General features: G+C 63.3%; 52 protein-coding genes and 1 riboswitch (1 of these 53 only partly in view). Of the genes, 18 read left to right on the top strand and 34 right to left on the bottom strand.

Annotated elements, in window-relative coordinates; genetic code table 11:
* Window positions 1-805: the 3' portion of an oxidoreductase gene (locus INT40_RS14325; RefSeq protein ID WP_193096363.1), read on the top strand. The gene continues 74 nt to the left of window position 1, outside the view; the window shows 805 of its 879 coding nt (coding positions 75-879); its start codon lies beyond the left edge, outside the window; its stop codon occupies window positions 803-805.
* Window positions 806-807: 2 nt separating this feature from the next.
* Here INT40_RS14325 and INT40_RS14320 read toward each other — a convergent pair whose 3' ends face one another.
* Genes INT40_RS14320 through INT40_RS14305 form a run of 4 tightly spaced genes read right to left on the bottom strand, consistent with a single transcriptional unit; the run spans window position 808 to window position 5,148 of the window.
* On the bottom strand, window positions 808-1,743 hold the full coding sequence (locus tag INT40_RS14320; protein WP_180958958.1) for a GntR family transcriptional regulator: 936 nt from the start codon (window positions 1,741-1,743) through the stop codon (window positions 808-810).
* Between the two features lie 41 nt (window positions 1,744-1,784).
* The gene (gene pdxA, locus INT40_RS14315) at window positions 1,785-2,810 is read right to left on the bottom strand and encodes a 4-hydroxythreonine-4-phosphate dehydrogenase PdxA (protein ID WP_193096362.1); all 1,026 of its coding nucleotides are present in this window, start codon (window positions 2,808-2,810) and stop codon (window positions 1,785-1,787) included.
* Window positions 2,807-4,060 (bottom strand): four-carbon acid sugar kinase family protein, encoded by a 1,254-nt coding sequence (locus INT40_RS14310; RefSeq protein WP_193096361.1) that lies wholly within the window; start codon window positions 4,058-4,060, stop codon window positions 2,807-2,809. Before INT40_RS14310 ends, pdxA begins: the two co-directional genes overlap by 4 nt.
* A gap of 59 nt (window positions 4,061-4,119) precedes the next feature.
* Window positions 4,120-5,148: a 2-keto-3-deoxygluconate permease gene (locus tag INT40_RS14305; protein WP_193096360.1), complete on the bottom strand. Its 1,029-nt coding sequence runs from the start codon at window positions 5,146-5,148 to the stop codon at window positions 4,120-4,122.
* Between the two features lie 185 nt (window positions 5,149-5,333).
* Between INT40_RS14305 and INT40_RS14300 the strand changes: the two genes are divergently transcribed.
* The gene (locus INT40_RS14300; protein ID WP_193096359.1) at window positions 5,334-6,410 is read left to right on the top strand and encodes an amidohydrolase family protein; all 1,077 of its coding nucleotides are present in this window, start codon (window positions 5,334-5,336) and stop codon (window positions 6,408-6,410) included.
* Window positions 6,411-6,433: 23 nt separating this feature from the next.
* Here the strand turns inward: INT40_RS14300 and INT40_RS14295 are convergent, their stop codons facing one another.
* The 4 genes from INT40_RS14295 to INT40_RS14280 are packed head-to-tail and all read right to left on the bottom strand — an operon-like array spanning window position 6,434 to window position 12,056.
* Window positions 6,434-7,633, bottom strand: a complete 1,200-nt coding sequence (locus tag INT40_RS14295; protein WP_193096358.1) for an acyl-CoA dehydrogenase family protein — start codon at window positions 7,631-7,633, stop codon at window positions 6,434-6,436.
* A gap of 1 nt (window position 7,634) precedes the next feature.
* Window positions 7,635-8,861: a CoA transferase gene (locus INT40_RS14290; RefSeq protein ID WP_319022001.1), complete on the bottom strand. Its 1,227-nt coding sequence runs from the start codon at window positions 8,859-8,861 to the stop codon at window positions 7,635-7,637.
* A 26-nt stretch (window positions 8,862-8,887) separates the two neighbouring features.
* Window positions 8,888-10,588 carry an acyl-CoA dehydrogenase family protein gene (locus INT40_RS14285; protein ID WP_193096357.1) on the bottom strand — a complete coding sequence of 567 codons (1,701 nt, stop codon included), beginning with the start codon at window positions 10,586-10,588 and terminating at the stop codon, window positions 8,888-8,890.
* 55 nt (window positions 10,589-10,643) lie between these two features.
* Window positions 10,644-12,056, bottom strand: a complete 1,413-nt coding sequence (locus INT40_RS14280) for an MFS transporter (protein ID WP_101571863.1) — start codon at window positions 12,054-12,056, stop codon at window positions 10,644-10,646.
* A gap of 101 nt (window positions 12,057-12,157) precedes the next feature.
* Between INT40_RS14280 and INT40_RS14275 the strand changes: the two genes are divergently transcribed.
* Window positions 12,158-13,120, top strand: coding sequence for a LysR family transcriptional regulator (locus tag INT40_RS14275; protein WP_226831363.1), 963 nt, complete (start codon window positions 12,158-12,160; stop codon window positions 13,118-13,120).
* Between the two features lie 21 nt (window positions 13,121-13,141).
* Here the strand turns inward: INT40_RS14275 and INT40_RS14270 are convergent, their stop codons facing one another.
* Entirely contained in the window at window positions 13,142-14,221 is a 1,080-nt protein-coding gene (locus INT40_RS14270; protein ID WP_226831361.1) for a CocE/NonD family hydrolase C-terminal non-catalytic domain-containing protein, read from the bottom strand.
* Complete coding sequence (locus tag INT40_RS20665; RefSeq protein WP_226831359.1) at window positions 14,122-14,799, bottom strand: CocE/NonD family hydrolase; 678 nt, start codon at window positions 14,797-14,799, stop codon at window positions 14,122-14,124. Before INT40_RS20665 ends, INT40_RS14270 begins: the two co-directional genes overlap by 100 nt.
* 77 nt (window positions 14,800-14,876) lie before the next feature.
* Here INT40_RS20665 and INT40_RS14265 point away from each other — a divergent pair, with 77 nt between their 5' ends.
* On the top strand, window positions 14,877-15,479 hold the full coding sequence (locus tag INT40_RS14265; RefSeq protein WP_193096356.1) for a TetR family transcriptional regulator: 603 nt from the start codon (window positions 14,877-14,879) through the stop codon (window positions 15,477-15,479).
* 3 nt (window positions 15,480-15,482) lie between these two features.
* Here INT40_RS14265 and INT40_RS14260 read toward each other — a convergent pair whose 3' ends face one another.
* The 4 genes from INT40_RS14260 to INT40_RS14245 all read right to left on the bottom strand — a co-directional run bounded on the left by INT40_RS14260 (window position 15,483) and on the right by INT40_RS14245 (window position 20,264).
* Entirely contained in the window at window positions 15,483-16,898 is a 1,416-nt protein-coding gene (locus tag INT40_RS14260) for an aldehyde dehydrogenase family protein (protein ID WP_193096355.1), read from the bottom strand.
* A 90-nt stretch (window positions 16,899-16,988) separates the two neighbouring features.
* Complete coding sequence (locus INT40_RS14255) at window positions 16,989-18,485, bottom strand: APC family permease (protein WP_193096354.1); 1,497 nt, start codon at window positions 18,483-18,485, stop codon at window positions 16,989-16,991.
* A gap of 96 nt (window positions 18,486-18,581) precedes the next feature.
* Window positions 18,582-19,550 (bottom strand): helix-turn-helix domain-containing protein, encoded by a 969-nt coding sequence (locus INT40_RS14250; RefSeq protein WP_193096353.1) that lies wholly within the window; start codon window positions 19,548-19,550, stop codon window positions 18,582-18,584.
* A gap of 96 nt (window positions 19,551-19,646) precedes the next feature.
* Window positions 19,647-20,264 (bottom strand): TetR/AcrR family transcriptional regulator, encoded by a 618-nt coding sequence (locus tag INT40_RS14245; protein WP_193096352.1) that lies wholly within the window; start codon window positions 20,262-20,264, stop codon window positions 19,647-19,649.
* 88 nt (window positions 20,265-20,352) lie between these two features.
* Between INT40_RS14245 and INT40_RS14240 the strand changes: the two genes are divergently transcribed.
* Window positions 20,353-22,314: a primary-amine oxidase gene (locus INT40_RS14240; RefSeq protein ID WP_193096351.1), complete on the top strand. Its 1,962-nt coding sequence runs from the start codon at window positions 20,353-20,355 to the stop codon at window positions 22,312-22,314.
* Between the two features lie 27 nt (window positions 22,315-22,341).
* Here INT40_RS14240 and INT40_RS14235 read toward each other — a convergent pair whose 3' ends face one another.
* Window positions 22,342-22,623, bottom strand: coding sequence for a muconolactone Delta-isomerase family protein (locus INT40_RS14235; RefSeq protein WP_193096350.1), 282 nt, complete (start codon window positions 22,621-22,623; stop codon window positions 22,342-22,344).
* A 142-nt stretch (window positions 22,624-22,765) separates the two neighbouring features.
* On the opposite strand from INT40_RS14235, the gene INT40_RS14230 reads away from it, so the two are divergent.
* Entirely contained in the window at window positions 22,766-24,394 is a 1,629-nt protein-coding gene (locus tag INT40_RS14230; protein ID WP_319022000.1) for a GMC family oxidoreductase, read from the top strand.
* A gap of 74 nt (window positions 24,395-24,468) precedes the next feature.
* A complete protein-coding gene (locus INT40_RS14225; RefSeq protein WP_193096349.1) occupies window positions 24,469-25,704 on the top strand; it encodes a threonine/serine ThrE exporter family protein in 1,236 nt (411 codons plus the stop codon).
* 35 nt (window positions 25,705-25,739) lie between these two features.
* Here the strand turns inward: INT40_RS14225 and INT40_RS14220 are convergent, their stop codons facing one another.
* Both INT40_RS14220 and INT40_RS14215 read right to left on the bottom strand, forming a co-directional pair.
* Entirely contained in the window at window positions 25,740-26,564 is an 825-nt protein-coding gene (locus tag INT40_RS14220; RefSeq protein WP_193096348.1) for an SDR family oxidoreductase, read from the bottom strand.
* The gene (locus INT40_RS14215) at window positions 26,561-27,961 is read right to left on the bottom strand and encodes a flavin-containing monooxygenase (protein WP_193096347.1); all 1,401 of its coding nucleotides are present in this window, start codon (window positions 27,959-27,961) and stop codon (window positions 26,561-26,563) included. The genes INT40_RS14220 and INT40_RS14215 overlap by 4 nt, the downstream gene beginning before the upstream one ends.
* A gap of 47 nt (window positions 27,962-28,008) precedes the next feature.
* Between INT40_RS14215 and INT40_RS14210 the strand changes: the two genes are divergently transcribed.
* Together INT40_RS14210 and INT40_RS14205 are read left to right on the top strand one after the other, a co-directional pair.
* Window positions 28,009-28,746, top strand: coding sequence for a TetR/AcrR family transcriptional regulator (locus INT40_RS14210; RefSeq protein ID WP_193096346.1), 738 nt, complete (start codon window positions 28,009-28,011; stop codon window positions 28,744-28,746).
* Between the two features lie 4 nt (window positions 28,747-28,750).
* Window positions 28,751-29,986: an MFS transporter gene (locus INT40_RS14205; protein ID WP_101571836.1), complete on the top strand. Its 1,236-nt coding sequence runs from the start codon at window positions 28,751-28,753 to the stop codon at window positions 29,984-29,986.
* Here the strand turns inward: INT40_RS14205 and INT40_RS14200 are convergent.
* Together INT40_RS14200 and INT40_RS14195 are read right to left on the bottom strand one after the other, a co-directional pair.
* Window positions 29,949-30,899 carry an aldo/keto reductase gene (locus INT40_RS14200; protein WP_193096345.1) on the bottom strand — a complete coding sequence of 317 codons (951 nt, stop codon included), beginning with the start codon at window positions 30,897-30,899 and terminating at the stop codon, window positions 29,949-29,951. The genes INT40_RS14205 and INT40_RS14200 overlap by 38 nt on opposite strands.
* A 133-nt stretch (window positions 30,900-31,032) precedes the next feature.
* The gene (locus INT40_RS14195; RefSeq protein WP_193071680.1) at window positions 31,033-31,878 is read right to left on the bottom strand and encodes a DNA-formamidopyrimidine glycosylase family protein; all 846 of its coding nucleotides are present in this window, start codon (window positions 31,876-31,878) and stop codon (window positions 31,033-31,035) included.
* 145 nt (window positions 31,879-32,023) lie between these two features.
* Between INT40_RS14195 and INT40_RS14190 the strand changes: the two genes are divergently transcribed.
* Window positions 32,024-33,970 (top strand): aconitate hydratase, encoded by a 1,947-nt coding sequence (locus INT40_RS14190; RefSeq protein ID WP_193096344.1) that lies wholly within the window; start codon window positions 32,024-32,026, stop codon window positions 33,968-33,970.
* A 23-nt stretch (window positions 33,971-33,993) separates the two neighbouring features.
* Here INT40_RS14190 and INT40_RS14185 read toward each other — a convergent pair whose 3' ends face one another.
* Genes INT40_RS14185 through INT40_RS14165 form a run of 5 tightly spaced genes read right to left on the bottom strand, consistent with a single transcriptional unit; the run spans window position 33,994 to window position 39,116 of the window.
* A complete protein-coding gene (locus INT40_RS14185; RefSeq protein WP_193096343.1) occupies window positions 33,994-34,767 on the bottom strand; it encodes a FadR/GntR family transcriptional regulator in 774 nt (257 codons plus the stop codon).
* Complete coding sequence (locus INT40_RS14180) at window positions 34,764-35,555, bottom strand: 3-oxoacyl-ACP reductase (RefSeq protein ID WP_193096342.1); 792 nt, start codon at window positions 35,553-35,555, stop codon at window positions 34,764-34,766. Before INT40_RS14180 ends, INT40_RS14185 begins: the two co-directional genes overlap by 4 nt.
* A gap of 51 nt (window positions 35,556-35,606) precedes the next feature.
* Complete coding sequence (locus tag INT40_RS14175; RefSeq protein ID WP_193096341.1) at window positions 35,607-36,959, bottom strand: aldehyde dehydrogenase family protein; 1,353 nt, start codon at window positions 36,957-36,959, stop codon at window positions 35,607-35,609.
* Entirely contained in the window at window positions 36,956-37,771 is an 816-nt protein-coding gene (locus INT40_RS14170) for a gamma-glutamyl-gamma-aminobutyrate hydrolase family protein (RefSeq protein ID WP_319021998.1), read from the bottom strand. Before INT40_RS14170 ends, INT40_RS14175 begins: the two co-directional genes overlap by 4 nt.
* Window positions 37,752-39,116, bottom strand: coding sequence for a glutamine synthetase family protein (locus tag INT40_RS14165; RefSeq protein WP_193096339.1), 1,365 nt, complete (start codon window positions 39,114-39,116; stop codon window positions 37,752-37,754). Before INT40_RS14165 ends, INT40_RS14170 begins: the two co-directional genes overlap by 20 nt.
* 475 nt (window positions 39,117-39,591) lie before the next feature.
* On the opposite strand from INT40_RS14165, the gene INT40_RS14160 reads away from it, so the two are divergent.
* The gene (locus tag INT40_RS14160) at window positions 39,592-41,214 is read left to right on the top strand and encodes an amino acid permease (RefSeq protein WP_193096338.1); all 1,623 of its coding nucleotides are present in this window, start codon (window positions 39,592-39,594) and stop codon (window positions 41,212-41,214) included.
* Between the two features lie 140 nt (window positions 41,215-41,354).
* Here the strand turns inward: INT40_RS14160 and INT40_RS14155 are convergent, their stop codons facing one another.
* The 3 genes from INT40_RS14155 to INT40_RS14145 form a co-directional block, all read right to left on the bottom strand.
* Window positions 41,355-42,842 carry a catalase gene (locus tag INT40_RS14155; RefSeq protein WP_193071686.1) on the bottom strand — a complete coding sequence of 496 codons (1,488 nt, stop codon included), beginning with the start codon at window positions 42,840-42,842 and terminating at the stop codon, window positions 41,355-41,357.
* A gap of 259 nt (window positions 42,843-43,101) precedes the next feature.
* Window positions 43,102-44,454: a hypothetical protein gene (locus INT40_RS14150; RefSeq protein WP_193096337.1), complete on the bottom strand. Its 1,353-nt coding sequence runs from the start codon at window positions 44,452-44,454 to the stop codon at window positions 43,102-43,104.
* Window positions 44,455-44,781: 327 nt separating this feature from the next.
* Window positions 44,782-45,297 (bottom strand): HutD family protein, encoded by a 516-nt coding sequence (locus tag INT40_RS14145; protein ID WP_193071688.1) that lies wholly within the window; start codon window positions 45,295-45,297, stop codon window positions 44,782-44,784.
* A gap of 217 nt (window positions 45,298-45,514) precedes the next feature.
* Between INT40_RS14145 and INT40_RS14140 the strand changes: the two genes are divergently transcribed.
* The gene (locus tag INT40_RS14140) at window positions 45,515-46,948 is read left to right on the top strand and encodes an MFS transporter (protein WP_193071689.1); all 1,434 of its coding nucleotides are present in this window, start codon (window positions 45,515-45,517) and stop codon (window positions 46,946-46,948) included.
* A gap of 76 nt (window positions 46,949-47,024) precedes the next feature.
* Here the strand turns inward: INT40_RS14140 and INT40_RS14135 are convergent, their stop codons facing one another.
* Window positions 47,025-47,387: a VOC family protein gene (locus tag INT40_RS14135; protein ID WP_101571811.1), complete on the bottom strand. Its 363-nt coding sequence runs from the start codon at window positions 47,385-47,387 to the stop codon at window positions 47,025-47,027.
* Window positions 47,388-47,452: 65 nt separating this feature from the next.
* A riboswitch (TPP riboswitch) is annotated at window positions 47,453-47,559 on the top strand.
* On the opposite strand from INT40_RS14135, the gene INT40_RS14130 reads away from it, so the two are divergent.
* On the top strand, window positions 47,550-48,266 hold the full coding sequence (locus INT40_RS14130) for a TenA family protein (protein WP_226831358.1): 717 nt from the start codon (window positions 47,550-47,552) through the stop codon (window positions 48,264-48,266). It overlaps the preceding riboswitch by 10 nt.
* A gap of 12 nt (window positions 48,267-48,278) precedes the next feature.
* Window positions 48,279-48,959: a uridine kinase gene (locus tag INT40_RS14125; RefSeq protein WP_193071690.1), complete on the top strand. Its 681-nt coding sequence runs from the start codon at window positions 48,279-48,281 to the stop codon at window positions 48,957-48,959.
* Between the two features lie 38 nt (window positions 48,960-48,997).
* Here the strand turns inward: INT40_RS14125 and INT40_RS14120 are convergent, their stop codons facing one another.
* On the bottom strand, window positions 48,998-49,249 hold the full coding sequence (locus tag INT40_RS14120) for a hypothetical protein (protein WP_101571805.1): 252 nt from the start codon (window positions 49,247-49,249) through the stop codon (window positions 48,998-49,000).
* 194 nt (window positions 49,250-49,443) lie between these two features.
* Here INT40_RS14120 and INT40_RS14115 point away from each other — a divergent pair, with 194 nt between their 5' ends.
* Window positions 49,444-50,922, top strand: coding sequence for a phytoene desaturase family protein (locus INT40_RS14115; RefSeq protein WP_193096336.1), 1,479 nt, complete (start codon window positions 49,444-49,446; stop codon window positions 50,920-50,922).
* Here INT40_RS14115 and INT40_RS14110 read toward each other — a convergent pair.
* From INT40_RS14110 to INT40_RS14100, 4 genes are all read right to left on the bottom strand, one after another.
* Entirely contained in the window at window positions 50,894-51,859 is a 966-nt protein-coding gene (locus tag INT40_RS14110) for a DMT family transporter (RefSeq protein WP_101571801.1), read from the bottom strand. The genes INT40_RS14115 and INT40_RS14110 overlap by 29 nt on opposite strands.
* An 81-nt stretch (window positions 51,860-51,940) precedes the next feature.
* Window positions 51,941-53,128 carry a PLP-dependent aminotransferase family protein gene (locus INT40_RS14105; RefSeq protein ID WP_193096335.1) on the bottom strand — a complete coding sequence of 396 codons (1,188 nt, stop codon included), beginning with the start codon at window positions 53,126-53,128 and terminating at the stop codon, window positions 51,941-51,943.
* A gap of 151 nt (window positions 53,129-53,279) precedes the next feature.
* Window positions 53,280-53,408: a hypothetical protein gene (locus INT40_RS21010; RefSeq protein WP_264298415.1), complete on the bottom strand. Its 129-nt coding sequence runs from the start codon at window positions 53,406-53,408 to the stop codon at window positions 53,280-53,282.
* 224 nt (window positions 53,409-53,632) lie between these two features.
* Window positions 53,633-54,391 (bottom strand): metallophosphoesterase, encoded by a 759-nt coding sequence (locus INT40_RS14100; protein ID WP_101571798.1) that lies wholly within the window; start codon window positions 54,389-54,391, stop codon window positions 53,633-53,635.
* A 73-nt stretch (window positions 54,392-54,464) separates the two neighbouring features.
* Here INT40_RS14100 and INT40_RS14095 point away from each other — a divergent pair, with 73 nt between their 5' ends.
* Window positions 54,465-55,040 carry a TetR/AcrR family transcriptional regulator gene (locus INT40_RS14095; RefSeq protein ID WP_193096334.1) on the top strand — a complete coding sequence of 192 codons (576 nt, stop codon included), beginning with the start codon at window positions 54,465-54,467 and terminating at the stop codon, window positions 55,038-55,040.
* A gap of 95 nt (window positions 55,041-55,135) precedes the next feature.
* Window positions 55,136-56,035 (top strand): AraC family transcriptional regulator, encoded by a 900-nt coding sequence (locus tag INT40_RS14090; RefSeq protein WP_219618865.1) that lies wholly within the window; start codon window positions 55,136-55,138, stop codon window positions 56,033-56,035.
* Between the two features lie 38 nt (window positions 56,036-56,073).
* On the opposite strand, the gene INT40_RS14085 is transcribed toward INT40_RS14090, so the two are convergent.
* On the bottom strand, window positions 56,074-57,018 hold the full coding sequence (locus INT40_RS14085; RefSeq protein WP_101571793.1) for an EamA family transporter: 945 nt from the start codon (window positions 57,016-57,018) through the stop codon (window positions 56,074-56,076).
* Between the two features lie 91 nt (window positions 57,019-57,109).
* Between INT40_RS14085 and INT40_RS14080 the strand changes: the two genes are divergently transcribed.
* On the top strand, window positions 57,110-57,393 hold a 284-nt coding region (locus INT40_RS14080; protein WP_193096333.1), incomplete at its 3' end, for a helix-turn-helix domain-containing protein.

Raw genomic sequence — 57,393 nt, 5'->3', positions numbered from 1 at the left:
GATCGGCCGGGCGGCAGCATCCATGCTTGCCGGCATGGACGCTCGAGTGGTGCTTGCGGTGCGCAACCTGCGCAAGGGTCGGACCGCAGCACAGACGATACGCGGCAACGTCGAGGTACGTCACCTCGATCTCGCCGACCTCAGTACAGTGCACGACTTTGCTGAGGAGTTCAGCGACCCGATCGACATCCTCATCAACAACGCCGGGATCATGGCCCCTCCCCTCGGGCACACCGCTGACGGATTCGAATCGCAGTTCGGGACCAACCACCTCGTCCATTTCGCTCTGACCAACCTTCTTCTCCCTCAGATCCGCGATCGTGTCGTCACGGTCTCCTCGATGGCGCATCGGATGGGCAGCATCGAATTCGATGACCTCAACTGGGAGCGCAGAACGTACAAGCCGATGGCTGCGTACGGCCAGTCGAAGCTCGCCAACCTGCTCTTCACATCCGAACTGCAGCGACGGCTCACCGAAGTGTCCTCCCCTATCATCGCGACCGCAGCTCATCCGGGCCTGGCCGCAACGAACCTTTATCGACGGCAGGGGAACCGGCTGCTCGCGTCGGTCGCCGAGGCGGTCATCGGCCTAGTCTCGCAGAGCGAACAACAGGGTGCCGTACCGACACTGTGCGCCGCCACAGCCGATATCCCAGGCAACAGCTATGTTGGCCCACGAGGCTTCAAGGAGACTATGGGTCAGCCGAAGCTCGTCGGACGTTCTGCTGCCGCTAAAGACACTGAGGTGGCGCGGCGTCTGTGGACGGTGTCGGAGGAACTGACGGGCGTGGAGTTTCCGCTGTAGGCTCAGCAGTTCTGCGTACTGTGCCGACTTTCTCCGTCTTGCTGGGTCATTCTTTCGGCTAAGTCATTCATCGCCTCGGCGATCGACCGCGCTGCTTCGCTGAGTTCAGTGGCTTCTGCTGAACTCTTCGCATCAAGACTGCCGTAAGGAGTCGGAGTCTGCTTGGGAGTCGATCGGACTCGCGTGCCTGCAGGATCCGAAATCGCATCGACGTCGAAGATGACACGATCGGCGCGGTGCCAGGTACAGAAATACTCAATCACTTCACCCTTGTCATCACAGCTGGTTCCTTCGAGGACCAGAAGCGGGGCCGCTGAATGCAGCCCAAGCACAGCGGAGAGCTCTTCCGAAGCTGACACGGCCCTCACCTGGCGGTGGCCAGCAGTCACCGGCACTCCATAACGCTGCCGCAGGGTGTCATGGAGTGAGGAATCCACCAGATCCTTCGCTTCGAGCCCCGGTACTAGGCGACGAGGGAGCCATGTGTGAATGAGGGCGATCGGCTCACCATCAACGCTCCGGCGACGATTGAGAGCAAGCAGATCTGACGTGCCCAACGCCTGTTGCGCACGAGGGTCCTCGCCGCGTTCAAGCGAGAGGACTTCAGTTGTCACCGAATCACCTGAACTCGAGAACTGGGTCGAGAGTCCTGACATCTTCTGCACGGCGCGGTGATGCTCGTGCTGTGGAGCTACTACACTTCCGCGGCCGCGGCCGCGTTGGATGAGATTGTCGTTAGTCAGCGCTGCCATCGCCTGGCGGACGACGGAGCGCGAAATGCCGAACTTCTTCTGAAAGTCCGCTTCTGTGGGCATCCGCGTGCCAGGAGGCAACGCACCGCCGGATATTCCTTCTCGGATGACTTCGCTCAACTGCCGGTGGAGAGGCTCGTCGTGAGCGGAGTCGAGGACGTTGGCATTCAGGTCATCGATCCACATTTCCGCTCCTCTCCGTTCGGCAGACTCAGCGTAACAGCCGCTCACATGGCTTGGGCTGCATCCCAAACGACGTTCCATTCGGGAGCCAAGGTTGCGGCCCGCTCGATCGACAGGACGAGGCTGGCTTCGCGGGCGATGCCCTGCCCGGCGATGTCGAACGCGGTGCCGTGGTCGACCGATACACGGACAACGGGAAGTCCGACTGTGATATTCACTCCGTCATCACCGTAGACGGCTTTGAATGGGGCATGTCCCTGATCGTGATAGCACACGACTACGAGATTGTAGTTACCGCGCACAGCGGCTGGGATGAGTGCGTCTCCTGGCAGCGGGCCGACCACGTTGAGGCCCTGTTCGCGTGCTGCTTCGACTGCTGGAGCAAGAACATCGGCATCCTCGTCGCCGAACAGGCGGTTCTCTCCCGCGTGCGGATTGAGTCCTGCGAGTCCGATCATTTCCTCGGGTTTGCCCATGGAGTCTGCGAAGGCGCCGGCCAGTCTGAGGACACTCAGTGTGCGATCGAAGGTGATGTTCTCGATCGCCTGGCGCATCGACACATGGGTGGTCAGGTGGAAGAAGTAGAGATCTCCGGCAGAAAGAACGAGTGAGTAGTCTTTGACACCGAATTCATTAGCCAACAGTTCGGTATGACCAGGGAAGTTGTGACCGCCGGCATGCATGGCCGCTTTATTGAGAGGTGCTGTGACGATCCCGTCGACTTTTCCTTCCCTGGCGAGCCTGCAGGCTTCGACGACGAATCGGTAAGAGCCGTCCCCGGCTGCCTCGCTGAGTTCGCCTACGCCGACATCGGCCAGGGAGGAGCCGACTTGAATGACCTCGATGGTGCCCGGAATGTTCTTCGCTTCTGCCGGGGCTCCGATCTCACGCACGGATCCAGCGTCTCCACCGACGAATTCGACGCCTCGTTTGAGGGAGGCGATGTCGCCGATGACGACCGGGGTGCACTTCTCTCTCAGGTCATCATGCCCTATAAGGGACTTGGCGGTGATCTCCGGCCCGATGCCTGCGACATCGCCGAGGGTGATTGCCAATACGGGGAGGGTCATTGCGCTGGTCCTTCGTTGTTGTTGTGAAAACTATTGTGCAGAAGCTCTTCTGCGATATCTGTGACGTCGGTGGGACGTCCGAATCCTCCGGCTTTCGTCACGACTGTCGTGCCATGAGCCGATCCGCCCTCAATGGTTCCGATCGGGATACCTTCTCGGATGGTCGAGTGAATGCGGAGCCGCACCGCGCCGAGGCGGTTGAGCACGGCCCGTGCACCCTCGCCTCCCAGCAGCAGGAGACTCGTGGGAGTGGTGTCGTGCATCAGCAGTTCGGCCGCGTCGGCGAGGAGAGCCGCGACGAATTCGGTGGAATCTGTCCTCTCTTCGGGGGCGTTGACGATCACTATCGGCGCATCTGAACTGCTGGAGGAGAGGGCTTGGAGCCAGGCGAGCCGAGCCGAATCATTGAAGACTGAATCCAGATCAGGAGTCCACATTGCAACCTCGTTGCTAAGAAGCTCGGACAGGGTTGCGACTTGGTCTCTGGTGACGGTGTGCAGCGAGCTGGCGACGACGATCACCCGTTCTGAACTGCCCTGCGCCTCAGCCGGGAAATCGAGACCGCTCCGCCACACTCCAGCCAGCGCGGCGGCGAGACCTGCCGAGCCGACCGGGACGATATCGTCACCGAACTCAGCGATTGCCTCGGCAATGGCGTCCAGGTCAGCCGATTCAACGGCATCGATCGTGATGACGGATGACGTTGAGCGTGCGGCCCTGATCGACGACACCAGCGAGTCACGCGTGAAGACGCCACCATGTGGAACCCTCACCCTGATGCTCCCGGGAAGGAGATCGGACATCGAACTCGTCGTGACCGGAGTGACCGGGTCACGCCCAATCGCAGTTTCATGAACCGCAGTCCCGTTGACCTGCAGCTGACCGTCAACGACCGTCCGACCCATCGCAGGATAGGCCGGACAGACAAGGGCGAAGGCCTGCGGATGATCTGATTGCCAGGCGGCCAGAGCGCCTGCGATATGGGAGGAGACTGTTCCGCGCATGGTCGAGTCGATCTTGAGATAGACACGAGTCGCGATGTGCCTTCCCGACAGGACAGCTCTCTGCGTCCGATCCTGCGCATCTGCACTGGCCAGTGTGCGAGAGTCGGTGACCCGCGCGTTGACGGTTCCCGGTGGCTGCTGATCATTGTCATCGTCGCTGAGCACGAGCGCCGTCGTCCACCCTGCCTGGGCGAACTGCACTGAGGAGTCGGTGGCCCCGGTCAGATCGTCGGCCACAACCAGCACAGACGCAGCTTCCGAAGGCAGTTTCGAAGCCGAAATGGATTCAGAAATCGATGCCACTGTCACAGACCCTCAGTTCGCAGCGGCTGCGCTTGCTCGTCCGAACCCTGGTTCTGCTTTTTGATGCCGCCCTGACGCTTGAGTACCCAGGCGGCCAGTAGCGGAGCGAGGACCGCAGAGACAAGGACAGCTGAGGCCACCTGAGCCGTGGCAACTTCCATATACGGTTCGAAGCTCGGATCGGCTCCCGCGATGATCGCCGGGGTTGCGATCGCATTGCCGGCCGTTGTCGCCGAGGCGATTCCGATACCTGACTGCTTGCCTCGTCGCAGAATCCAGCGGTAGCCGAAATAGGCGAGTGTACCGGTGATGACTGTGGCGATCGCGCCGACGAGGAGACCGGAGAGTCCACCGGTGACGACGTTGCCTAGGTCGATTCCGGTACCGAGTGCGAAAGCGAAGAACGGGATGACCATGTTGGGGATGGGACGCATGATCTCGGTCCACTTTTCATCGAGGTTTCCGACGATGATGCCGATGACAAGCGGAATGATCGCCGCAAGCAGAAGCGTGTAGGGAATGTCGGCCAGGCCTGCTGCTCCGAGGAAGAGCATCGAGAAGAAGGGGCCGTCATTGATCGCTGAGGCCATGTAGGCACCTCGGTCGCGTGCGTCTCCGTAGCGGCCGGTGAAGGCGAGCCACAATCCGCCATTGCTGTTGTCCATTGTGACGATAAGCGCCAGGATCGAGACACCCAAAATTCCCTCGATGCCGACGAACTGTCCCAGCAGCACGACGAGGCCGGCCGGAATGATCGACTTCGTCAGCAGAATGGTACCGGTCGTCGCCAACACCGGCCCCGAGGTTTTGAGCGTGATCTGCATGCCTGTGGCAAAGATCAGAATACCGATGAGCGGCAGTGCGCTATCGCGGAACAGCGCCGAGGTGAAGTTGCCCAGCTCGAGGAACCCGGGGAAGAACGTTCCGACGACTGAGCCCAGGATGAGCGGGATCAGCATGATCCCGCCCGGAATCCGGTTCATCCCGTCGAAGAGTGGAACGCGACTGGTGGTCTGTGATTCGGCAGCCATGGCGAATCCCCTTTTTAAGAGCCGTAGTGAGTAAATAATCGTCTATGTAGGTACTCAGTGTACGTACAATTGATCTGATCGCCAATACCCATCTGAGTTCACTTCATGGGCACCATCACATGACCGGGCCGAACTCGGGTTCGGAGTTCGCTAAGTACTCAATTATCGATCCGTACAGTGGGCACATGACTGTACTGCGCAATGTCCACGTAACCGACACCGAAGGCAATTGGAACAGCGAGCTCGTCGACGTCGAATTCTCTGCTACGATCACCTCGATCCGGCCTGCCTCAGAACCCGACAACAAAACCGCACGCTTCCTGGTGCCGGGTCTCATCGACACTCATCTTCACCTCGGTGAACGAGAGAAGCTGGTCACAGCGCTGCGTTCGGGACTGACAACGGTGTTGGATTTGGGTACCCACCCTGATTCTCGCGTGCACGAGCTGCGAGCCGATGCCGAACTGCCATCGATCTTCAGTGCCGGTTCGGCCGCCTCGGCGCCTGGCAGCACCCAGATCGAGATGATGGGATTCCCTGCCGAATCCGGCGTCACCAGCCCCGACGACGCGAAGCGATTCCTCGACTGGCGAGTCGACAACGGCGCCGATCTCATCAAGATCATCATCGAGGACCCTGCCGCCACAGAGGTCCCAGCCCTAAGCATCGATACGCTGAGGGCGATCGTCGATGGAGCACATGCGCGTGGGCTGCTGACCGTGGCACACGTCGTCACAGCGGCGGCCTTCGACCGCGGTCTCGACGCCGACGTCGACGTCCTCACCCATGCCCCGCTCGACCGACCGCTGGAACCGCGGACCCTCGAGCGGATGCGCGAACGCGGCACCGTCGTCTCCCCCACGCTCGTGATGATGCGGGCAATAGCCGACGCCCGCCTCGGCGAACATGCGGATGCCGCTTTTGCGGTCGCACTCGACAATGTCCGCGCCATGATCGACGCCGGAGTCACGGTCATCGCCGGCACCGATGCGAACGAAACTCCGTTCGCCCCGGTCCACCACGGGTCCTCGCTGCACGACGAACTCGACTACCTCATCACCGCCGGGATGACGAGCGCAGAGGCGATCCGGGCAACCACATCCTCAGCTGCCGAGGCGCTGAGCCTGCATGATCGCGGTCGGATCGTCGAAGGTGCCCGGGCCGACCTCGTCCTCGTTGACCGCGATCCGCTCAGGAACATCGGCGCTCTGCGCACCCCCGCCGAGGTATGGGTGGCAGGAGTCTCGCGGCACCGCTCCTAGGGTCGACCGTTCCAAATCAGCTCCTACCGGAATGCCTGCTCACCGGTGATGTGGCGGCCCAGGATGAGCGTGTGGACCTCGTCGGTACCTTCGTAGGTGCGCACCGATTCGAGATTGTTCGCGTGCCGCAGCGGTGAGTATTCGAGTGTGATGCCGTTGCCGCCGAGCATCGAGCGAGCCTCCCTGCAGATGGCGATCGCCTCGCGGCAGTTATTGAGCTTCCCGACCGAGATCTGGATCGGGTCGAGCGTGCCGGCATCCTTGAGTCGCCCTGTCTGCACGGCCACGAGGATTCCCTTCTGGATCTCGAGCACCATGTTCACCAGCTTCTGCTGGGTGATCTGGTAGCCGGAGAGAGGTTTGTCGAACTGGAGACGCTCCTGGGAATATTTCAGCGCCACCTCGTAGGAGTCGCGGGCGGCGCCCATCGCACCCCACATGATTCCGTAGCGGGCCTCGTTAAGGCAGGAGAACGGACCCTTCAGTCCCGTGACATCGGGCAGAACCGCCTCAGCGGGTAGATGGACATCGTCGATGTCGATGTCGCACTGGATGGAGGCCCGCATCGAGAGTTTCTGCTCGATGGGTGTTGCCGTGAATCCGGCGGTCTCGGTGGGCACGAGGAACCCGCGGATGCCGTCATCGGTGACGGCCCAGATGACGGCGACGTCGGCGATGGAGGCGAGGCCGATCCACCGCTTGGCCCCATTGAGCACCCAGGAACCATCGTCATTGCGGGTGGCTGTGGTGGCCATCGATCCTGGGTCGGATCCAGCTGTGGGTTCGGTCAGGCCGAAGCAGCCGATGATCTCGCCCTTCGCCATGCCCGGCAGATACTGGTTCTTCTGCTCTTCGGAACCGAATTTGTGGATCGCGGACATCGCCAGCGATCCCTGCACGGAGACGAAGGTCCGCAGACCGGAGTCTCCTGCTTCGAGTTCCAGTGCGGCGATTCCGTATTCGACGGCCGAACGTCCGGGGCAGCCGTAACCGTGCAGGTGCATTCCCAGCAGTCCGAGCTCGCCCATCTCCCTCACGATCTCGCGGGGGAAGACCGCGTTCTCGTACCAGTCGGCGATGTTCGGGCGGATCCGTGCGTCGACGAACCCACGGACCTTGTTGCGGAGTTCGATCTCGGTCTCGCTGAAGAGCCCTGCGAGGTTGAGGAGATCGGATTTATCGATGTCGACGCTGTCCTGCGCAGTGGCGGTGGCCGTGGTCATATCAGGCTCCTTGCGTGGTCGTGGTCGGTGATGTTGAGGCTCCGAGGAGGTCGTCCGTATCGGCCCCGAGCTCCGGTGGCGCCGAGCGTACAGGTGGGCGGACGCCGTTGAAGTTGACCGGGAAGGCCACCTGTCGCATCGGTCCGGCGGTGGGATGTTCGACCGTCTGGACCATCCCCAGAGCCTCGGTCTGCGGATCGGCATAGACCTCGTCGAGGTGTTTGATCGGTGCGGCGGGAACGCCGGTGGTCGAGAACAGCGCACACCAGTGGTCGACGGTATTCGTGCGTAGGGTGCGGGAGAGCTCCTCGTTGAGGTATTCGCGGTTCTCGACTCGACCGCGGTTGGCCGACAAGCGTTCGTCACCACCGAGGTCTGGTCGGTCGATGGCTGTGCAGAGCCGCTGCCAGAGGGAGTCGTTGCCGATGGCGATGACAAAGTAGTCATCGGCGGCAGGGTAGGCCTGGTAGGGCACGAGGTTGGGGTGACCTGAGCCCAGAGCCTGTGGGCGTTTGCCGTCGGCGAAGTAGTTCGTCGCCCAGTTCACGTGCAGTGCCAGCTGACCCTCGTAGAGCGAGGTCGTCAGGTATTGGCCCTTGCCGGTCCGGCTGCGTTCGAAGAGCGCGGAGACGATGCCGATGATGCCGAACAGGCCCGCCCCCAGGTCACCCATGGCGAACCCGGACTTCATCGGGGGGCCTCCGGCCTCACCGGTCAGGGACATGAGCCCACCCCGAGCCTGGGCAACCATGTCGTAGCCGGGTTCATCGCGCATCGGCCCGTGGTCACCGTAGGCGGAGATGTGGAGGATGACGAGGTGCGGGAACTTCGTCGAGAGCTCCTTGTAGTCAAAGATCGTCTGCAGGGAGCTGCCAGGCCTGAAATTCTCAACAAGGACATCGGCCCCAGCCAACAGTTCGTGGACCTGCGCCTGTCCCCGAGAGGATTTGAGGTCGATCGTCACGGACTTCTTGCTGTGATTGGCTGCGTGGAAATAGGTGGCATCGGCCCCGACCATGGGCGGGCCCCAGGCACGTGTCGGGTCTCCCCCGTCCGGATGCTCAACCTTGATCACCTCGGCACCGAGGTCCGCCAGTGACATCGTGGCATAGGGACCGGCGAGGATCTTCGAAAGATCGATGACGCGCACGCCGGCGAGTGGCCCTTCGAAGGTCCTACCTGCCGCGGTGGTCGCATCGGGGGTGGGCTCTGTGTCTGTGGTTCTCACGAATTTCTCCGGTGTCGTGTGTGGCTTCAGGCCACGGGTGCAGGGAGTGAGGACAGCGCTTCGCGGGTCACGCTTGCCCCGTCGACGATGTCTTCGAAATGGGCGAGCGTGTCGACGACGGCAGTTTCATCGGCGCTGATGTTGCCGCCGATGAAGGCCTTGGCGACGAGCAGCTTGCGGAAGTTGGTGTCGCGGGTGACTTCGGCATCGGCCTGTTCGAGCAGCAGGGTAGCCATGATCAGCTGTGCTAGATCGTCGGCATAGCCGCCGATGAGAGCCTCAGCAACATCCGACTCGGCGCCCAGGATCACGTCACCGCGGTCGACGATCGCCGTCCACCGGGTCAGGAGCTCACGGACCTCAGGGCCCGCCTCGGCGAGGGTGATGGGAATCAGCTTCTCTTCCATCGTCTTCGCCAGGAGGCGGTGGGTGTCTTGTTTGCGCATGCAACGCAGCACGTCGAGGGCGATGACATTGCTCGAGCCTTCCCAGATGGAGCCGAGGTGGGAATCGCGGACGAGGCGAGCATCGGGCCATTCTTCGATGTAGCCGCGACCGCCGCGAATCTCCATCGCCTCTCCGGTGACGAAGCGAGCCCGTTTGCAGATGTAATGTTTGGCCAGCGGGGTGAGCACGCGGATCTGCGCGGCCGCGGACTCGTCGCCGGCGTCACCGCGCTGAAGCATGTCACCGCAGTAGAAGACGAGCCCGAGTGCGGCCTCGGCTTCGGCCTGCAGCGGCAAAAGGGTCATCCGCATCAGTGGCGCCTCGATGAGTGGCTTGCCGAAGACCACCCGTGTGCGGGCGTGGGCGAGCGCTTCGTTGATCGACCGGCGCATGAGTGCGGTGGCGCGCATCGCATTGGACAGGCGGGAGGTGTTGACCATCTCCGCCATCTGCCGAAAGCCGCGGTCGAGCTTCCCGACCTGCACGGCGTAGGCACCGTCAAGGGTGACCTCGCCGCTGGGCATCGATCGGGTGCCCAGCTTGTCCTTGAGACGGTCGATGACATAGGAGTTCTTCGACCCGTCCGGGCGACGTTTGGGCAGCATGAAGAGTCCGACACCGCGTGTGGTGTCATCGCCGCCGGGGAAGCGGGCGAGGGTGAGGATGATGTCTGCGTCGGGATTCGAGGCGAACCATTTGCGCCCGGAGAGCTTCCAGTTCTCACCGTCACGTTCGGCCACCGTCGAAGTCTGGGCGATGTCCGTGCCCGCATGGATCTCGGTCATGAACATCGCACCGGTGAACCGATGATCGGGATCAGTTGAGATCAGACGATCGATCGCCTCGGTGATCTGCTGACCTTCACCGAATTTCCGCAGGGTCCTGGCAGCGGCATCGGTCATCGACACGGGACAGGCCAAACCGAACTCGGCCTGGACGAAGACGTAGGAGAGGATGTACTTCACCAGGTGAGGGGGCAGGTCATCCCAACCATGGAGACCGCGATGGGAGAGCGCGGAGAGACCGTACTCCTCGTAGGCGGCCTTCTGCAGCTCTTGGTAGCTGGCGTGGTAGTCGATGGCATCGACCCGGTCGCCTTCCCGATCGAACTGAGCCAGAGTCGGCGGGTTCTTGTCGGCCACGTCAGCCAAGGGTGCGAGCCGCTCGGCCGCATCGGCGCCCAGGGCAGCGAGCACGGGGGCCAGGCGATCCCGATCCGCCGGCTCGAGATAGGACTCGATGAGGGGCTGCAGGGCTGGGTCGAGATCGACGTAGTTCATTGTTCCTTCTCTGGTCATCGGTGGCTGCTGTGCTGATCGGTGAAATCGGTGGTGATCAGATGCTCGTGGTGGGTGTCGTGACGGCGGGTTCTGTTGGGGTCGCCGAGGTGGTGCTTGCTTTCGCCTGGTGCCCGGCTTCTCCTTCGCGGTTGATCCAGGATTTGCCGCGCAGCAGGAGCGACATGCAGACAATGGAGATTAGGACGTATCCGAGGCCGAGGCAGACGACGACCCAGATCGATCCGGTGGTGCTGAGCAGGAACTGGCTGAGGAAGGGTGCGGTGCCGGCGAACAGCGCCGTCGAAACCTGGTAGGCCACGGAGATCCCGGTGTAGCGGATGGTGGTGGGGAACAACTGGGCGAGGACGCCGGCTAGTGCCGCGTAGTACATTGCGTGGGGCGCGGTGGCCAGGACCATGCCGAGCATCGCCAGCCCGAAGTTGCCGGTCTGGATAAGGAGGAACATCGCCGGCAGCAGCACCAGTTCTGGCAGCAGCATGACGAGGATGGCTTTTTTGGTGTCGATCTTCGACGCAAGGATGGCTCCGAAGGGCTGGATGATCACCTGGGCGATGAGGGCCACAGTCACGATCTGAAGGAATTCGGTGCGCCCGAAATCCAGGTCGGTCGTCGCCCAGGACAGAGCGAAGGTGGTTTTGACGTAGGTGATAGCCACGCCGGTGACGACGGCACCGATGGCCAGGCCGACGACCTTCCAATGGTCGCGCAGCAGCTCGACGATCGGGGTGCGCGTCTGCGGTGCTTTCTCCGTCGCCGCAATCATCTCGGGAGATTCGGTGATCTTGAGTCGAATGTAGAGTCCGACGAGGATGAGAATGGCAGAGGCGAGGAAGGGAATCCGCCAACCCCAGGAACCGAAGTTCTCCGCGCTCATATAGGTCAGTCCGAGGAAGGAGACGGTAGCCAACAGGTTGCCCACCGGCGAACCCTGCTGTGCAAAGGCACCGTAGAGGATTTTCTTGCCCGGAGGTGCGAACTCGGTCGCGATGAGGACCGCACCGCCCCATTCGCCTCCCATGGCGACTCCCTGGATGATCCGGAGGAGGACCAAGAGGATCGGAGCCATGAAGCCGATCTGCTCGTAGGTGGGCAGGAGGCCGACGCCGACCGTGGCCATCCCCATCAGCAGGAGTGTCGTGATGACGGTGTTCTTCCGACCGAATTTGTCGCCGAAGTGACCGAAGATGACGCCACCGAGTGGCCGGGCGATGAAGCCGACGGCAAACGTGGCGAAGGCAGCGAGTGTGCCCATGGCGGGGCTGACTTCCGGGAAGAAGAGTTTGCCCAGCACCAGCGCCGAGGCGGTGCCGTAGATGTAGAAGTCGAACCATTCGATGGTGGTGCCAACGAAGGCTGCGGTGCCTGCGCGGCGCCCCTGCTTGGGATCGACTGTCGAAGCTGGTGTCGCGTCCGTGTCGCGGATCGACGCTGATCCAAGGTTGCTCATGTCTGCTCTCTCGTTGCTGGAGGTGGTGGCTCAATCTGTGCCAGTGATCACTGTTCCACTTGTATTACTCAGAGTCCAAGACGTAATCTCTAGGTTATTAATTGGATATTTTTATCAATGAGGCATCGGCGATCGACGAAGGAAGCTTCGCTGCCCCTCGGAGGAAGGTTCATCGGATGGAGCTGCGGCACTTCGCGGCGTTCACTGCCGTGGCGCAGGAGCTGCATTTCGGTCGGGCCGCCGAGACTCTGCACATCGCCCAACCAGCGCTGAGCCAGATGATCCGCTCGCTGGAGAAGGACATGGGCGTGCAGCTGTTCGAGCGCACCACACGCAGAGTCAGACTCACCTCCTCCGGTGAGGCGCTCCTCGAACCGGCTCAGGCGATCCAAGCCCAGGTCGACGGGGCCCGTCGCATCGCCCGGGCCGCGCAGGAAGGCGTGGTCGGTCGGGTGAAGATCGGCTTCGGCGGGACCAGCGGCTATTCGATCCTGTCCCGACTCTCCCGTGAAGTGGCCCACCGACAACCAGGCATCAGTCTCGAGCTGCACCCGCAGACATATTCCGGCGAGGCGGCGCTGGCAATCCGTGACGGAAGAATGGATCTGGCAGTGGTCAGCCCACCTTCACCTGCCGGGATCGACGTCCATGCCATCCGCCAGGAGCGGGTGATGGTCGCCCTTCCCACCGACCATGAACTCGCCGACAAAGAGATCGTGTCGATGACCGATCTGGTCGATCAGCCATTCATCTCCTATGCCCCGTCGCATGGCTCCCAAGTCCGTGAGGTGATGATGCGCCTGGCCGACGAGGCCGGCTTCCTCCCCCACATCATGCAGGAAGCGCCCGACCCCTACAGCCTGCTTGCACTCGTCGGCGCCCAGGTCGGCATTGCGATCGTCGTCGAATCCTCAGACCACATCCACATCGACGGAGTCACCTATGTTCGCCTCGCAGAGGGCGGGGATGCCTTCACCCTCGCGTTGGGCTGGCGCCGCAACAACCCCTCGGAGGCCCTGGCCCGGGTGATCGAGGTCGTGCGGGAGATCCTGCCCGAGGCCTAAGCAGGCGACTTGCCTCGCTGACTACTTGAGCACAGGCAGCTGGAGGTAGGAAGCGTTCTCTCCACCTGTGTGGATCACATGCTGACCGCTGTTCGCGCCGACGTACTCGTGGATTCCCGGCATCATCGTACCCAGCAGGTTCCGTGAGCTGATGACGAATCGCAGCTGCTCTCCGGGGTGGAAGGCCAAGCCGATGGGAAGCAGATCGATCTCCACTTCAGCGAGCTGAGCAGGCTGCAGCTTCTCGACCCGGTCGAAGGCGTGGGCGGGCACGTCCTCGGCGGACAGCGCCTCGTCGAGGTGGCGCATCGAGACGCGCAGCCGTCCGTCAGATCCTTTGTACTTCAAGATCGTCGCCCCATGATCGGTGGCGTCGTGGATCCGGGCATTCTGGTTCGGCACGGTGAATGCCTGCAGCGGTGTTCCGTGTGCGTCGAGCTTCTGGAGCAGGACGAACAGGTCCATGTCATCGGAGCCGCGGGCCTCGACCCACAGGTGGGCCTTCGGGTATCCGACCAGTTCGGTCTCTTCGTCGAATCGGGTGATGAAGGAGACCGCGTTCGGGTTGGCTGCCACGTCGTAGCTCGCCTCCGCCGAGGCGGTCGGTGCCGATAGTGTCAAGCTCCGCGAGTTCGCCTCGAGGTAGAACCTCGTCGAGTCCACTTCGGCAGGTGGGAAAGACTCGGCAGGAATGCCGGTGCGGTCACCACCTTCGAGGTCGAGGACCGAGTAACGCACCCGAGGTGTCTCTTCCCACCCGTTGTCTTCACCCCTGAGGTAGTGGTCGAAGAATCGGCGCAGATCCTCGACGTTTGCCTCGTCGTAATAGTCAGGCCATTCCTGGGAGTTGTGGATCCGCAGCCATTTCTCTTCGCCGGCCATCCGCCTCCAGGCACGGAAGGTTCCGGCCGTATGCAGGGTGTTGGAGTAGCTTGCCACGACGTAGGCGGGCACATTGATCTGGTCGAACTCGGGGATCTTATTCTCCCACAGCTCGTCCATCAGCGGGTGGGCATCAGCCTCGGCGAGGATGTCTTCCTTCTGGTTCTTGCCGAAGAAGCTGCCTTCCTGGAGCTGGCGAGCGAACCCGGTGTCAGGCATTCCGCCGCGGTGAACCACTGCGAGACAGCCAGGTAGGACGTTCCGCTCATGCCGACCTTTCCGGTGCACCATTCCTGCTCGGCGAGCCATTCGATGACGTCAAAGCAATCGCGACCTTCTTGACGATCCCAGAGCACACTGTCTCCGTCGGAGTCGACGACGCCGCGGATATCTGGGTTGGCGATGGCGTATCCGCGAGCACACCAGTACGCCGGGTCCGGGCCTTCGAACTTCTCCAGACCGGAGACGACGGAGTTGTCGAGTCCGACGAGGCCGAAGACTCCCATTACGCTCGCCGAGGTGCCCTGGGCCTTGCCGTAGGGGCTCCAGGCCACGATCACCGGAACCTGCTCAGCTCCCGCAGGGCGGAAGATGTCGACGTGGACGGTGGTGCCGTCGCGCAGCTGGACGGAGGTGTCCTTCTCGAACACGATGTCGACCGGCAATTCTCGGAACTGCTGTGCGATTCGGAAGCCGGCTTCAAGGGTTCTGGTTCCTGGATCGAAGGCGGTGAGAATGCCGGTTCTGGCCTCCGGCAGCGGGCTGGATGGAATGTATGTCTTCTGGTCATCGCTCATGATGAGAGCCTACGTCCACACTGCACCCAAACTCAACACGTGTTGAGTTAAATTTCTCTGGGAGATACATTTGTCCCATGAGCAAGGAAAAGGAATCGTCGTCACCGTCCAAGCGGGGCAGGCGTCCCGGGTCTGGAACCACCCGTCAGGCGGTCCTTGATGCCGCACGGACTCGGTTCGCGAACCAAGGATTCACCGACACGACGATCCGCCTCGTCGCCGCCGATGCAGGGGTCGACGCCTCCCAGGTGATGCAGTTCTACCGCTCGAAGGAGGAACTCTTCGCCGCGGTGATGGCGGTGCCGGTTTCGGCGCTGGAGCGTTTCGACACCGCTTTTGAAGGACCCGACGAGCACCTCGGCGAACGTGTCGTGCGCGCGTTTCTGCGCGCCTGGGAATCCATCCCCGAGGAGTCACAGCCGCTGATGGCGATGCTGCGCGGCGCCATCGTCAATGAGAATGCCCGCAACCAGCTGGCCGATTTCATCCAGTCCCGACTGCTGGAGGGCACTGCGGACAGCAGTGATGCCAGTGCCGCATTGCGCGCAGCACTGGCATCATCGATGCTCGTCGGCATCGTCACCGGCAGGTCCGTCATCGGAGTGCCCACCCTGTCCGAAGCGGAGGTCGACGACATCGTCGCGATCACCGCCCCGGCGATCCAGGGGATCCTCGGGTAGGTCCTACCAGCTGATCACGTGAGGAACGCTGATGTGCTTGAGTCCTTCGAGTCCGAATTCGAGGCCGAAGCCTGACTTCTTCACACCGCCGAAGGGGATGCGCGGATCCACGGCACCGTGCTTGTTGATCCAGGTCGAGCCTGCCTCAAGCCGCGCTGCGACCTTCTTGCATTCTTCGAGGTCACTGCCCCAGACGGAGGAGCCGAGTCCGACCTCGAGTTCGTTGGCCCAGCCGATGGCCTGCTCCAGGTCGGTGTATTTGATGATCGGGAGGACCGGCCCGAACTGTTCTTCGGCGACCAGTGGGTTGTCATTGTCGATGTCGGCCACCAGCGTGGTCGGGTAGAAGTAGCCGGGCTGATCCGCGACAGGATCTCCCCCGGTGAGCACACGCGCACCGGAGTCTTTGGCCGCCTGGACGAGCTTGGCGACGATGTCGTACTGCTGCTTGTTCTGCAGCGGTCCGAGAACGTTCTCCTCCTCCAAGCCCACGCCCATCGGTGACTGTGAAGCCACCTCGACGAGGGCTTCGCAGATCTGGTCATAGAGGTATTCTGGCACGTAGAGGCGCTTCATCGCTGCACAGGTCTGACCTGTGTTGATGAATGCACCCCAGAATAGGTCGCCGGCGATGGCAGCGGGATCGGCGTTCTCGAGCACGATCCCTGCATCGTTGCCGCCCAGCTCCAGGGTCAGTCGGGCCAGAGTATCGGCGGCCGAGCGCATGATGGCCTGGCCGGTCTTCGTCGAACCGGTGAACATGATCTTGTCGACGTCCGCATGCGAGGTCAGTGCGGCGCCGACCTCACCGCCGCCGGGGACGACGGTGAGGACATCGGCGGGGAGGACCTGATTGACCACCGCGACGAGTGCCTGCACGGACAACGGCGTGTATTCGGAGGGCTTGAGGACGACGGTGTTGCCCATCTTCAACGAGGGGGCGAACTGCCAGACGGAGATCATCATCGGCCAGTTCCAGGGACCGACGGCTCCGACGACGCCGACGGGTCCGTAGTGGAGTTCGGCATGGGTCTCCTCGTCGTCGACAAGAACTTCAGGCTCGAGCTCGAAAGCGGCGTTGGCCCGCAGCCATGCGGCGCAGGCACCGACCTCGAAGCGGGCATTGGGACCGTTGAGCGGCTTGCCCTGCTCACGCGAGAGCAGCTCGGCCAGAGCCTCGGCGGAGGCCTCGACCGCGTCAGCGGCCTGGTTCAGCAGATCGCTGCGCTCCTTCGACGTCCGCGACGCCCATTCCGGCTGAACCTTGCGTGCAGCTGCAACGGCGGTGTCGATGTCGGCGGTGCTGCCCTCACGGGTGCGACCGACGACCTCGCCGGTGGCAGGATCGAGCAGTTCGCGACCGTTCAGGTCATCGATCAATGTCAGCAGTCCTGCGAAAGTGGTGAGGTCGGTGCTCATGATTCTCCTTTTTCGGGGGTGGAACGAGTGGTTGAGGTGTGGACGAGGGGCACGGATCGAAGCTGGGTCACGGATCGGACGGGTCGGGCCTCACCCCAGGCTTCCACCTGTGCCGATGCCTGCATAGAGCTGCGGGCGACGCGACCGGAGGACTATGGCCCAGATGGTTCCGATGATTCCGGGCACGATCACGATGGCAGGCAGCAGCCAGGACAGCACCGAGGTGCCTTCTAAGCCGATGAGGACGTTGAAGTTGATGACGATGGACACGAAGAGGGCGATCAGTCCGATCGCCGAGAGCCCCGGTGCAATGGCTCGTGTCCACAGCGAATATTCCTGGGAGTAAGAGCGCAGGTATCCGACCACGGCCAACGCGGTCAGCGCCATGAGGAGCACGAGGCCGAAGGCGCCCATGTTCGTGAGCCAGGTGAACAGGGTGACGACGGGGAAGAGCGGGTCCTGGCTGCCGGCGCCGACGATGGCGAAGACGAGGATGACGATGAGACCCAGTCCCGACTGGGCTAGGGACCCGGCAACAGGGGCACCGGAACGGCGAGAGGTCGCGGCGAGGAATGCGGGCAGCACCCGGTCACGGCCGAGGGCGAAGAAGTAGCGGGCCACGATGTTGTGGAAGGCGACGAGCGCAGCCAGCAGAGAGGTGAGGAAGAGAAGGTTCGCGAGGTCGACGAACCACACCGGGGCGTGCTCACCGAGGAAGACGAACATGAGGTCAGGTCCGAACTCCTGGGACCGTCCGACCACGTTCGATGCACCTTCGGCCACGGTCATCGCCCAGGCGGAGAACGCATAGAAGACGGCGATGACGCTCACCGCGATGATCGTCGCCCGCCCGGCCGTGCGCTTGGGGTCCTTGACCTCTTCGTTGTAGATCGCACCCGATTCGAAGCCCATGAATGCTGCGATCGAGAAGGCCAATGCGGCACCGACTCCAGGAGCGAAGAGCTGATCCGGAAGCCTTCCGTCAGCCGTCACGCCCTCGGGGCTGTGTGCGAATCCGATGATGTCGAAGACGATGACGACGAGGAACTCGGTGCCGACGATGACCCCGAGGACCTTCGCGGAGAAGTCAACCCGGCTGATGCCCATGAGTCCGACGATCACCCAGGCGACAAGCGCACAGATCCACCAGGAGACCTGTAAGCCGAACAGCGAATCGAGGAAGGAGGAGAAGACGAAGCCGAACATTCCGGAGATGCCGATCTGCATCGAGTTATACGCCACCAGAGCGGTCAGTGCCGCACCCATTCCCACGGGCTTGCCCAGCCCCTTGGAGATGTAGGCGAAGAAGGCACCCGCATTGTGCACGTGCCGGCTCATCGCCGCATATCCGATCGCGAACAGCACGAGGACGACGCCGAGGACGATGAACGACAGAGGGATCCCCAGCAGCCCGGTCACCGCGAAGTTGCTCGGGACTCCGCCGGCGACAACCGTGAGCGGTGCCGAGGCGGCGATGATCATGAAGACGAGGGCGAGAGTTCCGATCCGGCGGGAGTTCAGCCCCAGACTGGCAGCCCCCGGCACTGTGTCCTTTGCATAGGAGCCTGGTTCGCTTTTCACTTCCATGTGATCCACCTCTGAGATTGACTGTATGGTCAGGTTCTCTCATCAGAGTGTGACGCGTCTTGGCTCTGGGGGCAGGACTCTTGACTTTCGGCGCAGTCAGGTCAGCGAGCTGCTGCGGTATTGGGCCGGCGGTGAGCCCACGACATTGCGGAAGAGCCTCGAGAAGTGGGCAGGGTCGCTCAGACCCCACCGGGCCCCGATCGCGGCGACGGGCACTTGAGCCTGCAACGGATCAGCAAGGCCCTCTCGGCAGCGGTCGATGCGCAGGCGACGGATCTCGCTGGAGACCGTCTCACCGCTGCCTTCGAAGATCTGGTGGAGGGCACGCACCGACATGAAGTGTGCGGCGGCGATCGTTGAGGGGGTGAGCTGCGGATCGGCGAGATGGTCCTTGATGTAGGTGGTGATCTGCGACCACAGCCGCTGCCTCTCCCCTGGCGCTTCTGTCGCAGACAGCTCATCGGCCATGACCGTGGCGAGCAGGTCGACGACGTTGCCGGCCAATCTGATGCCCACTGATCGGCTAAGGGTAGGCAGCATGGCCCCGGCCTGGGTGATGAGCTGGGTGGCGGCGACTCCGAGCTGATGCTCAGCACCGATCGAGGTCGCCGTGAGTTGGCGGACGGTTTCAGCGGGCAGATTGACCCGCGATTGCGGGAACATCATGACATAGGAGGAGAAGTCGCAGTCGAAGCTGAGCGTGTACGGCCGCGAGGTGTCATAGATGGCCAGTGACCCGGGTGCCAGGGACACTTCCCGTCCGTCTTGGACGAGCAGCCCGTGCCCCTTGAGCTGGAGTGACACCTTATAGTAGCTCGACCGGCCTGCCCCCTGGCCGCCGGTGCCGGCGCCTGTGCCGGTATCGGCGGAGATGAGGCTGGGTGTGCGCAGCACGGCGTGAGGGTTGGCGCTGATATAGGACATGACCACGGAATCGTAGTCACGGGCGCTGATCGCCCCTCGGAAGCCGCCGCGGCGTTGAGGTTCGGTGTCCAGCGGCACAAATGAGTCCGAGACGAGGGATTTCCACCCGTCGAAGTCTGAGGCTGTGCTCTCAAGTAACATCTTCGTCCTCTGCAGAAACGATCGGTCGGCGACGTCAGCGTCGACGACCGCTTGGCGCTCACTCTATCCCCAACCACGCAGGGAGTCACGAGCCTGTCAGGATTTACCGACCGAATGGTCATGAACGGCGCTCAGCCGTGCGATGACGTAGTCGAGCTGACCTCGGAAGCCTGCGAAGTCGAAGGTGTCACCGCCGATGATCGCGGTGGTCTGAGCGCCGAGCAGATACGTCAGCAGCACATCGGCCGTGGGCTCGATGGCCACCTCGGCGGCCAGTTCCCGGTCACCGTGGGCCTGGTGCAGCCAGCTAAGGATCCACGTGCGCCACAGGCTCATGGTCGTACGAGTGGTCTGGGCATGGTCGGGACTCTGGGCCACCTCGGCGAGGAACGACAGGACGACCCGGGCTTCGTCGTGGAGTTCGGGGGTGACCGGGAGGACTTCGTGGGCGAAGGCCCGCAGTGCCGCGATGCCTCGCAGGTGCGCAGTCGAGAATTCGACGCGACGATTCGTGGCCTCGAAGACGAACAGATAGGTGGCCGCCAGCAGATCGGATTTGGAGGCGAAGTAGGACTTGATCGCCCCGTTGGCGAAGCCCGCCTCGGTGGCGATGTCGCGCATCGTCGCCCCTGCCAAGCCCTGCCGAACGATGATGCGCAGGGTCGCCTCGACGAGCTCACGACGACGCTGGTCGTGGTCCACAATCTTGGGCATGCTTCCTCCGGCCGCTCTTGACTTTATTTTCTACAAGCGTAGGTTATTACATGACTCAGCACACATTTTACGTTGCAAAGGTGCACCCATGTCTTGCCATTCCGCTCCCGCCGAACCCTCCACCTCGACCACTCTCACGCCGTTCTCACTGCCCACAGAGGACGAGATCACGTCCGTGACCTCGGTGCTGCGCGAGGCCGGGCACTTCCCTGCCGAGGCGCGCCTGACCTACCTCGGCCTGCTTGATCCCGTCCGCGGGCAGGCCCGGAGTGCCGCCGAGGTGGATCGTCGTTTCCGTGCCTTCATCCTCGACAAAACCGCTGGCAGTGCCCGGGACATCATCGTGTCCGTGACACATTCGCGGATCGATTCCGTGACCGAAGTGGACTCCACCTCTCAGGGTGAGTTCCCCGTCATGGAAGAGGAGTTCGAGCTCGTCGAGGAGGTGCTGGCCGCCGATCCGAAATGGCAGTCGATCCTGGCCCGTCGCGGCCTGCCCGTCGAGGAAGTCCGTGTGGCACCCCTGTCCGCCGGTGTCTTCGAATATCCGGAGGAATCGGGCCGGCGCATCCTGCGCGGTCTGGCCTTCCACCAGCAGTATGAGAGTGATTCCGCGTGGGCGCACCCGATCGACGGCCTCGTCGCCTACGTCGATGTCACGAACAAGACCGTCGACCAGATCCTTGATCTCGAGGACATGCCGGTGCCCGCCGAGCACGGAAACTACACGGATCCGGAGCTGACAGGTCCGGTGCGCACCACGCAGAAGCCGATCGAAATCACTCAGCCAGAGGGCCCGAGCTTCACTGTGTCCGAGGGCAATCACATCGAGTGGGAGAAGTGGTCCCTCGACGTCGGCTTCGACATGCGTGAGGGCCTCATCCTGCACAACATCGCCTTCACTGACGGCGAGCGCACCCGAACAATCCTCGATCGGGCGGCCATCGCGGAGATGGTCGTGCCCTACGGTGACCCGTCACCAGTGCGGTCCTGGCAGAACTACTTCGACACCGGGGAGTACCTCGTCGGGCAGTGGGCGAACTCCCTCGAACTCGGGTGTGACTGCTTGGGCGATATCACGTATCTGTCTCCGTGGGTGGCGAACAACCTCGGCGAACCACGGCAGATCAAGAACGGGATCTGCATGCACGAGGAGGATGCCTCGATCCTGGCCAAGCACTCGGATCTGTGGTCGGGAGTGGCCTACACCAGGCGCAATCGCCGGTTCGTCGTCTCCTTCTTCACCACTGTCGGCAACTACGACTACGGCTTCTACTGGTACCTCTACCTCGACGGCACGATCGAGTTCGAGGCCAAGGCCACCGGCGTCGTCTTCACCTCGGCGTTGCCGAACGGGTCAACGGACTTCGCCTCGGAGATCGCGCCCGGCCTCGGAGCCCCGTTCCATCAGCATCTCTTCGGAGCTCGACTCGACTTCGCCCTCGACGGCGGCCAGTGCCGGGTCGAGGAGGAAGACGTCGTGCGGCTCCCCGTCTCCGAGACCAATCCGCGCGGCAACGCCTTCAGCCGCAAGCGCACTGTACTGGGAACGGAGCTTCAGGCCCAGCGCGATGCGGATCAGTCGAAAGCTCGGACCTGGGTCGTGTCGAACCTGGAGTCGACCAACCGCCTCGGCGAGCCTGTCGGCTACAAACTCCATCCGACGGGTCTGCCGACCCTGCTGGCGGCCGAGGATTCTTCGATCCACCAGCGCGCGACGTTCGCATCAAAGGCCCTGTGGGTCTCGCAGTATCACGAGGATGAGCGCTACCCGACCGGAGATTTCCCGAACCAGCATCCCGGCCATGCGGGGCTGCCTACCTGGACTGCTGCTGATCGCAACGTCGACGGTGAGGACATCGTTCTCTGGCACAGCTTCGGCCTCACCCACTTCCCCCGGGTCGAGGACTGGCCGATCATGCCCGTGGATACGGTCGGGTTCAAGCTGCGGCCGGAGGGGTTCTTCGACCGCTCCCCCGTTCTCGATGTGCCTGCTCCGGCCTCGGACGGAGACTGCTGTGGGTCCGGCGGCGACTGCTGCGAGGGGTGAGACTGCTGCGCGGCGCCCCCGCGCGGCTCAGAGCTGGCGGAAGAAGTCGTCTGTGATCGCGTTGGGGTGCTTCGCCAGGGGTGTGACCTTGACGTTCATATAGGCGAACATCGGGAAGCCCTGGAACGTCGCGTGCAGGAAGTCGAGGTCATTGACGTCGTAGATCGAGATATTGGAGTATTCTCCCACGATGCGCCAGATGCCCTTCATGATTCCGCGTTCCTGAAGATCGGCGGAATAGGCCTTCTCCTTGACCTGGAAATCGGCCTTGGTCTCGTCGGTCATCGATTCTGGAAATACGACATCCATGCGTGCTGGGGACAACTCGGCCGTCCCACAACGAGCTTCTCGGATTGACCTTCCGTGCACAGACAGCGGCCTCGCTTGAGTGTGCGTGCAGAGTTCCGTCCCACCGCTGTTGTCTCGTGAGCCAGGTCACTAGCCTGGCTTCATGAACGCCTCAACTGCACAGAACAGCGCCGGCTCGATGAGCGAGCACAGTGAGAACTTCCGCACCGAACTGCCCGACACTGACTTCGACTATGTGATCGTCGGGGCCGGCTCGTCCGGCTGTGTCATCGCCAGCAGGCTCATCGACGCGGGCAAGACGGTCTGCCTGGTCGAGGCCGGTGGGGATGAGACGAATCCGAACATCGACCACCTGAACACCCTGGGATTGCTGTGGCATTCGGCACAGGACTGGGACTACTACACGACCCCGCAGCCATCCGCGATGAATCGCAAGATCCATCTGCCGCGCGGCAAGGTCCTGGGCGGATCGAATGCGCTCAACGCCGTGATCTGGGTCCGCGGCGATGCCTGGGACTACCAGCAGTGGGTTGACTCCGGGTGCCCAGGCTGGTCATGGGACGAGGTTCTGCCCGTATTCGAAGCCATCGAGAACTATGACGGTGAGAATACCGAGAATCGCGGGACCCAGGGACCCATGGATGTGCGCCTCAACTATGAGCGCAACCCCATCCAAGAGGACATGGTCACCGCAGGTCAACAGACCGGACTGAGGTACAACCCCGACTACAACTCGGGCAGCGTCGAAGGCGTCTCACGGATCCAGCTCAACGTGCGCGAGGGCAAACGCCTGAACACGTGGCGGGCCTACCTCAAGCCCCGCCTCGGCGCCGGGAATCTCACGGTTCTCACATCGACCCATGCTCGTCGTCTCCTCCTCGACGGCACACAGGTCACCGGTCTCGAGGTGGACTTCCGCGGACGGGTGGGGACACTGAACGCAGACGAAGTCATCCTCACCGCTGGAGCGCTGGCCTCCCCCGAGCTGCTCCTGCGCTCAGGAATCGGACCTGCCGCCGAGCTGCGTGAGGTCGAGATCGAACCTGTCCATGACCTGCCGGGGGTCGGCAAGAACCTGCAGGACCACTGGCTCTCCCCCGTCATCTTCACCACCGGATCCGAGCCGGTGCCGATGGGTGAGATCGCCCCCGCCGAGGTGCATCTGTTCTGGAAGTCGCATCCCGAACTTCCGGTTCCCGACACTCAGCCTCTGTTCTTCTCCGTGCCGATGTACGCCCAGGATTCCGCACCCAATGTGCAGTCGGGCCCCGACAACGGCTTCACCCTCCAGGGTGGACTCGTGCGACCACAGAGCCGTGGCGAGGTCACCCTGAGCGGCCCGAATCCGCAGGACCCAACACTGGTCAACCCGAATGTGCTCTCCGAACAGGCCGATGTCGATGCCCTCGCCGCCTCGGTCAAACAGTGCCGGGAGATTGGTCGCGCCGAGGCGCTGACACACTGGCAGCCCACCGAGATCTTCCCTGGCCCCGAGGTCAGCGACGACGAGCTCGAAGACTATGTCCGCGGCTCGGTCGTGACCTATCACCACCAGGTCGGGACCTGCCGGATGGGTCAGGACGAAACCGCTGTCGTCGATCCGCAGTCGTTCAAGGTCCACGGGCTCGAGGGGCTGCGCATCGCCGATGCCTCGATCATGCCGCAGGTACCCACTGGCAACACCAACGCCCCGACGATCATGATCGCCGAACGCGCGGCCGCCGCCCTCGTGGGCTCCAGCGTGGAGGGGATCACCGCTCCGGGCCAGTGACCGGTCCCCTCGCCAGGCCGGCTACTGGTAGTCTTCGATTTCGTTGGCCGGCCTGCAAACGAGAGGGTGTGTGAGTGAACGAGGAAACCGATTCACCTGCGTCCGCCCAGGACCTGCGGGTCACCATCGGGGCCGGGCTGCTCGCGGGCGGCATCTCCTCCGTCGACGTCGAGGATGCCCTGACCGGCCTGGCCCGCACATTGGGCATCAGCAAACTCCGCGTAGCCGCCCTGCCCCGTGGCCTGTTCCTCACGTCGGGTTCCGGAGATTCCACGAAGTTCGAACGCATCGGGCCCGATCTGCGCTTCGATCAGACCGCGAAGCTGCTCGACATCGTCGACGCACTCCGAGCGCGGCGGCTCACCGTGTCAGCAGCCGCACGGAAGATCGAAACCGAAGTGCACGCGGCACCGCCACGCTGGCCCGGCTGGCTCTCCCACCTCGGCGCCGTGCCCATCGGAATCGGACTGTGTCTGCTGCTCGAACCCGGACTGGTCAATCTGGCCTTCGCCGCCTTCGGTTCGCTCATCGTCGCCGGCGTCCTCGCCCTCAACGGCCGCTGGCCCAATCTCAATCCGCTGCTGCCTGTGAGCTCTGCGTTCCTCATCTCCGTCATCGTGCTCATCGGCTACCAGCTCGGCTGGCTCGAGAGTCCCCTGCGCACGATCATCGCCACTCTCGCGCTGCTGCTGCCCGGCAGCGCCGTGGTCACAGGGCTGACGGAGATCTCAGCCGGAGCCCTCTCGGCCGGCAGTTCACGCCTCGTCTCAGCCACGGTGCAGCTGGCGATGTTCATCGCCGGAGTTGCCGGTGCGGCCGCAATCACCGGCACCGGAGCCGAGGCAATGAGGAATACTCGACTGGCGGATTCGACCTGGCAGCTCTCGGCCCTCGGCGTCCTGGCTGCCACCATCGGGCTGATGATCTACCTCTACACCCCGCTCGAGCACACGGTGCCGATCGTTCTCACGATCGCTGCAGCCGCGCTGGCGCAGCTCGGCCTCGGTGCACAGTTCGGCGCCACAGTGGGTGGTCTCGCCGGGGCGCTGACCGCCTCCTTGGTAGCCGTCCTCCTCTCCCGTCTGCCGCGGGGACCGATCTGGCGTATCAGCTTCGTCCCCGCGTTCCTCATCGTCGCGCCCGGTTCATTCGGTTTGCTCAACGCCTCGCAACTCGAGTTCGGCGAGGGCAGCGGAGTGGCGGGCGGTCTGCTCGCGGCAGGTGCGGCGTTCTTCTCGATTGCCATCGGCACCGTCGTCGGTGCGGCGGTCGCCCACGCAGTCGAACCCAAGGACGAGATCGTCGCCTGATCCTGCGGACTGCTGGCTGCTGGCTGCTGCGGAATTCAGCTCTTCGGGGCAGTGAATGAGGCTTCGTAGTCCTGCCGCTGATTCTTACGCGCTTCGAGCTGATTGGGCACCAGCGCAGCGAAGATCCGGTCTCGGATCGGCAAGGGCAGAAGATTGACGACCTTGACGCCGGGGCCGATGAATCCGGGAACCGTGACCTCGAACCGCGGTCGTGCGGCAGCCTTGACAACGGCGCGGGCCACCTCGGCGGGGGTGAGCAGTTTTGCTGCCCCGCTCGACGTTCCTGCTGCCAGGGCCGTGTCGACGACCCCGGGCATGATCGATGTGACCCGCACACCGGTACCGCGCAGCTCCGCGCGGATGGCCTTGAGGTAGCCGAGCACACCGTGCTTCGTCGCGGCATAGGTCGCCTCTCCCGGGGTCGGCAGAATAGAGCCCGCCGAGGCGACGGTGATGAGATGGCCTCGTCGGCGCGCGACCATGGTCGGAGAGGCGGCCTTGATCCCATTGATCACCCCGAGCAGGTTGACGTCGATCTGCGCCCGAGCTGCGGAGTGCGGTTCCTGTGCGAAGGGGCCGACCCACATCAGGCCCGCATTGTTGACGAAGATGTCGATGGGTCCCAGGTCATGGGCCACCTCGCTGAGGAACGCGCTCACACAGTCCGGATCCGTGACGTCGAGCCGGTAGGCGAGCACACCCAGTTCTGCACCGGTGGCCTGGGCCTGAACGAGGTCGAGGTCGCCGATCGCCACCTTCGCCCCGGCCGCGGTGAACTCGGCGGCAATCTCTCTCCCGATGCCACGGGCTCCGCCGGTGATAGCCACAACCTGACCTGCCAATGTTGTCGTCCGGCTCATGCCGCCACCTTTCCTCTGCGCATCTCGCGCTCAAGCTCCAAGAGATAGTGATCGAAGTCGACCTGCATCGTGTGCCGGGGCGAATCGTAGAACTGCCGTTTGTTTCGGCGGTCGTCTTCATGCGTCTGCCGGGTCATGTCCCGGCGGCTCGGCAGTTCATAGTCCCCGGTCAGCGTCTTGACTGCCAGCTTGGACTGAGCCTCGGCCAGGGGCATGATCGCACCGACCGGCTGGAGCAGGCCGATGAAGAACAGCCCGGGGCGGTCGGGGTGGGCCATGCGCTTGAACAGCGGCAGATCATTGCCCTCTGCGGAGATCAGGTCCGGATCGAAGAACGGAAAATTCACCCGATATCCCGTCGCCCACACAATGAGGTCGGCCGCAGCCTCACTTCCATCGGTGAAGACCACACGATCCCCCTCGAGTCGTTCGATGCCCGGTCGCACCGTGATCGCACCCTCGTCGAGGCGGTCCCTGATCGCATCCGACTGCACCGGATGCGATTGGCCGGGCGTGTGCTCCGGGGTGGGCAGGCCGTATCTGCGCAGTCCCCCGGAGAGCATCGCGGCGATGCGCAGCCGTGCCGCTGTGGCCCACCAGGGAGCCCAGCCCGGCAGTGCGATCTGGTCTGCCGCCTTGCCGAAGAGGGTCTTCTTCATCACCCACTGTCCGCGACGGATGGAGAGGTTGACGCTCTGCGCCCGGTAGGAGCCCTCGACGGCGATGTCCATCGCGGAGTTGCCGGCGCCGACGACCACGACGTCGCGGTTCTCGAGCTGTTCGCCGCTGCGGTAGTCGTGGGCGTGGATCTGCCCGCCGTCGAAGTGACCGGGGTAGCCGGGGTCGGGCCAGCGGGCATCCCAGTGGTGGCCGTTGGCGACCATCACTGCGTCATAACGGCGAGTCTCGTACTCTGCCGTGACGCTGTTGGCAGAAGATTCGGCGGAGGAACCTGTCGGGCGGATGTCGACATCCCAACCGCCGTTCTCGCCTCGGCGGACATGGGTCACCTCGGTGTTGAAGGTGATGGTGTGGCCGAATCCGAAGTGGTCGACGTAATCGCGGAAATAGGCGTAGACCTGATCGTGGCTGGCGTAGTTCGGGTAGTCCGCCGGCATCGGGAAATCGGAGAAGGCCATGCGCGGGCACGAGGTGTTGATCTGCAGGGTCTCGTAACAGGCGCTGACGCCATTGGGGTTGTCGAAGAGCCAGTTGCCACCGAATTCGCTGCCCTTTTCAAAGCAGTCGAACGGAACGCCCGCGGTGTAGAGGGCTTTGGCTGCGGCGAGGCCCGAGGCTCCGGCTCCGATCACGCAGACCCGCGGCAGTGCGGGGTTCGGCGGGATGGGCGCGGTCACTTTCGGAGCACGATGCTCCTGCTTGACATTGTAAGGCATGTCACAATACTGCCATTGAAAATCAAAATTTTCACTACACTGGAGAAATGAATGATCATTCCTCCGGCGCAGCCTCGGCGGGACTGTGGCGTGGAACCTCACGCGCCGACCGCGACGGAGAACGTCGTGAGCGTCTCCTCGAGGCCGCCCTCGAACTGTACGGAACGCTTGGTTTCCGTGCGACCTCGATCCAGGCCCTGTGTCAGGAGTCCGGGGTCTCGAGTCGGTCCTTCTACGATCTCTTCCCCGCTCACAGATCGGGTTCAGTGCGAGAGTCGGGGACAGTGCGGGAGTCGATCACTGCGCAGGAGTCGCTGCTCGAACAGCTCTACGCCGTCCTCAACGAGGAGATCGTCGATGCTCTGACGACGCTGACGATCCCGGCCGGCGCGAGTCTCGTCGAGGCCACCGTCAACGTCGTCTCCGCCGCGCTGATGCCGATGCTCGGTGATGAGCGCAAGGCTCGCGTCCTCGAGGTCGAGGCCGTCGGCGTCAATGAATCGCTCGAAGCGCGGCGGCGGGAGACGATGCGCATCCTCGCAGCCGCCGTCGATGCCGCATTCGTGCGCGTTCACACCACCTACGAGCTGCCGGAGATTCCCGCGCTGCAGAAGCCGGACGAGCTCGGGTTCACCAGCCTCATCCTCGTCGGAGGCATCACCGAGGCACTTGTCCAGCGGGTGCAGACACCGGCTGCGGACCGTACCTCTACAAGCGAATTCCTCACCCGCATCGCCGAGGTGGCCCTCCGCGCCTATGGCGTGTCCCCGACGAGCGAGGAATGACTCGATGGCGTCGCAATCGCAGATGGGGCGGGGAGCAGGAGTGGCTATCCTGGCCATCGTCGTGGCGCAGTGGTTCGGAACGTCGCTGTGGTTCAGCCCCAGCGGTGCCGTCGACGGCCTCTCCGCCTGGCTGGGTTCGACGCCGGCTCAGTTCGGGTGGCTGATCGCGGCCACCCAGATCGGGTTCATCGTCGGAACGCTGCTGAGCGCGGCGACCGGGATCGCCGATCGGTTCCCGCCCGAGCGGATCTTCATTCTCTCCAGCCTCTTCGGTGCTGGACTGAACTTCGTGTGGACGCTAGGTCCTTCTGACCTCGTCCTCGTGTGGATCTCTCGCTTCGCCGTCGGCGTGAGCCTCGCGGGTATCTACCCGATGGGGATGAAGATGATCGTCAAACGGGCGCAGGCGAAGTCCGCGCAGGCTCTGGCCTGGCTCGTGGCCATGCTCACCCTGGGCACCGCGATGCCACAGTTCCTGTCAGCCGTCGGCGCCGCCCTGCCCTGGGAGTCGATCATGTGGGGCTCCTCCGCACTGGCGGTGCTGGGAGCCGTGCTCGTGGCAACGATCTCCGGGCCCCGAGCGGCTCGGTCACATGCGTCCGATGCGACTTCCGGGCCCTCGAAGTCCGTCGGAAGTCCAGCGCTGCGGAGACTGTTCCGGGACAGGATGTTTCGCGCCGCCGTCTTCGGATACGTGGGCCACATGTGGGAGCTCTACGCCTTCTGGGCAGTCGTGCCCACACTCGTCATCGCGGCTTTGGCCGACGCGGACGGCCCGACGGGGTTTGCGACAACGAGTTTCCTCGTCATCGCCGCCGGGGTCCTGGGATGTGTGCTCGGCGGAATCATCAGCCGCAGGACCGGCAGTGCAGCGGTCGCCGCAACGGCCCTGGCTGGGTCGGGACTGATGTGCCTGATCTACCCTCTGCTGCCTGACATCGGCCCGCTCCTCATTGCGGCTCTCATGCTCTGGGGTCTCCTTGTCATCGCAGACTCTCCCCAGTTCTCGGATCTCGCTGCCCGTTACGCTCCCGCAGAGCTGACGGGAACGGGGCTGACGGTGATGAATTCGCTCGGCTTCGCCGTCAGCGTCATCAGCATCGTCATCCTGCAGAGCCTCATCGCCGTAATCGGAGTGGCCGCCGTCTGGCTGCTCCTGCCGGGGCCGATCCTCGGCCTGATCGCGATGCGCCCGCTCCTGGTCAGGCGAAAGGCGACGAGGCTCGATCGAGACGGGTGACCTCGTCATCTGTGAGCGTGATCTCCGGAGCGGCCATCAGTGCATCGAGCTGCTCGGGTGTGCGCGCCGAGACGATCGGGGCGCTTGCACCTTTGGCCAGCAGCCAGGCGAGCGCAATGGTTGCCGGTGCCACGTCGTGGGCTTTGGCCACAGCGACCAGCTCTTCGACGACCTTGAGCCCCTCAGTGCTGAAGTAGCCCTGCGCCATGCCACCGCGGCTGGCTCCCTCGAGGTCTTCTTCGGTGCGGTATTTTCCGGTCAGGAATCCGGCGGCGAGACTGAAGTAGCTGAAGACGCCGAGGTTGTGCTCGCGTGCCAGTGGCGCCAGCTGCGTTTCGTATTCCTTCCGGAAGACCAGGCTGTACTGGGGCTGGATCGCCACCGGCTTGGCCAGGTTCTCCGCCTCGGCCACGGCCAACCATTCGGCGAGGCGGTCTGGGGAGTAGTTGGACACGGCGATGTGCTTGGCCTTACCGGCACGCACGATCTCATCGAAGACCCGGGCCACCTCGGCGATGGGGGTCACCTCATCATCTCGGTGCGCGTAGTAGAGGTCGACATGATCGGTCTGCAGGCGCTGAAGGGATGCGTCGATGGCGGTGCGGATGTAATCGGGATTCTGCGTCTTGTGATCCGGGTGGTCTCCGACCTTGGTGGCGATGACGACCGTATCGCGGTTGCAGCGGGCGGCGAGCCAGGTGCCGATGATGGTCTCGGATTCGCGGCCGGTGTTGCCGGGAACCCACGCCGGGTAGGACTCTGCGGTGTCGAGGAAGTTGCCTCCAGCGGCGACGAACGCGTCGAGGACGGCGTGGGATCCGGCCTCGTCAGCGGTCCAGCCGAAGGTGTTCGTGCCCAGGTTGATGGGGAAGATGGAAAGGTCTGTGCCGGGAATCGCTACCTGCTGCGTCATGATGCTCCTGTGTCGACTCGAGGTTCGTGGTCGGTTCACGCGTGGTTCGCGCGTGGTCTTTCACCTGGCATAACGACAGTCCCGGCGGTGAAAATTCCGCTGGCCGGGCCACCTCGGCGATGGAGGTCCTTCGCTATTTGAGGAGTCGGTCCATTCTGCGGTCGCTGAGCTTCTTGCCTCCGGTCTGGCAGCCGGGGCAGTACTGCAGCGACTTATCGGCATAGGAGACCTCGGCGATGGTCGACCCGCACACCGGACAGGTCTGACCGGCGCGGCCATGGACGCAGAACGTACGTTTCTTCGCCGCCTTGACCTTCGCCGGTGGCAGATCGAAGAGGGCCTCGCGGGCCTGGCCAAGCACTTCGCGAATCGTCTCCAGGAGTGCCGGGGCATCGACCCGATTGGCTGGGGCGAATGGGGAGAGTTGTGCGGTGTGGAGGATCTCGTCGGAGTAGGCGTTGCCGATGCCGGCGATGAGGTTCTGATCTCCGAGCACGGTCTTGATCCGTGCCGTCGAACCGGCCAGCGCCGCAGTGAACTCTTCGACTCCGATGGACAGGGCATCGGGTCCGGCGTTGGCGATGGCGGACACCGCGGCGCGGTCGGTCACGAGGGAGACCGCGGCGTTCTTCTTCGTTCCCGCTTCGCTGATGTCGAATCCGGCACCGGAGGCCAAGTGGATGCGCAGAGCCAAGGGCCCCTTGCCCATCCTCACCGGACCGCTGGGCACCTGATCGTGCCAGACCAACCAGCCGGCACGGGCGAACCGGCAGACCAGTTCGAGCCCGTCGAGCTCGATGACGAGGGCCTTGCCCACCCGGGAGGCCCCACTGATCTCGAGCCCGCTGATCGCCGCCAGCGGCGGATCCGCCGTCTTGAGGATGCTCAGCTCGCCGATATCGGTCCGGGAGATGAAATCCCCGACGATGTGCGAGCGCAGGAAATTCACGAGTGCATCGACTTCGGGCAATTCCGGCATGGAACCAGTATGCGCCCTTGCACACACAGTGGCACTGCCGCCGTGGATACCGCCCTTGTGAGTTCCCTGAACGAGGGCTAACGTGGACAGACCACGTGAGAGCGTGCTGCACCAGCAATTCGACCACTTCATAAGGAGGGTGACGATGGCTGAGAATGTCGCTCAGAAACTCATCGGCTCACATCTGGAATCCGGGACGCTTGAGCCCGGTAACGAGATCGGAGTCCGCATCGATCAGACGCTGACTCAGGACGCGACGGGAACGCTGGTCATGCTCGAGCTCGAAGCGCTGGGCATCGACCGGATCCGCACGGAGACATCTGTCCAGTACGTCGACCACAACCTTCTGCAGACCGATGAGAAGAATCCAGAGGACCATATATTCCTGCGTTCTGCCGCGCAGCGATTCGGCCTGTGGTTCTCCCCCGCCGGCAACGGCGTCTCCCACCCGGTCCACCAATCGCGGTTCGGCACGCCCGGTGCCACTCTCATCGGCTCCGACTCTCACACCTGCGCGGCCGGGGCCTTGGGAATGTTGGCCATCGGCGTCGGCGGTCTCGAGATCGCAATGTCCATGGTGGGTGAACCGCTTTACATCAGCGCACCCCAGATCATGGGCGTCGAACTCACCGGCACACTGCCCCCGTGGGTCTCGGCCAAGGACGTCATCCTCGAGATGCTGCGCCGTCACGGCGTCAAAGGCGGAGTCGGCAAGATCATCGAGTACCACGGTGAGGGACTCAAGGACCTGACCGCGATGGACCGCCACGTGATTGCGAACATGGGGGCCGAACTCGGTGCCACGGCCACAGTCTTCCCTGCCGACGACGCGGTCCGGGACTTCCTCGAAGCCAGCGACCGGGGCGAGGACTTCACTCGGATCGAAGCAGACGAAGGCGCGCAGTACGATCTCCACGACGCCATCGACCTCTCACAGCTCGAACCGCTCATCGCCGCCCCCTCCTCGCCGGGCAACGTCCGTCCCGTGCGGGAGGCCGCTGGCGAGGACGTCTTCCAAGTCGTCATCGGCTCCTCGGCGAATCCGGGGCTGCGGGACTTCGCCGTCGTCGCCGAGACACTCGAAGGTCGCCACATCCACGAGCAGATCTCACTCGACATCAACCCGACATCGCGAGAGATCCTCGCCGACCTCATCGCCGGTGGCTGGTTGACCTCGCTGGTCGGATCCGGCGCGCGCATCCACCAATCGGGCTGCATGGGCTGCATCGGCATGGGCCAGGCCCCGGCTGTGGGCCGCAACAGCCTCCGCACGATGCCGCGGAACTTCCCCGGCCGCTCGGGCACCGACGAGGACGCCGTGTGGCTGTGCTCGCCGGAGACTGCCGTGGCCGCAGCACTGACGGGCAAGATCACTGACCCTCGCGAGCTGGGCATCGAGTATCCGCAGGTGAAGCTGCCGGAGAAGTTCTCCGCCAACCGGTCCATGCTGGTCCCGCCGCTGCCGCTTGAGGAAGCACGCGAGGTTGAGTTGGTCAAAGGATCGAACATCTCCTCACTGCCCGACTTCGAACCGCTGCCTGAGGACATCGATCTCGAGATCATGCTCAAAGTCGGCGACAACGTCTCCACTGACGAGATCATGCCCGCCGGTTCCCGGGTCCTGCCCTACCGGAGCAATATTCCCAAGATCTCCGAGTTCGTCTACATCCAGATCGATCCGAGCTACGCCGAACGTGCAGCGGGCCATACCGGCGGCCATGCGATCATCGGCGGGGAGAACTACGGCCAGGGCTCATCCCGCGAGCACGCCGTGATCGCCCCGCGCTATCTGGGGCTGCGCATCGTCATCGCCAAATCCCTGGCGCGGATCCATTGGCAGAACCTCGCGAACTTCGGCGTCCTCGCCCTCGAATTCTCAGATGAGAGCGACTACGAGTCCCTGTCCCAGGGCGATGTCCTGAAGTTCCGGGGACTGCGCGATGAGCTGGCCGACGGCAAGACCGTGGGCGCCGAGGTGGGCGGACGTCAGTTCGAATTCCGCCATACGCTCTCGCCCCGGCAGGTCGAGATGGTCCTTGCCGGCGGTCGCATCGCCCAACGCGCTCAGCAGGAGGCGGCCGGGAAGATCTGAACTCGACTCGAGGCCACTCGCAATCAGGGTTCGGCGAGGAAGCCGCGCAGCAATGCGGCGGTGCCGTCGAGATGCTCGGCCATGGCTGTGCGGGCCGCGCCTGCGTCTCCCGCGAGGATCGCGTTGTGGACCCGCTGGTGCTGTTCGTGCGAATGGGCCAAGTTGGGTTCGATCATCGGGATCCGCTCGAGCAGTTTGTTCGCCCGGGTCCGACTCTCGACCATCGAGCGGACGAGACTCGGTGACCCTGTCACCTGCGCCCAGGTCAGGTGCAGCTGGGAGTCCAAGCGCCGGTACTCGGCCAGGCTCGACTGCCGACTCGTGTCCATAGCCGCAGCCAGCTGACTTCGTTGGGGTGCGGTGAGATCCTGCCCAGCAGCCACCTCGGCGACTCCCATCTCGATCACACGGCGCCAGGTCAGGGTGTCTTCGACCTCTGCGGGTGAGAACCCGGCTGTCTCATGCACGCCCGGATCATGAGCGGTGGTGTTCCCCCAGCTGTCGGCGAGGCTGCGGGAGACGAACGTTCCGCCGCCACGACCTCGGCGGACATTGACCCAGCCAGCGGTCTGCAGTTCCGAGATCGCTTCACGCAGAGTCGCCCGGGAGACCCTCAGCTGCTCGGCGAGCTCGCGTTCGGGTGGGAAGTGCTGACCGGGCGGAATGATTCCGAGGCGGATGATCTGGAGCAGGCACTCGATCGTCTCCTCGAAGATGTTGCCCGAGCGGGCGGGAGCGATCGCCCGCAGCGCAGTCACCTGGCTGCTGGGGGCGAGCGCTTCGCTTCCCTCACTCACAGCGGGGTCGTGTAGGCGTTGGTCAGTCCCCCGTCGACGGTGAACGACTGTGCCGTGACGAACGAGGCATCATCGCTGGCCAAGAAGGCCACAGCCGCAGCCATCTCCGAAGCCTCGGCGAAGCGTCCCATCGGCACGTGCACCAGGCGCCTGGCCGCCATCACCGGGTCCTTGGCGAACAGTTCTCGGAGCAGCTCGGTGTTGACAGGCCCCGGGCACAGGGCGTTGACGCGGATGCCCTCCTTCGCGAATTCCACGCCGAGTTCCCGCGACATGGCCAGCACCCCGCCCTTCGACGCGGTGTAGGAGATCTGCGAGGACGCCGACCCCATCAGCGCCACGAACGAGGCCGTGTTGATGATCGAGCCGCGTCCCTGCCGACGCATGTGCTTGAGCGCCGCCTGGGAGCACAGATACACAGACGTCAGGTTGATGTCCTGGACCTGGCGCCACACGTCAAGGCTGGTCTCCGTGATCGAGGCGTCGGCCGGTGGGGAGACTCCCGCATTGTTGAAGGCGACATCCACGCTGCCGTAGGTGTCGAAGGTAGTCTGGAACAGCTTGCCCACCTGGTCCGGATCGGTGACGTCGGTGGACACGAAGAGGCCCCCGACCGCCTCGGCGGCGGCCGTTCCTGAGTCTGTGTTGGTGTCGGCGATGACGACGTTCGCCCCTTCGGAGGCGAGACGTTTTGCGGTGGCCAGCCCGATGCCGCTGCCCCCTCCGGTGACGACTGCGGTGCGCCCCGGGAGGCGGCGGCAGATGATCTGCTCTGCTGTCTCGTTCATGGTGTGTCCTTTGCCCGTTGGTGGTGGTGCTCGTGGGGAGGGTGAGTCTGCTCAGTCCGTGGCGATGAAGAGGTTCTTCGTCTCCGTGAACGAGTCCATCGCGCGGGGGCCGAGTTCGCGGCCGATGCCGGAGCGTTTGAATCCGCCGAACGGGGTCGAATAGCGAACTGCGGAATGGGAGTTCAGCGACAGCGCCCCCGAGTCGACACCGCGGGCGACCCGCAGTCCGCGGCCCACATCACGGGTCCAGATCGAGCCAGAGAGGCCATAAGGCGAATCGTTGGCCATGCTGATCGCCTCGGCTTCGTCACTGAAGCGCTGCACACTCACAACGGGCCCGAACACCTCTTCGGTGACGATGCGATCACGCGATGTTTTCGGGAGCACGACCGTCGGCGCCATCCAGTAGCCGGCACCGGTCGGGGCGCTGCCGGTGAACGCGATGTCGACGCCGTCGAGGAATCCGGCCACGCTCTCGTGGTGGCTCTTCGAGATGAGCGGGCCCATCTCTGCCTCCTCGAGGCTGGGATCGGTGACGACGACTCCGGAGACCGCGGGTTCGAGGAGTTCCATGAAACGGTCGAAGACGGAGTCGTGGACGAGGATGCGCGAGCGGGCGCAGCAGTCCTGGCCGGCATTGTCGAAGACCCCGTAGGGTGCGGTGGCCGCTGCGAGTTCGAGGTCGGCGTCGTCGAAGACGATGTTCGCGGATTTGCCGCCGAGTTCCAGCGTTGTGCGTTTCATCGTCTTCGCCGCGTCGACCATGATCTTCTCACCCACCGCGGTCGATCCGGTGAACACGATCTTCGCGACCCTCGGGTCATCCGTGAAGGTCTGACCGACAATGGAGCCTTTGCCGGGGATGACTTGGAAGACATCGGCGGGAATCCCTGCCTGCTGGGCCAGTTCGCCGAGGCGGATCGCCGTCAGCGGGGTCAGCTCGGCAGGTTTGAGGACCACAGTGTTTCCCGCGGCGAGCGCGGGCACGAAACCCCATCCGGCGATGGGCATCGGGAAATTCCACGGCACGATGATGCCGACGACTCCGAGTGGTTCGTTGAACGTGATGTTGACTCCCCCTGCCACGGGAATCTGGTCGCCGAGGTGGCGCTCGACTCCGCCGGCGAAGTAGTTGAGGACGTCGCGGACGTTTCCGGCCTCGCCCCGGGCGTTGCCGATCGTGTGCCCGGCCTCTGCAACCTCAAGCGCGGCCAAATTGTCGATGTCGGCGTCGACGGCGCGAGCGAAGGCACGCAGCAGCTCGGCCCGTTCGGCCGGTGCTGTGGCCCGCCACCGTGTGAAAGCGTCGGCGGACCGGCCGATCGCATCCTTCGTCGCCTCTGCGCTGTGAGCGTCGACCGAGGTGATGAGTGCCTCTGTCGCGGGGTTGATCACTTCGGTCATCGCTGAGCCTCCGCTTTTGTCTGGGGTGTCGTGGGCGTCGTAGCTGGCGTGGTGTTCGGTGGTGCTGTGCTCGCGCGTCGGGCCGCGGCTTCGACGAGGCCGGTGAACAGGCGCAGATCGTCCAGCGTCTCCTCCGGATGCCATTGGACCGCGAGCATCGAACCGTCTGGTGTCTCCAGGGCTTCGATGCAGCCGTCGTCGGAGCGTGCGCTCACGATCAGTCCCTCACCTGGGCGGTCGATGGCCTGGTGATGATGGCACCGGACCGTGGTCCCGTCTCCGATCAGGCCGGACACGGCGGTACCTAGTGCGGTTCGCACTGCCACCTCGGCGAATTCGTCCTTCTTCGGTGCCTCGTGAGCGTCGTAGCCGTCGAGGTCGGGCAGGTGCTGGTGCAGGGTTCCGCCGTGAACGGTGTTGACGATCTGGGCTCCGCGGCAGATCGCGAAGACCGGTACTTTCGCGGTGCGGGCGTGACGGTACAGGGTGGTTTCGAAGGAGTCGCGACGCGTGTTCGCCACCTGGGTGCGGGGGTCTCGCTGCGCCTCGTAGAGGGCGGGATCGACATCATCGCCTCCGGTGAGGATGATGCCGTCGAGCTCGGCCACCTCGGCGAGGCTCCAGGGATCTTCCGGAGGCAGGAGCACGACGCGGCCACCGGCCCGAGTCGCGGCAGTAACGTAGACGCTGGGCAGGAAGGCCGCGTCTCGGTCCCAAACCCCGAATTGTCCGCGCCCGTAGTAGGTGGGCAGTCCGATGAGCGGGCGACGCGTCGCAGGATCAAGGACCGGGTCAGAGACGCTCGAAGCCACGCCGGACCTCCCAATCGGTGACTGCAGCGTCGAAGGCTGCCATCTCAACACGGCCCGCATGGCTGTAGTGGTTCACGACCTCGTCGCCGAAGGCATGGCGAGCGACGTCGGAGGATTCGAAGGCCGCGACGGCGTCGTGGAGGCGACGCGGAATGTTGGGCACGTCCTGGGTGTAGGCGTTGCCGGCGAGCGCTTCGGGCAGGTCGAGTTTGTTCTCGAGTCCGTGGATTCCGGCGGCGATGAGTGCTGCACTCGCAATGTAGGGGTTGGCGTCTGCGCCGGGCACGCGCTGCTCGAAGCGCAGTGCCCGACCGTGGCCGACGATGCGCACGGCACACGTTCGGTTGTCCCATCCCCAGCCGACGGCGGTGGGGGCGAAGGAGCCCTCGGCGAAGCGCTTATAGGAGTTGATGTTCGGTGCGTAGAGGTAGGTGAAGTCATGCTGGGTGGCGACGACTCCAGCGACGAAGTGCTTCATCGTCTCTGACATCTCGGTGCCGTGGCCGGTGGGGAAGACCGGTGTGCCCGCGGTGTCACTGAGGCTCATATGGATGTGGCATGAGCTGCCTTCACGGTCATTGGGTTTGGCCATGAAGGTCACCGACTTGCCCTCTTGATCTGCGATCTCCTTCGCGCCGAGCTTGTAGACGACATGATTGTCGCAGGTGGCGAGCATGTCGGTATAGCGGAATCCGACCTCGAGCTGGCCGAGGTTGCATTCGCCCTTGGCGCTTTCAGTGTAGAGGCCGGCTCCGTCCATTTCGTTGCGCAGACGGCGCAGATAGCCTTCGACCTGTCCTGTGCCGAAGAGGGAGTAGTCGATGTTGTAGGTGCTGGCGGCTTCGAGGTTGCGGTAGTCACTGGCCATGGCTTCCCGGTAGCCGGTGTTGTAGAGGGCGAATTCGAGTTCGGTGGCGCCGATGGGCGAATAGCCCAAATTCTCAAGTCGCTCCAATTGTGCTTTGAGGACCTGTCGTGGGGAGACGGTCAGCGGTGAGCCGTCGACGAAGGCCAGGTCGCACTGGACCATCACCGTCGCCGGGTGCCAAGGGATGCGACGCAGAGTCGAATAGTCGGGGACGAACATGAGATCGCCGTAGCCGCGTTCCCAAGAGGTGAGTTCGTACCCGTCGATGGTGTTCATCTCAACATCGGCAGCCATGAGATAGTTGCAGCCTTCGGTGCCGTTGTCCATCACCTCGTCGAGGAAGAATCGGCCCGTGATTCTCTTCCCCTGGAGGCGACCCTGCATGTCCGTGGCGGCGACGAGCACAGTGTCGACGCGGCCGGCGGCGATCTCGGCCTGCAGCTGCTCCAGGGTCATATCTGATGAAGTCACGCTCATGGTTCCTCTTCTCGGTAGCCCACCTTCGCGATGTGTACGCATCTTTGCGATGGACTGCATCCCGGTGGTGGTCACGCATCGTTGCGGTGGTCGTGCCTTGCGGCAGTTCAGGAAGACTCTCCCATTTAAGGTATGCTACCGAACCATTCATGCGCAATACATAAGGGAAAATTGATGACAGCGCGGCCTTGCGGTCTGAACAAATACCTATTGACAAACCATTTGCACGGTGACAGGCTCAACGTCAGAACAGAGTTGTGAACTGCATCACGCACTATTTTCGTGACTGCCGCACGCGTTCCACAGTCACGTTCCACAAGGACGCGCACGCTTGGGTCTCGGCATCTGCACCCGATAGACAACGGCCAGATTCCGACGACGCCGGTAGGTCAGCGACGACCGCTCCGGGTCGCAGATCTGGGCCATATGGGTTTGGCCCGCGGAAGCAATCATTTCGAGAAGAACGGTGTTCTCCATGAGCAATGAAGCCCCTCCACCCATTGAACCGACATCCGGGGCGGCTCCCGGGCCGACGCCTCCCGATGGCACCGGCGCTCAGGGAGGTGCGGCCCCGGCCCTCAGCGCTGACGAAGCCAGTCTTGCCGAGCTGGGGTACAAGCAGGAACTCAAGCGCGGCATGTCGGGCTTCGGCAACTTCGCGGTCTCCTTTTCCATCATCTCGATCCTCGCCGGCTGCATCACCTCCTACAGCATTGCGCTGGGTTCGGGCGGGCCGGCCGCAATCACGATCGGATGGCCGCTGGTCGGCATCTTCGTCCTCTGCGTGGCCCTGGCCATGGCTGAAGTCTGCTCCAAATACCCGACGGCGGGTGGACTCTACTTCTGGGCCGGGCGTCTGGCCAAACGCAACAAACGACATTGGGCCTGGTATGTCGGATGGTTCAACTTCCTCGGCGAGGTAGCTGTCACCGCTGCTATCGACTACGGTGCGGCGACGACCATGATGGCCTTCGCGGCACTGACTTTCGGCGTGGTGCCCACCGCGTTGAACACCTTCATCCTGTTCCTCGTCATCATCACCTTGCACGGTCTGCTCAACACCTTCGGCGTCAACCTGGTCAACCTGCTCTCCGGCGTCTCCGCCTGGTGGCACATCGTCGGTGTGCTCGTCATCGTCGCCGCCCTGTGGATCATGCCCACGAAACATCAGTCGTTCAGTTGGACCATGACGGCGTGGCACAACGAAACCGGGTTCACGTTCATGCCGTTCGTCTTCCTCATGGGTCTGCTCATGGCGCAGTACACGTACACCGGGTATGACGCTTCGGCTCACGTGGCGGAGGAGACGAAGAACGCTTCCACTGCCGCTCCCAAAGGCATCGTGATGAGCGTCCTGATCTCGATCATCGGCGGCTGGATCCTGCTGTACTCGATCACGGCCGCAATTCAGGACGGTTCCGAAGCCGGACTGACCGCGCTCAACGCCACCGCGACCGGCCTGCCGCCTGCGCAGGTGTTCCTCGATGCCTTGAACAACCCGACGATGGCGAAATTCCTGCTCTTCATCGTCTGCGGTGCCCAGTTCTTCTGCGGCATGGCATCGGTGACGGCGAATTCGCGGATGAGCTACGCGTTCTCCCGTGACGATGCGATCCCGGGATCCAAGTACTGGAAGAAGGTCAACCCTCGCACCGGAACACCAACCAACTCGATCTGGCTGTGCATCGTGCTGTCCTCGATTCTGACCGTGCCGGCGCTGTTCAATGAGACCGCCTACCTGGCGGTGACGAGCGTAGCGGTGATCGGGCTCTACATCGCCTACGTTGCACCCGTTCTGCTGCGTCGGCTCAAGGGCAAAGGATTCAAGGCCGGCCCTTGGAATCTGGGACGGTGGAGCGCAGTCATCGGGTGGGTCGCTGTCGTCTGGGTGATCTTGATCTGCATCCTCTTCGTGCTGCCACCCACCCTGCCGATCACGATCTCGACCTTCAACTACTCCCCCATCGCTGTCCTCGGGGTGCTCGTCATCAGCGTCGTACTTTGGTACGCCCGGGGCAAGAAGCACTTCATGCAGCATCTCGACAAGGAGCAGCTGGCCATCGATGAGAAGAAGCTTCTCGACGAGATCGACGACTGAGCTCGCACACACAAGAAAGCAACCCTCCAGGCGCTGACCACTCCAAAGCGGAGTTGTTCAGCGCCCGGAGGGTTGCTGAGTTCTCAAAGAAGGACGGCAGCGGCCTCAGCGCTGGGCTGATGCCGCTGCCGCCAGTCAGATCACGCGGTTTCGGACTTGTACTTGTCCTCGATTGCGCGGCCGACCTCTTCATCGATGTTGCGCCAGTACGCGAAGACGTTGGAGAGCACGGGCTCTTCAACACCGTCCTTCAGTGCACCGACGACGGTCTCGATGAGGCCCTGGCGCTCTTCTTCGGAGTAGACCTCACGAACCAGGGTGTGCGCCTGGCCGAAGTCGTCATCCTCGGCGTGCAGAGTGGCTGCGCTGCGGACGAGCTCGCCGTCGGATTCCCACCGTGCCTCGACCTGAGTCTCTTCGGCCTGGTATGGGCGGCCGTAGGAATTCGGGGCATAGTTCGGAGCATCACCTGAATGGTGGTACTCCATCTGACCTTCCTTGTCATAGGAGTTGGTCTTGGTGATGGGCGCGTTGACCGGCAGCTGGTTGAAGTTCGTGCCGATGCGGTTGCGCTGCGCATCTGGGTAGGAGAAGACACGGCCCATGAGCATCTTGTCGGGCGAGATTCCGGTGCCCGGCACGGTGTTCGAGGGGCTGAACGCAGCCTGTTCGATCTGTGCGAAGTGGTTCGACGGGTTCTTGTTGAGCGTGAACTTACCGATCTCCATGAGCGGGTAGTCCTTCTTCGACCAGGTCTTAGTCAGGTCGAAGGGGTTGAACCGGTAGGTCTTGGCCTCTTCGTAGGGCATGATCTGGACGCTGACGGTCCAGGACGGGTAGTCGCCGCGCTCGATCGCGTCGAACAGATCGCGACGGTGGATGTCAGCGTCGTCACCGGCGAGCTTGCCGGCTTCCTCGTTGCTCATGTTCTCCACGCCCTGATCGGTGTGGAAGTGGTACTGGACCCAGAAACGTTCGCCGGCTTCGTTCGCCCACATGTAGGTGTGCGAGGAGTAGCCGTTCATGTTCCGCCAGGTCTTGGGCAGACCGCGGGGCCCCATGAGGTAGGCGACCTGGTGTGCCGACTCGGGCGAGAGCGACCAGAAGTCCCACTGCATGTTGTTGCTGCGCAGACCCGAATCAGGGGTGCGCTTCTGGGAGTGGATGAAGTCGGGGAATTTCATGGGGTCGCGGACGAAGAACACCGGGGTGTTGTTGCCCACCATGTCGAAGTTTCCGTCTTCGGTGTAGAACTTCAGTGCGAATCCGCGCACATCGCGCCATGAGTCGGGTGATCCGAGCTCACCAGCAACGGTGGAGAACCGTGCGAGCATCTCGGTCTTCTTGCCCTGCTGCAGGAACTTTGCGCGGGTGTACTTGGAGACGTCTGCGGTGATCTCAAGCTCACCGAAGGCACCGGAGCCCTTGGCGTGGGGGCTGCGCTCGGGAACGCGTTCGCGGTCGAACCGGGCCAGCTTCTCAACGAGTGCGACGTCGTGGAGGAGGAGTGGGCCATCTGCTCCGACGCTCAGCGAATGCGCGTCGGACTCTCGAGCGGCACCCGACTCGGTCGTCGAGGGCTTCGTGCCGTCGAATCCTGGATGTTCATGATCAGCGTGTTTTGTCATAGCTTCTCCTTCAACCGATTGAGCGACGGGGGGTCATTCTTCCCGGTCCACTACATCCATCATAGGACGAGCAGCACGCATCAGCATGCTGATGCGAAAGGTCGACATCGACTCCCCTGATATCGAGTTCCTGGCAGCGGACAGAAAACTGTCGTCACCAATTTTCACGCTAGCCACGTCCCTCACAGTGTTCAACCAAGGCCACCCTCCCAAATATTCCAGACCGGCATTTCTGGTCTGACCACAGGGGGGAGTGTCTTCAGCCCTGCGCGGTCGCGGCGCTTCCGTCTCCGCCTGAACTGGATCCCCCACCGGCATCGCTGCCAGAGCCTGATCCAGAGCCTGAGCTGGAGCTTGATCCGCCGGAGCCGCTGGAGCTGCTGCCCTGTGAGTCGGAGCTGGATCCCGAAGCGTCACTCGAACTCGCGCTTCCCGAGGTGTCTGCGCCAGTGCTGCTGGAGCCGCTCGAGTCGGTGCTCGATCCCGAAGAGCTGTCACTGCTGCCGGTGTCTCCTGCCTGCTCGGTTCCCGTCTGATCAGCGGTCGCGGAACTGTCGGAACTGGCGGAGCCGCCGTCGCTCGCCGAGGTGGACTGCCCTTCGCTCGTCGTCGAGCTCTCGTTCCCGCTTCCCTGATTCGGGTTCTGGCCGGACTGGGAGGCCGACCCAGAGGAATCCGAGTTGGAGGTTGACCCGCCGTCCTGCGAGGTGCTGGACTCATCGCCGGAGCTCGAATTCCCCGTGACGGACCGCGAGATCTGCGAGGTGCCGGGCGAGATGTCGGCAGCGGTGAATGATTCGGCCATGACGACGGCGCCCAATCCGATTCCGAATGTCGCCACTCCAATGGCCACCGGGTAGAGCACCCGTTTGCGACGCAGCTTCTGCCACCATGACTTGGCGTCACTGCCTTCTGTCTCCGATTCAGCGGCTGCTGTATCGGCATCAGGCGAGCCGGAATCTGGCGCACCTGCGTCACTTCTGTCAGCGGCCGTTTCATCGCTCAGATGACCGAAGGTGCTGGTAGCCCGAAGAGCTCCTGAGGCCTGGTCGCCTACCGCGGCGGATCGCTGCGTCTTGGCGCCAGGCGATTTCGCCTTGACCGCTGGGGCGAGCTTCGAGCCGACTTCCTTGATCTTCTCTTTGCCCTTGTCGAGGCTGCTGGTGTAGAGCGTCACAGCTAGCCCGGTGATGATGCTCGCGACGCCCGCGCCGACGACGGTTCCGGCGACGCCCAACTGTCCGCCGATGACCGATGAGGTGGCCGCGGCCGCCGCACCGGCGAGAAGCTGGGTCGCTGAGACCCTGCCTTCGTTCTTCTCCTTCTTCTCGACCACGTCGTTCTTCGCCGTCGAGTCACCGTGATCAGCAGTGTCGTTCACGACCGTCGCGGTTGCGTCTGCTGCCGTCGCAGGTGTGCCGACGGCAGCTGTGTCCTCCTGCCTCATCCGAGTCGCCGACGCCGGCGACTCTTCGCGTCGGATGGGATTCGGCGGCATCACCGGTGTGGTCACATGCGGGGTCGTCGTCGGTGTCGAATGAGCATTCTCGGCGTGGGCGGCTGCAAGTTCTTCGGTGATCAGAGGCAGGGTCTGAGATGCCTGCACGATCATCTCGGAATCACCGACTCCGGAGGTTGATCTGTGGTGATCTTTTGCTGATCCGTCGTGATCGGACGCTGATCCGTCGTGCCCATTCAATCTGCTTGACTCATTCTGATTCGACCCCAAAGTTCCTCCGATGACTGGTCCCTGAGTCCAGTATCGTCCGTCGATTTCCGGAGTTCCTGACCCACCCCCGTAGAAGCTGGGACAACACTGTGAACAGGAAGTCGCCCCAAGGCCTCTGACCTGCAACGATGATGGTCAATGTGACGCACAGGACATGCGCTTCGCATGATATTCGCAGGTCCGGATTCGGTGTCTGCGACGACCTGTGCCTCAGTGCAGGACGGCCACGCCGAGGTGGTCCGGAAGAACGTCCGATTCCTCGAGCTCCAGCAACTGGAATCTCGGGTACCCGGGGACCGAATCCAAGGTCACTGCGAACAGCCCGGTGCCGGTGAATCGCGTCGACAGCTCCAGTCCACGCTGACCTGAGCCGAGCCTCTTGTTCATCTCGACCATAAGATTGAGCGCGAAGCACGGGGTGCCCAATCCGACGAGGGACACCTTCTGCTCACCACGGAATAGTGCGGGCTCGGCCGGCGTCACCGGGTGCCTGTGACCGTCGATCTCAAGGACCACCTCGGCGCCGGTGGGAAGAAAGGTGCGCGCCATGCCGGGCAGAAGCGAGAACTCAGCCGGACGGTCCAGACGCGCGATGCTCAGGCGCCAGCGCCGAAGGGCCGGTGTCAGGACCTGCGAATCGGTGAGCGAGACGAGCTCGGTCGTCTCCCCCGCGCCATTGGCCCAGGGAACCGGTTCGAGGTCGTCGAATGAAGTGATCACGCGCATGTGATCACTGTAGTCGCGGCGCACCACTTGCCAAGTGAGCGCAGAGGACTAGCCTTGGAACGTGCGTTTTGCCCATAACGATCGGGTTGCGAACAGATACAGCGGAAACATCACCCATACAGAAGAGAGGCACGCCGGGGTTTCCTCCGCGTGATTCTCAAGTGCCCTGAACAGCAGTTCTCGTGTGTCTCTCCCCCGGCAATCGGAAGGGAAAAACATGTTCGGACCAGACAACGTCCGCAAGCGCTGGCGCCCAGAAGAGATCACCGTGACGAAACCCGATGTCACGAAACGTGCCATCGGAGCAGCAGCGATCGGAAACGTCACCGAGTGGTACGACTTCGGCGTCTATGGCTACCTCGCCGTCGTCATCGAGGGCATCTTCCTCCCCAAGGACTCCGGCCCCATCGGCCATGTCATCGTGGCCGGGCTCTTTGCAGTCGCCTTCCTTGTCCGCCCGCTCGGCGGAATGTTCTTCGGCCCCTTGGCGGACAGGATCGGCCGCAACAAGGTCCTGGCGATGACGATGATCATGATGGCAGCCGGCACCTTCCTCATCGGCGTGATCCCTGACTATGCGACGATCGGTCTGTGGGCGCCTTTCCTTCTGCTTGCCTGCCGACTCCTGCAGGGATTCTCCACCGGCGGCGAGTACAGCAACGCGATGACGTTCATCGCCGAATACGCACCGGATCGGCGCCGAGGATTCCTCGGCAGCCTGCTCGAGGTCGGTACCTTCACCGGCTACGTCCTCGGCGCTCTGGTTGCCACGATCATGCAGGCCGTATCCACCACAGGCTTCCTGGAGACCTGGGGCTGGCGCATTCCCTTCTTCGTCGCCCTGCCGTTGGGTTTCGTCGGCGTCTACCTGCGGACGAAACTCGCCGACACCCCGGCATACAAAGAGATGGAGAAGCTCTCCGAACAGGAAGAATCCAGCAACCGCACGAAGGGCGAGTTCAAGAAGATCTTCGCGCTGTGGCCCAACCTTCTGGCCTGCTGCGGTCTGGTCCTGGCGTGGAACGTCACGAACTACATGTTGACCTCATTCATTCCCCTCTACTTCCCGATGGTCCAAGACATTCAGGGCAGCGGCGGGGTCTCAGAACTCACGTCCCAGATTCTGCAGATCCTCGTTATGGCGGTCTGTCTCGGACTGATTCCGGTCATCGGCAAGGTCTCTGATCGGGTGGGCCGCAAGGCAGTTGTGCGCGCGGGATCGATCTCACTCATCGTGCTCTCATTCCCGTCTCTGATGCTCATCCGCGGTCATAGCGACATCATCGTGTTCCTCGGTCTGCTGATCATGGGGCTCAGCCTCATCTGCTTCAGCGCGACGATGCCCTCGACGCTGCCTTCCCTGTTCCCGACGATGGTGCGAGCAGGTGCGCTGGCGATCGCCTTCAACATCTCGATCTCACTGTTCGGCGGCACCACCTCGGTCGTGATGACCAGCCTCATCAGCGCCACCGGCTTCCTCATGTGGCCGGCGATCTACCTCGTGGCCGCGGGAATCATCGGACTCGTTGCGATCCATTTCGTGGAAGAGAGCAATGGTCGTCCGCTGTGGGGATCGACTCCGTCGGCGGCTTCGGAGGAAGAGGCCGAGGACTTGGCAGAAGAGCTCAACCAGGAGACCGAAGCGACCTGAGCCGGTGCTGTCTCCTCAGGGTCTGAAACACCCAGAGGGCGAGCGCACCCAGGGGCGGCCCACCCTGGTGACAACCTCAGTTCAGAACGATGCAGAACGGGTGACCTGCCGGGTCGAGGAAGACGCGGAAGGTCTCGCCTGGCTGGTCAACTGCCTTCCCTGCACCGAGTTCGACCACTGCTGCCTCGGCGACATCAAGGTCATCGACGACGACGTCGAGGTGCATCTGCTGTGGGTGGGCCTGGCTCGGCCAGCTGGGGGCGTGATAGTCCTCGACCTGCTGGAAGCAGATCGGCGGCCAGGAATCTGATGTGATCTCTGCCCAGGTGCCGTCGTCATCGACTCTGACCTGCCAGTCGAGGAGTTGACCGTAGAACTCCGCGAGTTCGCGTGCGTCAGGGGCGTCGAGAACGACGACGGGCTGCTTTGCGATTGCCATGCTGGAAGTCTACGCGCCACCGGTGTCACGGTGAAGGGCACAGGTGCTTCGCCGGTGCTAGGCTCGAAACACCACAGGGGAGCGCCGACGAGACCGGTGCTGAGAGTGCGCAAGCAGACCCTTCGAACCTGATCCGGTGAGCACCGGCGGAGGAAGTGAGAGATGACAAGGATGAACGACGTCCCACAGCAGACCAGCACCAGTATTCACCTGAACCCAGGCGGGCCGGTGGCGACATTGAGAGCGGCGACCGCTCCCACCTGGGACGCCGCGGTCGGGCACAGGTTCGTTAAGGAACTGTTCGCCGGGACCCTCGACGATTCCGTGATGAAGAAGTATCTGATTCAGGACTATCAGTTCTTCGAATCGTTCCTGTCGATGCTCGGCGCCTGCGTCGCCCACGCCGATGGCATCGGCCCCAAACTCCGGTTTTCCAAACAGCTCGGATTCCTCGAAGCAGATGAGAATTCCTACTTCCTTCGGGCCTTCGCCGAGGTGGGTGCCAGTGCCGATGAATACGACGATCCGGTGCTGACCGATCCGACCGCGCGGTTTCGCACCATCATGTATGACGCGGTCGTTTCTGCCTCTTACCCGGACCTGCTCGTCGTGCTCGTCATCGCCGAATGGCTCTACCTCGACTGGGGCGAGCGCGAGCAGCCGATGCCCCGTCGCCACGTTCACACCGGATGGATCGAGCTGCATCATGGTGTGGACTTCCGTGCCTGGGTGCAGTTCCTCGTCGACGAACTTGAGAGGGTGTTTCCCACCGGCGACGAGGCTGAATCCGCCACGGCCCGGGCCCGGCTGGCGCGCCTCTGGCAGCGGACGGTTGATGTGGAGTTGGCGTTCTTCGAGGAGGCCCATGTGCTCGACTGAGGGCGGCACCAGGTGAGTACCCGTCGTGCGGTTCTGCGGCAGCTGCTTGCACAGATCCGCGAGATCAATTCTGGTGGGCGGAGCCTCATCGCCGTCGACGGGGTCGACGGAGCGGGCAAGACCGTTCTCGCCGGGGAGCTTGTTCGGCTGGCTGCCCAGGATGGGCTCCGCTCTGTTGCTTCGCTGAGCATCGACGGCTTCCATCACCCACGTTCGACCCGGTATGCGAGGGGGCGAGGACCCGAGTCGTTCTACCGTGACTCCTACGACTACCCAGCGCTCAAGCGGTCAGTCGCGACTGCGTTCAAGCAGGGGCTGCCTGTTGTCACAGCCGTTTGGGATGTTGTTGCCGATGCCAGTATCGAGAGTGCACATTCCAGTCTCGACTTGCCACAGGATTGCGTCCTTCTCGTGGATGGCATCTTCCTCCATCGGCCTGAGCTCCGTGAGTTGTGGGACGCCAGCATTTGGGTGCAGGTACCTTTCGCGGTCTCTGTTCCGCGCGGGAACGAGCGCTTTTCCGGGCAGTACGATCCTGATCCCGAGGCAGAGTCCAACCATCGCTATGTCGGCGGGCAGCGGCTCTATTTCGCACAATGCTCGCCGTGGGAGATGGCGACATGGGTCCTCGACAACGAGGATCTGGCACACCCCCGCCTTGCCGCACGAGCAGGGCCACCGATAACTCAGTAGCCGAGAACTAGAAAGGGGCAGGCAACGCACCATCTGCCTCACACAGGGGCATGCTGATTGTGCTTGACGATCTTCGCAACGATCGCAGCGACGGCGCAGCCTACTGCGATGAGGAATGGCACTCCGACAATCACCGTTTCGACGATCATGACGAAAGTGTGCTGGAACATGTTCGCCAGAATATTCACAGCGGCGAATGCCACCATGCTGAAAGCGAGGAAGAAGCCGGCTGTCTTCACCAGCCGAGTCGGCAGCGTCCCCCGACGCTCCCGTATGTTCAATGTGCTCATCGCCGATCACCTTCGATCCTGATCACCGTCGACGCCGTCTGCGCAACTCGCGATGTACTTTGAGGCTACGCCTGAAAGCTTGGCGAGCCATGGGGGTACCTGGGATGTTCGATGCAAGAGAAAGTCCACCGCTCGCCCCTGCTCATGCCGGTCCTCGCCCTGGTCGTGTCAGTCCTCTCCCCTAGAATGAACCCATGAGCAATCCCCAGGTAGATGCGGTTGTCGTCGGATCCGGGCCCAATGGCATGGCCGCCGCGGTCACCATGGCTCGGGCGGGCCTGTCTGTGGAGGTCTATGAAGCCCAGTCCACCATCGGCGGCGGCGCACGCACCCTCGACCTGGGCCTGGCCCCTGGCATCACCCATGACATCTGCTCGGCCGTGCATCCCTTGGCGATCTCGAGCCCCTTCTTCGTCGACTTCGACCTGCGCTCCCGGGGCCTCGAGTTCACCACTCCGGAGGTCTCCTACGCTCAGCCTCTGGACAATCAGCCCGCCGCGCTGGCATTCCACGATCTCGATACAACGGTCGACCACCTCGGCGCGGCCGGACCCGAATGGCGGCGCTTCTTCGCCCCGCTGCTCGAACGCGTCGATGATGCGATCTGGTTGTCCCTCGGTGACAAACGCTCCATTCCGGAGACGCTGCGCGATGTTCCCGGCATCGCCAATGTGATGAGATTCGGGCTGCGGCTGCTGTCCCAGGCCAGCCCGGCCTGGAACATTCCGCTCTCACATGAGACCTCCCAGTCCCTGTTCACCGGTGTCGCCGCGCACGCGATCGGCGGACTGCCGGCCATGGGCACAGCTGCCACGGCCACCATGCTCTCGACCGTCGCCCACGCCGCCGGATGGCCGTCGCCTGTGGGCGGTTCGCAGGCGATCATCAACGCCATGGTTGCCGACCTCGAAGCCCACGGCGGGTCTGTGACGACGAACGCGCGCATCGATCATGTCTCCGATATGCCGGCTGCCCGGTCCTATCTCCTCGACACCTCCGCCTTGAACGCGGCACAGATCTTCTCCGGCCTCATCCCGGCCAAGGTCGCCAAGTCGCTGCGGTCCTTCAAGCAGGGCAACGCCGCAGCCAAGGTGGACTTCGTCCTCAACGGACCCGTGCCCTGGGCCGACCCTAATATCAACCGCGCCGGCACCATCCATGTGGGCGGAACCCGGGCACAGATGGCCGCAGCCGAGGCGGATGTGATCGCCGGGCGCATGCCAGCCCACCCGGTCAGTTTGGTCTCCGACCCGACCGTCTTCGACCCAGCGCGTGAGGTGGACGGCCTACGCCCACTGTGGACATATGCCCACGTCCCCTTCGACTGCCCACTCGACCCGGCCGAATACATCATCAACCAGATCGAACGCTTCGCACCCGGCTTCCGCGACACGATCGTCACGTACAACTCCATCCCGGCTTCAGAGATGGCTGGTCACAACCAGAACTACATCGGCGGCGACATCGCCACCGGGCTCGTCTCCTTCTACCGGATGATGGCTCGCCCGCGCACCAGTTGGGACAACTACAGCCTCGGCGTCCCCGGCGCCTACCTGTGTTCGGCCGCGACCCCACCGGCACCCGGCGTCCACGGAATGAACGGGTGGTTCGCGGCTCGGCGAGCGTTGAAGACGCAGTTCGGCATCAGCGAGGCCCCGAGCCTGGCTCCCTGATAACCTGCCGGTGCCGGTGCGAACGCATCCGCCACACTCCGTTGGCCACGGCCACCGCCACGACGACGAGGCCCGCACCAAGCGCCTGCCCCAGAGTGAGCTTCTCGCCCAGGATCAGGGCCGCGAGCACAAGGGCGAGCACAGGTTGGATGAGCAGCAGGCTCGCCGTCATCGACGGCACCAACCGGGCACTTCCCCTGTTGATGAACAGCCACGCCACCACCTGCCCCAGCAGAGCCAAGGCGATGAGATACATCCACGACCTCGGACCGATCCCCGCGAGGTGGATGCCGCCGGTGAACTGGGCGATGACCGCCGCGGTCACAGCCGCCGAGGCAGTCGCCCAGGCCAGGGGCTGAATGGCCCCCTCGGCCTTACGCCTGGTTCCCCGGCGGGTGAGGAACATGTACACCCCGTATCCGATTCCGGCGATAAGCGCGAGAACGGTGCCGAGAACAGCGTTCTCCCCCACCGCGGCCAGAGACACGATCCCACCGACCAGGCCGACGCCGATGAGCATCAGCGGCAGGGAGATGAGGAAGCGTACGCTCACACGCTCCCGGTCGATCAGCAGGGCAAGCAGGGGCAACACGATGACCTGAACGTTGACGAGCACAGTGGCGACGCCGGCACCCACGAGGTAGATCGAGGCCGTCCACGCAATGTAGTCGATGCCCAGCGCAACGCCGGCCGCGATTGCCCAGAGGATGCCAGATCGTGAAAGACCACTGTGGCGCCTGCGTTCGAACAGCGCCAGGGGCACGAGCGCGATGACGGCGATCGCGCACCGCAGCACGGCCGTCGTCGCCGCGTCCACACCCGCAAGTTTGACCAGGATCGCCGAGATCGACAGGCACAGCGCACCGGCAAGCACCGCCGAGGCGGCGAGTGCGGTTGGCGGCTCCGGCGCTGGAGCGACCCTGGGGGCGACGGTCATATGTTGACCGTAAGCCCGCGGCTGCGATTTGGCACTACCTCCGGCACATGTCACTGCAGCCCAGGGACGCAGCAGGGACGATCAGATGTGCTCGCGCAGGATCGTGCCCAGTCGGGTCAGGGCGTCGACCATGTCCACATCCGACTGACCAGAGTAGCTGAACCGGGCGAAGTTGCTGCGCTGTTCGGTCGGGAAGAACGATTCCCCGGGCACGTAGGCGACTCGGGCTTCGGGCAGGGCGTGTTCGGCCATGAACGCGGTCGCGTCGAAGTCGTCGGGGAAGGCCACCCAGGTGAAGAGTCCACCTTCGGGTCTGGTCACAGCCACCTCGGCGGGGAAATGTTCGGCCATGGTCGAGAGCATGAGGTCACGTTTGGCGCGGTAGACCTCACGCATCGCCGAGATGTGGTCGTCGATGTCGACGGTCTCGAGGAACCGTGTCACCGCGGTCATGTTCAGGGTCGACGACTGGGTGTCGGCGGCCAGTTTGAGCAGGCTGAGCTTGTCCAGGATCTCCGGTGCCGCGCTCACCCACCCCAGGCGCACGCCTGGAGCAAGGATCTTCGAGAAGCTGCCAAGGTGGATGACTCGGTGCTCGGTGTCGAGTGAGGCCAGGGTGGGCAGCTGTTCGCCTTCGAAGCGCAGCTCGCGATAAGGCGAGTCCTCGAGGATGAGCACATCGAACTCATTGGCCAATTCGATGATGCGCTTGCGGCGCTCGAGGCTGAGGCTCACGCCCGTCGGGTTCTGGAAGTCGGGGATGACGTAGATGAACTTGACGTTGCCTGTCTCCCTCAGCGTTGCTTCGAGGGCGTCGACGTCCATGCCATCGGAGTCCATCTCGACGGCGACGTACTCAGGTTGGCAGGGGTTGAAGGCGATGAGGGCGCCGAGGAAGGTCGGGTTCTCTGTGAGGATGACGTCGCCGGGATTGATCAGCAGCTTCGCGACGAGGTCGAGGCCCTGCTGGGCTCCATGGAGGATGAGGACATCATCGGCATCGGTTGCCGCTCCCGCATTCGACATTCGCTTGGCGATTTGCGCACGCAGACTCGGCAATCCCGCCGAGGCGGTGTACTGCAGAGCGGTCGCACTCTCCGTGGCCAGGACGTCGGTATAGATCCGTTGGAGTTCGGCGGCGGGAAAGAGCGCGGCATCCGGGTAGCCACCGCCGAAGGAGGTGATGGAAGGGTCATCGCCGTACTTGAGCAGCTCGCGGATGGCGGACGGCTGTACTCGGTCGATGCGATCGGCGAACTTGCGAGACACTTCTTCTCCCTTGAAACGTGGTGACGAACCTGCAGCCCCGCTCACGGATCCGTGTGGTTCACCAGTGGTGATGAGGTGATCGTAGCGTCGAATCGTGAGCGCGGTCACCGGTGTCCGTGTGGTGGTTCAGCAGCGATATCAGAAAAGCGAGTCAGGCTCGCATCCAGTCGTCGGTGTTGCCTGTCGTCGGCAGAGACGACGGATCGTCGACCAGGTTGTCGTCGCCGACGTCGACGGCCGCACCGGCAATGCACAGGTATCCTGCGTGGCTGACATTCACACAGTCGAACTCCTCGGCCACCTGTGACCAGTCACGGATTACCCAGCGCCCGCGGCGTCCGGTCGTTTCGCCCCAATCGTAGCGGTGCTGAGTGACATCAAGTGGAAAGCGTCGACACAGCCCGGCTCAGCCGTCGGGGCGGTTGATCTCCAGGATGCCGGATGTCTTCTCGGATCCGCAGGCGGCAAGCGCGCGCTCAGACCCGAAGCTGTCTTCGACGCTGGTCATAGTCCCACCTTATGCGCCGGGTCCTCCTCTGGGCTCAGTGTGTGAAAGCGGGTGGTGATGCGCTGGCTCGGATCAATGGTGTGGACAGCCAGCCCCGGCAGTGCGCTGTCATCGGCGATCTGGTCCGGCTGTTCCACCAGGTGCATGGTCGATACGATTCCCGGCGCCCCCAGCATGGGCCGGCCGGCGAAGGTCGTTGCTACGGCACAGTGCACGTGCCCTGTGAACATCCCGATGACCGAGTCATTCGCCTCAATGAGATCCCTGAGATCGTCGGCGTTGCGGAGCCCAAGGCCATCCATGACCGAGTGTCCGATCGCGACGGGTGGGTGGTGGAGCGCCAGCACGACAGGCCCGGGACTGGCGGCGATTGCCTCGTTCGCAAACTCCACGGTCACCGCGTTGAGATATCCCGCGTCTTCGCCTTCGATGAGGCTGTCGAGGCCGATGATGGTCACATCGCCGACTGTCTGCACCGAGTCGAACCGCTCCTGCTGCGTCGGCGTCATGAAATGCGCCATGTCCTGACGTCTGTCGTGATTTCCGGGAACGACAAGCGTTGGAAGCTCGGTTTCCATCAGCTCAGAGAACTGCTGGTATTCCGCGACTTCCCCGTGGTCGGCGATGTCGCCGGTCACGACGATGGCATCGATATCGGCGAGGTCGTGGACCGCGTCGAGGACTCTGCGCAGGCGCTTGGCTCGAGCTGGTCCGCCGTCAAGGTGAGTGTCGCTGAGATGAGCAATTCGAGTCATGGTCGGTCCCGTCTGTCAAGATGACTGTACAGCTGACCATACCTATAGGTATGCACGCTTGTATAGTGGCACAATGACCACGAAACATACCACCGGCACCCTTAGCCGGGAACGCTTGGTGAAGGCCGCCCAAGATCTGCACTGGAAGCACGGTGTAGCCGCGACTACACCGCGCCAGGTCCTGGAGCGCAGCGGCGTGGGGCAGGGCAGTCTCTATCACCATTTTCCGACGAAGCGGGACCTCTCCCTGGCAGCGGTCACTCGCACCGTCGAAGAAATGCTGGAGTCGGCACGCTCGACACTGCTCGCCTCCTCAACTCCGCCGCAACGTATCCGCGAGTACCTGTCCCATCCCCGAGATGCAGTGGCCGGGTGCCGAGTCGGCCGGCTCACTGCTGATGCCGCCGTCATGTCGGACTCCGAACTGCAGAACCTGATCGCCGACTACTTCGTGGAGCTCATCGCCATCGTCACCGATGTGTTTGCCGAAGACGGGATGGACCGAACGAAGGCCCAACAGCGGGCAACAGCCGCGATCGCGACCGTTCAGGGCGGCTACGTCATCTCTCGTGCACTCGGCGACCCCCAGCCCATGGCCGACGCCATCAACGGAATGCTCGAGCTCTTAGAACAGAAGTCGAGCACATAACGAGAGATGGAGCCGAAACACGACAGTATCGGACCGGAACTATCGGGCGGAGCAGGCTCGGCGATTGGAAGTATTGATGAGCGAAGGGAGACATCGTGATCGCTGAACTCAATACGCTCATCGACCTCATCGAATCGGATCTGAACAGAGGCGACGGAACTGCTGACGCTGCGCTCGATCCGGGCCTCGACCTCGAGACGTTGACGGCGCAGATCGGCACCACCGAATATCACCTCCGGCGCATGTTCTCGTCCCTGTCGGGAATGCCGCTGTCGGAATACGTTCGCAGACGGCGCATGACTGTGGCCGCTGCTGAGGTCGTCGCCGGGCGAGAACTGCTGGGCATCGCCGTCCGTTTCGGATACGGTTCGGCGGAAGCATTCGGACGAGCATTCCGCTCGGTCCACGGCACGAGCCCTGCAGTGGTGCGGCGCAGCGGTGGACCCCTTCGCAGTCAACCAACCATCAGGTTCCGCCTGACGATCGAAGGGACATCCTCCATGGACACTCGAATCACCGAACAACCAGCATTCTCACTCATCGGCCATGCCGCGCGCGTGCCTCTCATCCATGAGGGCGAGAATCCGCACATCCGCGAACACATCTCGTCACTGCCTGATGACGAGCACGTTCGGCTCAAGGCCCTCAGCGAGATGGAACCCCGTGGGCTCCTTCAGGTCACGGCCCATGTCGACCCGGACCACCGCGAGGGCACCGAGCTCACCTACCTGCACGGAGTCGCAGTCGGGTCAGACGCCTCGGCACCGAAGGACCTCGATGTCATCGCCCTCGAGGCAGGCACCTGGGCGGTCTTCACCGCCTCAGGGCCCTACCCCGAAGCCCTTCAGACGACCTGGGCGGCGACGGCAAGTGAGTGGTTCCCCTCGAATCCGTGGCAGCTTCGGCCGGGGCCGTCCATCGTGGCGATTGCCGAACGGTCGGAAGATTTCAGCACCGCCACGACCGAACTGTGGATGCCGGTCGAACGCGGATGACGATATGCCCGGGTGCCCTCGCCGGTGCACCCGGGCGCTCACCGCGTCCCAGCTGGGACGTCGACAACGGAGTCCATGCCGGTGGACACTGCCTCGGCGAGTATCTTGTGCCCCTTCGCCGCTCGCATCCCTGCGCCGAGGACACCGATGATGACGAGGACCGCTCCGAACAGCTCACCCAAGGACACCGTCTCGCCGAGGACGAACCAGGCGGTGCTCATGCCGACGATTGGCACGAGCATCGAGAACGGGGCGACGACTCCGGCAGGATTGCGCGACATCAGCCACGACCAGATTCCGGACCCAAGGATCGTAGCGATGACGACCGTGTACGCAAGTCCTGCCAGACCCAGCCAACCAGTGGGGGTCATGAGCGTCGTCAACGACTCTCCGATTCTGGCCGGACCTTCGACCACCAGAGCGAGAAGCAGCATAGGCACCGGTGGGATCACCGACATCCACATTGTGAACTTCACCGGCTCAACGGAATGGGCCTGACGATTGCAGATATTTCCGATCGCCCAACCAAAGGCACCTGCGACGGTGAGCAGGAATGGCAGGAAGCTCGCATTCGAGTCGAATCTCTGCCACCCGACGACTCCAAGACCGGCCATCGCGACGAGTAGAAACACCATCTGCGAACCGCGCACCTTCTCCCGCAGGAACGTCATCCCCAACAGCACAGTGAATGGCCCCGAGGCCTGAAGGACGAGTGAGGCCAGTCCTGCAGGCATTCCTGCTGCCATCGCCCAGTAGAGGAACAGGAACTGCAGGAGCCCGAAACCCATTCCATAACCCACGATCCAGCGGAACTTCACATCGGGTCTCGGGACCAAGAACAGTGCCGGAAGCGCAAGTACGGCGAAACGCAGAGCAACGAGGAAGAAGGGAGGGAACTGCTCGAGCGAGAAATCGATCGCCAGAAAGTTCAATCCCCACATCACCGCCACCGTGGCGGCGAGAAGGCAGTGCTTGAAGGACATGACTCCATTCTCGAGTCAGCACCACAATTGACACAATCGACATGTTCTTCAATGTATTTGTAGCCTGACTTAACACTTGTAGCATTGGGACATGGACCCCAGACACCTTGAGCTGCTGCGGCGCCTCGCCGAACTCGGCAGCGTGACCGCCGTAGCCGGAGCCACGTACCGCACACCATCGGCGGTCTCTCAGCAGCTCAAACAGGCAGCACGAGAACTGGGGCACGAGGTCGTCGAACCCGAGGGTCGCGGACTGAAGCTGACGAGGGCCGGGAGACTTCTCGCCTCGGGAGGCAAGGACGTGGCCTCTGCGATCGCCCGTGATGCTCCTATAGATGTCAAGCGGCTTGAAGAAGGAAGTCCCGGTACTGCGCT

It is taken from the genome of Brevibacterium sp. FME17, assembly GCF_014897515.1.
Classification (GTDB): domain Bacteria; phylum Actinomycetota; class Actinomycetes; order Actinomycetales; family Brevibacteriaceae; genus Brevibacterium.
Note: the sequence above shows the minus strand (reverse complement) of the source record. Positions and strands in the feature narration are given on the sequence as shown.

Coding starts and splice junctions, on each gene's coding strand:
- INT40_RS14320 (WP_180958958.1), bottom strand. CDS start 1,743: ATGTGGATCGATGACCTGAATGCCAACGTCCTCGACTCCGCTCACGAC.
- pdxA (WP_193096362.1), bottom strand. CDS start 2,810: ATGACCCTCCCCGTATTGGCAATCACCCTCGGCGATGTCGCAGGCATC.
- INT40_RS14305 (WP_193096360.1), bottom strand. CDS start 5,148: ATGGCTGCCGAATCACAGACCACCAGTCGCGTTCCACTCTTCGACGGG.
- INT40_RS14300 (WP_193096359.1), top strand. CDS start 5,334: ATGACTGTACTGCGCAATGTCCACGTAACCGACACCGAAGGCAATTGG.
- INT40_RS14295 (WP_193096358.1), bottom strand. CDS start 7,633: ATGACCACGGCCACCGCCACTGCGCAGGACAGCGTCGACATCGATAAA.
- INT40_RS14285 (WP_193096357.1), bottom strand. CDS start 10,588: ATGAACTACGTCGATCTCGACCCAGCCCTGCAGCCCCTCATCGAGTCC.
- INT40_RS14280 (WP_101571863.1), bottom strand. CDS start 12,056: ATGAGCAACCTTGGATCAGCGTCGATCCGCGACACGGACGCGACACCA.
- INT40_RS14270 (WP_226831361.1), bottom strand. CDS start 14,221: ATGCCTGACACCGGGTTCGCTCGCCAGCTCCAGGAAGGCAGCTTCTTC.
- INT40_RS20665 (WP_226831359.1), bottom strand. CDS start 14,799: ATGAGCGATGACCAGAAGACATACATTCCATCCAGCCCGCTGCCGGAG.
- INT40_RS14265 (WP_193096356.1), top strand. CDS start 14,877: ATGAGCAAGGAAAAGGAATCGTCGTCACCGTCCAAGCGGGGCAGGCGT.
- INT40_RS14260 (WP_193096355.1), bottom strand. CDS start 16,898: ATGAGCACCGACCTCACCACTTTCGCAGGACTGCTGACATTGATCGAT.
- INT40_RS14255 (WP_193096354.1), bottom strand. CDS start 18,485: ATGGAAGTGAAAAGCGAACCAGGCTCCTATGCAAAGGACACAGTGCCG.
- INT40_RS14250 (WP_193096353.1), bottom strand. CDS start 19,550: ATGTTACTTGAGAGCACAGCCTCAGACTTCGACGGGTGGAAATCCCTC.
- INT40_RS14245 (WP_193096352.1), bottom strand. CDS start 20,264: ATGCCCAAGATTGTGGACCACGACCAGCGTCGTCGTGAGCTCGTCGAG.
- INT40_RS14240 (WP_193096351.1), top strand. CDS start 20,353: ATGTCTTGCCATTCCGCTCCCGCCGAACCCTCCACCTCGACCACTCTC.
- INT40_RS14235 (WP_193096350.1), bottom strand. CDS start 22,623: ATGGATGTCGTATTTCCAGAATCGATGACCGACGAGACCAAGGCCGAT.
- INT40_RS14230 (WP_319022000.1), top strand. CDS start 22,766: ATGAACGCCTCAACTGCACAGAACAGCGCCGGCTCGATGAGCGAGCAC.
- INT40_RS14220 (WP_193096348.1), bottom strand. CDS start 26,564: ATGAGCCGGACGACAACATTGGCAGGTCAGGTTGTGGCTATCACCGGC.
- INT40_RS14215 (WP_193096347.1), bottom strand. CDS start 27,961: ATGCCTTACAATGTCAAGCAGGAGCATCGTGCTCCGAAAGTGACCGCG.
- INT40_RS14210 (WP_193096346.1), top strand. CDS start 28,009: ATGAATGATCATTCCTCCGGCGCAGCCTCGGCGGGACTGTGGCGTGGA.
- INT40_RS14205 (WP_101571836.1), top strand. CDS start 28,751: ATGGCGTCGCAATCGCAGATGGGGCGGGGAGCAGGAGTGGCTATCCTG.
- INT40_RS14200 (WP_193096345.1), bottom strand. CDS start 30,899: ATGACGCAGCAGGTAGCGATTCCCGGCACAGACCTTTCCATCTTCCCC.
- INT40_RS14195 (WP_193071680.1), bottom strand. CDS start 31,878: ATGCCGGAATTGCCCGAAGTCGATGCACTCGTGAATTTCCTGCGCTCG.
- INT40_RS14190 (WP_193096344.1), top strand. CDS start 32,024: ATGGCTGAGAATGTCGCTCAGAAACTCATCGGCTCACATCTGGAATCC.
- INT40_RS14180 (WP_193096342.1), bottom strand. CDS start 35,555: ATGAACGAGACAGCAGAGCAGATCATCTGCCGCCGCCTCCCGGGGCGC.
- INT40_RS14175 (WP_193096341.1), bottom strand. CDS start 36,959: ATGACCGAAGTGATCAACCCCGCGACAGAGGCACTCATCACCTCGGTC.
- INT40_RS14165 (WP_193096339.1), bottom strand. CDS start 39,116: ATGAGCGTGACTTCATCAGATATGACCCTGGAGCAGCTGCAGGCCGAG.
- INT40_RS14160 (WP_193096338.1), top strand. CDS start 39,592: ATGAGCAATGAAGCCCCTCCACCCATTGAACCGACATCCGGGGCGGCT.
- INT40_RS14155 (WP_193071686.1), bottom strand. CDS start 42,842: ATGACAAAACACGCTGATCATGAACATCCAGGATTCGACGGCACGAAG.
- INT40_RS14150 (WP_193096337.1), bottom strand. CDS start 44,454: ATGATCGTGCAGGCATCTCAGACCCTGCCTCTGATCACCGAAGAACTT.
- INT40_RS14145 (WP_193071688.1), bottom strand. CDS start 45,297: ATGCGCGTGATCACTTCATTCGACGACCTCGAACCGGTTCCCTGGGCC.
- INT40_RS14140 (WP_193071689.1), top strand. CDS start 45,515: ATGTTCGGACCAGACAACGTCCGCAAGCGCTGGCGCCCAGAAGAGATC.
- INT40_RS14135 (WP_101571811.1), bottom strand. CDS start 47,387: ATGGCAATCGCAAAGCAGCCCGTCGTCGTTCTCGACGCCCCTGACGCA.
- INT40_RS14130 (WP_226831358.1), top strand. CDS start 47,550: ATGACAAGGATGAACGACGTCCCACAGCAGACCAGCACCAGTATTCAC.
- INT40_RS14120 (WP_101571805.1), bottom strand. CDS start 49,249: ATGAGCACATTGAACATACGGGAGCGTCGGGGGACGCTGCCGACTCGG.
- INT40_RS14115 (WP_193096336.1), top strand. CDS start 49,444: ATGAGCAATCCCCAGGTAGATGCGGTTGTCGTCGGATCCGGGCCCAAT.
- INT40_RS14110 (WP_101571801.1), bottom strand. CDS start 51,859: ATGACCGTCGCCCCCAGGGTCGCTCCAGCGCCGGAGCCGCCAACCGCA.
- INT40_RS14100 (WP_101571798.1), bottom strand. CDS start 54,391: ATGACTCGAATTGCTCATCTCAGCGACACTCACCTTGACGGCGGACCA.
- INT40_RS14095 (WP_193096334.1), top strand. CDS start 54,465: ATGACCACGAAACATACCACCGGCACCCTTAGCCGGGAACGCTTGGTG.
- INT40_RS14085 (WP_101571793.1), bottom strand. CDS start 57,018: ATGTCCTTCAAGCACTGCCTTCTCGCCGCCACGGTGGCGGTGATGTGG.